At 49.0% G+C, this 57671-nt stretch carries 55 protein-coding genes (1 of these 55 running past the window's edge); 20 read left to right on the top strand and 35 right to left on the bottom strand.

Translation table 11 applies throughout. The annotated features are described in order from the left end of the window. The 3 genes from OTK50_RS17170 to OTK50_RS17160 all read right to left on the bottom strand — a co-directional run. Nucleotides 1–293 carry the 5' portion of a PTS sugar transporter subunit IIA gene (locus OTK50_RS17170; protein WP_012116817.1) on the bottom strand. Its footprint begins 139 nt before the window's first position, so 293 of the gene's 432 nt are visible here — the first part of the coding sequence; it begins with the start codon at nt 291–293; the stop codon falls past the left edge of the window. A 25-nt stretch (nt 294–318) separates the two neighbouring features. Next, on the bottom strand, nt 319–1758 hold the full coding sequence (locus tag OTK50_RS17165; protein ID WP_014720723.1) for a PTS mannitol transporter subunit IICB: 1440 nt from the start codon (nt 1756–1758) through the stop codon (nt 319–321). A 177-nt stretch (nt 1759–1935) separates the two neighbouring features. Next, a complete protein-coding gene (locus OTK50_RS17160; RefSeq protein ID WP_003156306.1) occupies nt 1936–2277 on the bottom strand; it encodes a hypothetical protein in 342 nt (113 codons plus the stop codon). A gap of 176 nt (nt 2278–2453) precedes the next feature. Here OTK50_RS17160 and OTK50_RS17155 point away from each other — a divergent pair, with 176 nt between their 5' ends. The 3 genes from OTK50_RS17155 to OTK50_RS17145 are packed head-to-tail and all read left to right on the top strand — an operon-like array spanning nt 2454 to nt 5314. Further along, nucleotides 2454–3026: a DeoR family transcriptional regulator gene (locus OTK50_RS17155; protein ID WP_082998976.1), complete on the top strand. Its 573-nt coding sequence runs from the start codon at nt 2454–2456 to the stop codon at nt 3024–3026. 32 nt (nt 3027–3058) lie between these two features. Then, entirely contained in the window at nt 3059–4687 is a 1629-nt protein-coding gene (locus OTK50_RS17150) for a copper resistance CopC/CopD family protein (RefSeq protein ID WP_266121974.1), read from the top strand. Between the two features lie 12 nt (nt 4688–4699). Then, a complete protein-coding gene (locus tag OTK50_RS17145) occupies nt 4700–5314 on the top strand; it encodes a YcnI family protein (protein ID WP_007609430.1) in 615 nt (204 codons plus the stop codon). 45 nt (nt 5315–5359) lie between these two features. On the opposite strand, the gene gdh is transcribed toward OTK50_RS17145, so the two are convergent. The 4 genes from gdh to gabT all read right to left on the bottom strand — a co-directional run bounded on the left by gdh (nt 5360) and on the right by gabT (nt 9985). After that, nucleotides 5360–6145: a glucose 1-dehydrogenase gene (gene gdh, locus OTK50_RS17140; protein ID WP_007609424.1), complete on the bottom strand. Its 786-nt coding sequence runs from the start codon at nt 6143–6145 to the stop codon at nt 5360–5362. 20 nt (nt 6146–6165) lie between these two features. After that, nucleotides 6166–7029: a RhaT/GlcU family sugar-proton symporter gene (locus OTK50_RS17135; RefSeq protein ID WP_003156317.1), complete on the bottom strand. Its 864-nt coding sequence runs from the start codon at nt 7027–7029 to the stop codon at nt 6166–6168. A gap of 154 nt (nt 7030–7183) precedes the next feature. Next, entirely contained in the window at nt 7184–8572 is a 1389-nt protein-coding gene (gene gabD, locus OTK50_RS17130) for a succinate-semialdehyde dehydrogenase (protein WP_101669996.1), read from the bottom strand. Between the two features lie 105 nt (nt 8573–8677). Then, nucleotides 8678–9985 (bottom strand): 4-aminobutyrate--2-oxoglutarate transaminase, encoded by a 1308-nt coding sequence (gabT, locus tag OTK50_RS17125; protein WP_032872899.1) that lies wholly within the window; start codon nt 9983–9985, stop codon nt 8678–8680. A gap of 107 nt (nt 9986–10092) precedes the next feature. Between gabT and OTK50_RS17120 the strand changes: the two genes are divergently transcribed. Then, nucleotides 10093–11502 (top strand): PLP-dependent aminotransferase family protein, encoded by a 1410-nt coding sequence (locus tag OTK50_RS17120; RefSeq protein WP_082998972.1) that lies wholly within the window; start codon nt 10093–10095, stop codon nt 11500–11502. A gap of 27 nt (nt 11503–11529) precedes the next feature. Here OTK50_RS17120 and OTK50_RS17115 read toward each other — a convergent pair whose 3' ends face one another. Next, on the bottom strand, nt 11530–11844 hold the full coding sequence (locus OTK50_RS17115) for an ArsR/SmtB family transcription factor (RefSeq protein WP_224224032.1): 315 nt from the start codon (nt 11842–11844) through the stop codon (nt 11530–11532). Between the two features lie 141 nt (nt 11845–11985). On the opposite strand from OTK50_RS17115, the gene OTK50_RS17110 reads away from it, so the two are divergent. The 4 genes from OTK50_RS17110 (at nt 11986) to OTK50_RS17095 (ending at nt 15511) form a co-directional block, all read left to right on the top strand. Next, on the top strand, nt 11986–12273 hold the full coding sequence (locus tag OTK50_RS17110) for a putative quinol monooxygenase (protein ID WP_012116809.1): 288 nt from the start codon (nt 11986–11988) through the stop codon (nt 12271–12273). A gap of 16 nt (nt 12274–12289) precedes the next feature. Then, a complete protein-coding gene (nfsA, locus tag OTK50_RS17105) occupies nt 12290–13036 on the top strand; it encodes an oxygen-insensitive NADPH nitroreductase (RefSeq protein WP_025284232.1) in 747 nt (248 codons plus the stop codon). 160 nt (nt 13037–13196) lie between these two features. Beyond that, nucleotides 13197–14072, top strand: coding sequence for a TetR/AcrR family transcriptional regulator (locus OTK50_RS17100; protein WP_045206775.1), 876 nt, complete (start codon nt 13197–13199; stop codon nt 14070–14072). Nucleotides 14073–14089: 17 nt separating this feature from the next. Continuing rightward, the gene (locus OTK50_RS17095; protein ID WP_239033884.1) at nt 14090–15511 is read left to right on the top strand and encodes an MDR family MFS transporter; all 1422 of its coding nucleotides are present in this window, start codon (nt 14090–14092) and stop codon (nt 15509–15511) included. A 41-nt stretch (nt 15512–15552) separates the two neighbouring features. On the opposite strand, the gene OTK50_RS17090 is transcribed toward OTK50_RS17095, so the two are convergent. The 4 genes from OTK50_RS17090 to OTK50_RS17075 are packed head-to-tail and all read right to left on the bottom strand — an operon-like array spanning nt 15553 to nt 19161. Beyond that, nucleotides 15553–16497 carry a siderophore ABC transporter substrate-binding protein gene (locus OTK50_RS17090; protein ID WP_007609406.1) on the bottom strand — a complete coding sequence of 315 codons (945 nt, stop codon included), beginning with the start codon at nt 16495–16497 and terminating at the stop codon, nt 15553–15555. Between the two features lie 21 nt (nt 16498–16518). Further along, nucleotides 16519–17277, bottom strand: coding sequence for an ABC transporter ATP-binding protein (locus OTK50_RS17085; protein ID WP_003156330.1), 759 nt, complete (start codon nt 17275–17277; stop codon nt 16519–16521). After that, complete coding sequence (locus OTK50_RS17080) at nt 17271–18218, bottom strand: iron chelate uptake ABC transporter family permease subunit (protein ID WP_014416905.1); 948 nt, start codon at nt 18216–18218, stop codon at nt 17271–17273. The genes OTK50_RS17085 and OTK50_RS17080 overlap by 7 nt, the downstream gene beginning before the upstream one ends. Continuing rightward, the gene (locus tag OTK50_RS17075) at nt 18208–19161 is read right to left on the bottom strand and encodes an ABC transporter permease (protein WP_032872883.1); all 954 of its coding nucleotides are present in this window, start codon (nt 19159–19161) and stop codon (nt 18208–18210) included. Before OTK50_RS17075 ends, OTK50_RS17080 begins: the two co-directional genes overlap by 11 nt. Nucleotides 19162–19574: 413 nt before the next feature. Here OTK50_RS17075 and OTK50_RS17070 point away from each other — a divergent pair, with 413 nt between their 5' ends. Both OTK50_RS17070 and OTK50_RS17065 read left to right on the top strand, forming a co-directional pair. Then, nucleotides 19575–20939: an aspartate kinase gene (locus OTK50_RS17070; protein WP_007609394.1), complete on the top strand. Its 1365-nt coding sequence runs from the start codon at nt 19575–19577 to the stop codon at nt 20937–20939. A 94-nt stretch (nt 20940–21033) separates the two neighbouring features. After that, entirely contained in the window at nt 21034–21135 is a 102-nt protein-coding gene (locus OTK50_RS17065) for a YjcZ family sporulation protein (RefSeq protein WP_239033885.1), read from the top strand. 148 nt (nt 21136–21283) lie between these two features. Here OTK50_RS17065 and OTK50_RS17060 read toward each other — a convergent pair whose 3' ends face one another. The 4 genes from OTK50_RS17060 to OTK50_RS17045 all read right to left on the bottom strand — a co-directional run bounded on the left by OTK50_RS17060 (nt 21284) and on the right by OTK50_RS17045 (nt 24791). Beyond that, on the bottom strand, nt 21284–21403 hold the full coding sequence (locus tag OTK50_RS17060; protein WP_003156334.1) for a PhrC/PhrF family phosphatase-inhibitory pheromone: 120 nt from the start codon (nt 21401–21403) through the stop codon (nt 21284–21286). Beyond that, entirely contained in the window at nt 21387–22535 is a 1149-nt protein-coding gene (locus tag OTK50_RS17055) for a Rap family tetratricopeptide repeat protein (protein ID WP_029326229.1), read from the bottom strand. The genes OTK50_RS17060 and OTK50_RS17055 overlap by 17 nt, the downstream gene beginning before the upstream one ends. A gap of 158 nt (nt 22536–22693) precedes the next feature. After that, nucleotides 22694–24121, bottom strand: coding sequence for a sensor histidine kinase (locus OTK50_RS17050; protein WP_224224030.1), 1428 nt, complete (start codon nt 24119–24121; stop codon nt 22694–22696). Then, nucleotides 24108–24791, bottom strand: a complete 684-nt coding sequence (locus OTK50_RS17045) for a response regulator transcription factor (protein WP_007609386.1) — start codon at nt 24789–24791, stop codon at nt 24108–24110. The genes OTK50_RS17050 and OTK50_RS17045 overlap by 14 nt, the downstream gene beginning before the upstream one ends. Nucleotides 24792–25003: 212 nt before the next feature. Here OTK50_RS17045 and OTK50_RS17040 point away from each other — a divergent pair, with 212 nt between their 5' ends. Then, the gene (locus OTK50_RS17040) at nt 25004–26434 is read left to right on the top strand and encodes an ABC transporter permease (protein WP_224224029.1); all 1431 of its coding nucleotides are present in this window, start codon (nt 25004–25006) and stop codon (nt 26432–26434) included. A gap of 14 nt (nt 26435–26448) precedes the next feature. Further along, nucleotides 26449–27132: an ABC transporter ATP-binding protein gene (locus OTK50_RS17035; protein ID WP_045206762.1), complete on the top strand. Its 684-nt coding sequence runs from the start codon at nt 26449–26451 to the stop codon at nt 27130–27132. Nucleotides 27133–27235: 103 nt separating this feature from the next. Here OTK50_RS17035 and OTK50_RS17030 read toward each other — a convergent pair whose 3' ends face one another. The 10 genes from OTK50_RS17030 to gerKA all read right to left on the bottom strand — a co-directional run bounded on the left by OTK50_RS17030 (nt 27236) and on the right by gerKA (nt 38022). Beyond that, nucleotides 27236–28582 (bottom strand): MmgE/PrpD family protein, encoded by a 1347-nt coding sequence (locus tag OTK50_RS17030; protein WP_224224028.1) that lies wholly within the window; start codon nt 28580–28582, stop codon nt 27236–27238. Next, nucleotides 28579–29730: a M20 peptidase aminoacylase family protein gene (locus tag OTK50_RS17025; protein ID WP_045206759.1), complete on the bottom strand. Its 1152-nt coding sequence runs from the start codon at nt 29728–29730 to the stop codon at nt 28579–28581. Before OTK50_RS17025 ends, OTK50_RS17030 begins: the two co-directional genes overlap by 4 nt. A gap of 17 nt (nt 29731–29747) precedes the next feature. Beyond that, the gene (locus OTK50_RS17020; RefSeq protein ID WP_007609376.1) at nt 29748–30497 is read right to left on the bottom strand and encodes an amino acid ABC transporter ATP-binding protein; all 750 of its coding nucleotides are present in this window, start codon (nt 30495–30497) and stop codon (nt 29748–29750) included. A gap of 13 nt (nt 30498–30510) precedes the next feature. Next, entirely contained in the window at nt 30511–31185 is a 675-nt protein-coding gene (locus OTK50_RS17015) for an amino acid ABC transporter permease (RefSeq protein WP_007410261.1), read from the bottom strand. A 22-nt stretch (nt 31186–31207) separates the two neighbouring features. Next, on the bottom strand, nt 31208–31999 hold the full coding sequence (locus tag OTK50_RS17010; protein WP_007609375.1) for an amino acid ABC transporter substrate-binding protein: 792 nt from the start codon (nt 31997–31999) through the stop codon (nt 31208–31210). Between the two features lie 28 nt (nt 32000–32027). Continuing rightward, nucleotides 32028–32519: a GNAT family N-acetyltransferase gene (locus OTK50_RS17005; RefSeq protein ID WP_003156352.1), complete on the bottom strand. Its 492-nt coding sequence runs from the start codon at nt 32517–32519 to the stop codon at nt 32028–32030. Between the two features lie 13 nt (nt 32520–32532). Beyond that, nucleotides 32533–33858: an LLM class flavin-dependent oxidoreductase gene (locus OTK50_RS17000; RefSeq protein WP_029326230.1), complete on the bottom strand. Its 1326-nt coding sequence runs from the start codon at nt 33856–33858 to the stop codon at nt 32533–32535. A gap of 167 nt (nt 33859–34025) precedes the next feature. Continuing rightward, nucleotides 34026–35144 carry a GerAB/ArcD/ProY family transporter gene (locus OTK50_RS16995; RefSeq protein ID WP_044802607.1) on the bottom strand — a complete coding sequence of 373 codons (1119 nt, stop codon included), beginning with the start codon at nt 35142–35144 and terminating at the stop codon, nt 34026–34028. Nucleotides 35145–35168: 24 nt separating this feature from the next. Further along, nucleotides 35169–36395, bottom strand: coding sequence for a Ger(x)C family spore germination protein (locus tag OTK50_RS16990; protein WP_045206756.1), 1227 nt, complete (start codon nt 36393–36395; stop codon nt 35169–35171). After that, nucleotides 36382–38022: a spore germination protein GerKA gene (gerKA, locus tag OTK50_RS16985; protein WP_045206755.1), complete on the bottom strand. Its 1641-nt coding sequence runs from the start codon at nt 38020–38022 to the stop codon at nt 36382–36384. The genes OTK50_RS16990 and gerKA overlap by 14 nt, the downstream gene beginning before the upstream one ends. 121 nt (nt 38023–38143) lie before the next feature. Between gerKA and OTK50_RS16980 the strand changes: the two genes are divergently transcribed. Beyond that, a complete protein-coding gene (locus tag OTK50_RS16980) occupies nt 38144–38365 on the top strand; it encodes a hypothetical protein (protein ID WP_007609365.1) in 222 nt (73 codons plus the stop codon). A gap of 91 nt (nt 38366–38456) precedes the next feature. On the opposite strand, the gene OTK50_RS16975 is transcribed toward OTK50_RS16980, so the two are convergent. Beyond that, nucleotides 38457–40202 carry a right-handed parallel beta-helix repeat-containing protein gene (locus tag OTK50_RS16975; protein WP_079891803.1) on the bottom strand — a complete coding sequence of 582 codons (1746 nt, stop codon included), beginning with the start codon at nt 40200–40202 and terminating at the stop codon, nt 38457–38459. Nucleotides 40203–40480: 278 nt separating this feature from the next. On the opposite strand from OTK50_RS16975, the gene OTK50_RS16970 reads away from it, so the two are divergent. After that, a complete protein-coding gene (locus OTK50_RS16970; RefSeq protein ID WP_032872853.1) occupies nt 40481–41959 on the top strand; it encodes a peptide MFS transporter in 1479 nt (492 codons plus the stop codon). 42 nt (nt 41960–42001) lie between these two features. Here the strand turns inward: OTK50_RS16970 and OTK50_RS16965 are convergent, their stop codons facing one another. From OTK50_RS16965 to OTK50_RS16950, 4 genes are read right to left on the bottom strand one after another with little or no spacing between them, the layout of a single operon-like run. Then, nucleotides 42002–42463 carry a hypothetical protein gene (locus tag OTK50_RS16965; RefSeq protein ID WP_045206751.1) on the bottom strand — a complete coding sequence of 154 codons (462 nt, stop codon included), beginning with the start codon at nt 42461–42463 and terminating at the stop codon, nt 42002–42004. Further along, nucleotides 42463–42690: a non-oxidative hydroxyarylic acid decarboxylases subunit D gene (locus tag OTK50_RS16960; RefSeq protein ID WP_007410250.1), complete on the bottom strand. Its 228-nt coding sequence runs from the start codon at nt 42688–42690 to the stop codon at nt 42463–42465. Before OTK50_RS16960 ends, OTK50_RS16965 begins: the two co-directional genes overlap by 1 nt. A gap of 17 nt (nt 42691–42707) precedes the next feature. After that, nucleotides 42708–44129 (bottom strand): phenolic acid decarboxylase BsdC, encoded by a 1422-nt coding sequence (bsdC, locus tag OTK50_RS16955; protein WP_045206749.1) that lies wholly within the window; start codon nt 44127–44129, stop codon nt 42708–42710. A gap of 2 nt (nt 44130–44131) precedes the next feature. Then, a complete protein-coding gene (locus OTK50_RS16950) occupies nt 44132–44746 on the bottom strand; it encodes a non-oxidative hydroxyarylic acid decarboxylases subunit B (protein WP_087920750.1) in 615 nt (204 codons plus the stop codon). Nucleotides 44747–44839: 93 nt separating this feature from the next. Here OTK50_RS16950 and OTK50_RS16945 point away from each other — a divergent pair, with 93 nt between their 5' ends. The 6 genes from OTK50_RS16945 to OTK50_RS16920 all read left to right on the top strand — a co-directional run bounded on the left by OTK50_RS16945 (nt 44840) and on the right by OTK50_RS16920 (nt 49588). Further along, nucleotides 44840–45712: a LysR family transcriptional regulator gene (locus tag OTK50_RS16945; protein WP_003156371.1), complete on the top strand. Its 873-nt coding sequence runs from the start codon at nt 44840–44842 to the stop codon at nt 45710–45712. A gap of 129 nt (nt 45713–45841) precedes the next feature. Then, nucleotides 45842–46639 carry a cystine ABC transporter substrate-binding lipoprotein TcyA gene (gene tcyA, locus OTK50_RS16940; protein ID WP_045206746.1) on the top strand — a complete coding sequence of 266 codons (798 nt, stop codon included), beginning with the start codon at nt 45842–45844 and terminating at the stop codon, nt 46637–46639. After that, on the top strand, nt 46626–47330 hold the full coding sequence (locus OTK50_RS16935) for an amino acid ABC transporter permease (RefSeq protein ID WP_032872846.1): 705 nt from the start codon (nt 46626–46628) through the stop codon (nt 47328–47330). The genes tcyA and OTK50_RS16935 overlap by 14 nt, the downstream gene beginning before the upstream one ends. A 12-nt stretch (nt 47331–47342) precedes the next feature. After that, the gene (gene tcyC, locus OTK50_RS16930; protein WP_045206744.1) at nt 47343–48086 is read left to right on the top strand and encodes a cystine ABC transporter ATP-binding protein TcyC; all 744 of its coding nucleotides are present in this window, start codon (nt 47343–47345) and stop codon (nt 48084–48086) included. Nucleotides 48087–48167: 81 nt separating this feature from the next. Further along, on the top strand, nt 48168–48815 hold the full coding sequence (locus tag OTK50_RS16925; RefSeq protein WP_410170655.1) for a YczE/YyaS/YitT family protein: 648 nt from the start codon (nt 48168–48170) through the stop codon (nt 48813–48815). Nucleotides 48816–48913: 98 nt separating this feature from the next. Continuing rightward, nucleotides 48914–49588: a 4'-phosphopantetheinyl transferase family protein gene (locus OTK50_RS16920; protein WP_266121972.1), complete on the top strand. Its 675-nt coding sequence runs from the start codon at nt 48914–48916 to the stop codon at nt 49586–49588. Nucleotides 49589–49622: 34 nt separating this feature from the next. Here the strand turns inward: OTK50_RS16920 and OTK50_RS16915 are convergent, their stop codons facing one another. From OTK50_RS16915 to OTK50_RS16900, 4 genes are all read right to left on the bottom strand, one after another. Then, nucleotides 49623–50933: an aminotransferase class I/II-fold pyridoxal phosphate-dependent enzyme gene (locus OTK50_RS16915; RefSeq protein WP_038456929.1), complete on the bottom strand. Its 1311-nt coding sequence runs from the start codon at nt 50931–50933 to the stop codon at nt 49623–49625. Between the two features lie 121 nt (nt 50934–51054). After that, the gene (gene srfAD / locus OTK50_RS16910) at nt 51055–51786 is read right to left on the bottom strand and encodes a surfactin biosynthesis thioesterase SrfAD (protein WP_007609310.1); all 732 of its coding nucleotides are present in this window, start codon (nt 51784–51786) and stop codon (nt 51055–51057) included. Nucleotides 51787–51805: 19 nt separating this feature from the next. Further along, on the bottom strand, nt 51806–55642 hold the full coding sequence (gene srfAC / locus OTK50_RS16905; RefSeq protein WP_224224026.1) for a surfactin non-ribosomal peptide synthetase SrfAC: 3837 nt from the start codon (nt 55640–55642) through the stop codon (nt 51806–51808). A gap of 34 nt (nt 55643–55676) precedes the next feature. Next, nucleotides 55677–57671 (bottom strand): condensation domain-containing protein (locus tag OTK50_RS16900; RefSeq protein ID WP_266121971.1); only part of this gene is annotated, 1995 nt, incomplete at its 5' end.

Genomic DNA, 57671 nt, shown 5'->3' with positions numbered 1-57671 from the left:
CCGAAAACGACCTTTGCCGTATTGCCTTCACCGTATTCCACACCATCCGGAATCTGGATGACGGAAATGCCTGAATGAAGCACCTCATCCTTCGCATCTTCCGTGCCGTGCGGGATCGCGATGAAATTCCCCATAAACGTGGATGATGTTTCTTCACGTTCGAACATTTTTTCCACATAGCCGTTCTTCACGTAGCCGTTATCAATCAATGTCTGTCCCGCGAGGCGGATGGCATCCTCTTTTGAGTTCACCGTCTGGTTCAGTTTGATGTTCGCTTTAGCCAATACTTCCATGATGAAGATCCCTCTTTCTGTTTGATTAGTTTTTAAGCTTTTCAATCAGTTCATCGTATTTCGGGCTGTTCAAGAAATTATCAACCGAAATGTGCACCGCCTGCGGCAGCTTCGCTTTCGCGCGGTCAGTCAGGTCCTTATGCGTAATGACGATATCCGCGTCATTCGGCAGATTATTGATCGACGTATTTGTCACATCGATATCCAGGTCTGCTTTTTTCACTTTGTTTCTTAAAATGGAGGCGCCCATTGCGCTCGATCCCATACCCGCGTCGCATGCGAAGATAATGCGGCTGACTTGGTCAGCGGAAATATCAGCGGCGCTGTTTTCCGGCTCTTCCTCTTTGTCTGCCAATGCGGCCGCCGCTTCACTTTTCCTGCCTTTCATTTCCTGCATTTTTTCCGCCGCGGCTGTCAAATCTTCTTCGCCCGCTTTAGACGATTTCAGAATAAGCGCCGAGACGATAAACGATACGGCCGCGGCAACGATGACGCCCGCCAGCACGCCGAGATAGCTTCCTTTCGGCGTCAGCGCCAAAATGGCGATGATGCTTCCCGGAGATGATGCGGCGACAAGACCCGCGTTAAAGATCGAGAATGTAAGCAGTCCGCTCGCTCCCCCGGCGATCGCCGCGAGGATCAGCATCGGTTTCATTAAAATGTAAGGGAAATAGATTTCATGAATCCCCCCGAAGAAATGAATGATCGCCGCTCCCGGAGCCGTCGATCTTGAAGAGCCTTTCCCAAAGAACATATATGCCAGTAAAATACCGAGTCCCGGCCCGGGGTTTGCTTCCACTAAGAACAGAATGGATTTACCCGCTTTGGCGGCCTGCTCGATTCCGATCGGACTTAAAATGCCGTGGTTGATCGCGTTATTCAGGAACAGGACTTTCGCCGGTTCTACGAAAACGCTTGCAATCGGCAGCAAATTCGCGTGGACAATGACTTCCACACCTGCCGCCAGCAATTTGTTAAGAGACAGGACGACCGGGCCGATCGCATAAAATGCGATAATCGTCAGCACAGCTCCGATAATTCCCGCCGTGAAGTTGTTGATCAGCATTTCAAAACCCTGTCTGACTTTATCTTTAAACACACGGTCTAATTGTTTAATGAGATAACCGCCCAAAGGCCCCATAATCATTGCCCCTAAGAACATCGGAATGTCCGCTCCGACAATGACTCCGATGGCGGCCGTCGCTCCGACGACTCCCCCGCGGTGATCGTAAATCATTTTTCCGCCCGTATATGCGATTAAAAGCGGCAGAAGATACGTAATCATCGGGCTTACCAATGTATTCAGCTGCGGATTCGGAAACCATCCCGCCGGAATAAACAGCGCGGTGATAATTCCCCATGCGATAAATGCACCGATATTCGGCATGATCATACCGCTTAAATAACTGCCGAACCGCTGTATCTTCACTTTCATGCCAGCTTGCTGTTCTTGCTGCATGTTCATTCCCTCCCTGTTTGCTTGCCTTCAGATGAAAATAAATAAGACACGGGGTTTCTCTCTCTCCCCTGTGTCTTCATCATAAAACGCTTACAATCCCCATTCAATGAAAAGTAAAGAGGAGTTTGGCACAGAGACTGTGACAACTCCTTAACAAAAAAAAGACACCTCATCAAAGGTGTCTTACCGCTTTCTGTATATAATGTGTCCTTTAGTGACGACGAGTTTGGCAATGAGCCGCTCACTGACAATAAACACCGGATACGCACATACGAGCGCGAAAATGGCGGCCGGCACATACCGCGCTGCCGGAAACATCGGCATGACGGCGGTTCTGGCCATCTGCACAAGATAAATCAAAAGCACCGTGATCGCAATGGCCGCAGCCATAATCGGAGCTGATACTTTATATTCACGCAATTTCACATGGCAATGCCCGCACTGAAACTGGCACGGGATCATGGATGATCTGACCATGTCGCCTGTAATCGGCTTGCCGCAGTTCGGGCAGGTCGTTTCTTTCATGTTTATTCCTCCATTCAACTCTTCTATTATAACAGAGTCTGACTACGTCTTTTATATTTGTGATTGTTCAACATTTTTTCACATATTTTATCATCAGGCTCTTGTGTGCATTTGTGAAAACATCTACCCTTAGAGGGAGGTTCATCACTCATTCGCATAAAAAGGAGGATGCAGAATTGCTTCCGATTCACAGACAGCAAACCTTGCTTGAATGGCTGAAAGAAGAGGGCGCGCTGAAAATCTCTGACATAAGCGAGAGATTCGGCGTCTCCGAGATGACCGTGTACAGAGACGTCAATCAGCTGGCGGATGCAAACCGGATTATCCGGACACCCGGCGGCATTACGCTCCCTACCGCTTCAGAACGAAGCGCCAATCAATGCGGCTATTGCCTGCGGCCGATTCAGCATTCGTATTCTGTTCAGCTTATTACCGTTTCACAAGCCGTTGAGCAGATGTGCTGCATTCATTGCGCGATTTTGCGGTATGAGGATAAAAAGGAAGAAGTGTCCCACGTCATTTGTAAAGATTTTCTTCTCCAGACGACGCTGACGGCCGCTTCCGCATACTTTTTAGTCCATGCCGATATTGACCTTCACTGCTGCCGGCCTCAGGCGATTCCCTTCTCAACGCTTGATTACGCAGAACGGTTTCAAAAAGGATTCGGCGGGGTCATTTGCACCTTTGACGAGGCGGCGGACATCATCTTACACGACAGGCAGAAGGGATGCACCTGCAGCAAGACATAACAACAACCAACCGGAAGGCGGTGTCATCATCCATGAGACAGAACAAACGCTGGCTCATCTTTTTGCTGTTCCTTGTTTTGATTCCGAAAACAAGCTTCGCCCACGCCTACATCACAAACTCAAATCCGGGTGAGAACAGCGAATTAAAACAAGCGCCGAAGCAGATTGAAATTGAGTTTAATGAACAGATTGAAGAAGGCTTCCACTCCATTAAGGTCTATAATTCATCCGGCGAACGGGTCGATGCGGGCAAAACGGTGATTCAAAAAAATGATGCCCGCATCATGACCGCGGCATTGAAAAAAAATCTGCCGCATGATATTTACAGAGCGGAATGGAACGCGGTATCGGCCGACGGACATCCGGTATCCGGCGTCATCCCTTTCAGTATCGGAAAAGCCGGCGGAGAACTTCAGGAGCAGACATCATCGCAAGCGGCGCTTCATCCCGAAGCGGCCATCGACCGCGGTATTTTGTACACCGCTCTCTCCCTGTTTATCGGCACGGCTTTTTTCCATCTGTTTTGGTACAGAAATAATAAAGATTCATCAAAAGCAAAACGAACTGTAAAGCTGCTCGTGATTTCTTTATGTTTAACGGGGCTCGCGCTTATCTGCCAGCTCCCGATCCAGACGAAAGAAAACGCGGGCGGCGCTTGGAGCGCCGCGTTTCAGCCGGACTATGTAAAAGAAACGCTTCTGAAAACGGCAGGCGGGTACGTCTGGATGATCCAGATCAGCTTATTTATCCTGCTCGCCCTGTCCATGATCCCGCTGCTGAAGAAGAAAGCATTCCGGTCATTTGCGTACTGGACGGCGCCGCTGTTATTCTTCTTCGCTTCGCTTTTGGCAAAAGCATTCGCCGGGCATGCGGCGGTTATCGACGAAAAAGCGGTCGGCATCGCGATGGACTTTCTCCATTTATCGGCCGCGTCTGTATGGATGGGCGGTATCGCCGCGCTTGTGCTGCTTCTTTCATCAGAGTGGAGAAAACCCGATAAAACCATCGCTTGGGAAACGGTCAGACGGTTTTCTCCTTGGGCGTTCGCCTCTGTCGGTGTGCTGTTATTTTCAGGCGTGCTGAACGGATTTTTCATTATCCGCACGTTTGATTCACTCTTTCACACCGCTTACGGTAAGACGCTCCTTTTGAAAATCGGACTGTTTGTCATCATGCTTGTGCTCGGCGCCGTTCACGTATGGATGACGAAGTTCAGCAGAAAAAGGAGCATCAGCGCAACGATAAAGGCCGAATGGGCACTAGGCATTGCGGTGTTATTTACAACCGCCGTCTTCACAAGCCTGCCCAGTCCGCCGCCGCCTGCACCATTGCCTTTTAACGGCTCAGAAACGATCGGAAACGGGGAAACCCTGTCCTTGCACATTACGCCGAACCAGCCGGGTAAAAATGAATTTCAAGTCATTGTCACCGATCACAACGGCAGCTTGGTAAAAGACATTCAGCAATTTACGGTCACTGTTTACCAGACGGGCTTCAGCGGCAAACAGCATGAAAGCACCTTTGATTTGAAGAAGACGAAGGAAGGCACATTTGAAGCCGCCAACCTGTCCATCACCGAAAAGGGAAACTGGAAGATCAAAGTCCACGGGCTGACAAACGATTTTAATGAAATCAACCAAATATTCTCAACGACAAACTAAGGAGTGTATCTCATGTTGAAAAAAAAGGCTTTATTATTCATATCCGCCGTGACCCTGTCACTCGTCGGTTTTACGGCGACAGCAAGCGCCCACGTCTCAGTCAAACCCGCGGAATCCGCGGCCGGTTCTTGGGAAACGTACACGATGAAAGTGCCTGTGGAAAAGAATGAGCCGACAACGAAAGTCGTGCTGAAAATGCCCGCCGGCGTTGAATTTCAGCAGTATCAGCCGATTCCGGGCTGGAAAACATCCGTATCCAAACATGATGACAAAGCGGTCTCCGTCACTTGGGAAGCAAAGGACGGCGGCGGCATTCAGCCCGGCCAATTCCAGCAGTTCACGTTCGTTGCGAAAAATCCTGAAAAGAGCGGAGATGCCGCTTGGGACGCTTACCAATATTACAAAGACGGCAGCATTGTAGAATGGACGGGTGATGAGAAAGCCGACACGCCTCACTCGATTACGAAAATCACGAAATCGGCCAGCGTGACGGATGCGCACGGAGCTGAACAGTCAAACGAAGAAAGCAAATCCGGCGTATCAGCGCTTGATATTGCGGCCATCGTTCTGTCAGCTGCGGCGATTATCCTTTCCATCGCGGCGCTTGTAAAGAAAAAACGCGCGTAAGCAAAAAGCGATCCGGCTCTAAAGAGCCTGCGATCGCTTTTTTTCTTATCCGCGGCCTGCCTGGAATGACGGATATTTGGTCATTCCTCCGTCAGCAAACAGCGTAATGCCGGTCACGTAGCTTGATTCCTTCGAAGCAAGCCAGACGGCGACAGCCGCGATTTCTTCCGGCTCACCGATATATCCCATCGGAATCATGCTTTCCACATCTTTTCTCTGAACGGGATCCGCAAATTTTTCCGCGTTGATCGGCGTATTGATGGCTCCCGGTCCGATATTGTTAACACGGATGCGCTTCGGCGCGTACTCAAGCGCCAGCGTTTCCGTCATCAATTTGATGCCGCCTTTACTCGCCGCGTAGTGAACAAACAGCGGCCATGGAATCATTTCATGTACGCTTGACATGTTAATGACGTTTCCTTGAATATCATTCTCTACGTAATATTTAATGGCTTCGCGGCTTCCTAAGAAAGCGCCGGTCAGATTGGTATTGATGACTTTGTTCCAGTCTTTGAGCGGCATTTCATGCGACTGAACCGGATTTTCCATGCCGGCGTTATTGATCATGACATCCAATGTGCCGAATTCCTTCACCGCGGTCTGCACGATGTTTTTGACATCTTCTTCTTTTGTGACGTCTCCTTGAACGATGACCGCTTCGCCTCCCGCTTTTTGAATCTCTTCTTTAACGGTTTGGGCGTCTTTTTCATTACTATAGTAGTTAACCACGACTTTCGCCTGCTCCTGTCCGAAGCGGATCGCCATCGCTTTTCCTAATCCTGATGAAGCTCCCGTAATGGCAACGACTTTTCCTTTTAAATCCGTGTACATGTTCAAACCTCCTGCATATGTTATGAATTTGATTTCGCAACGCCTAAGAATACCGCGGCCACAATGATCAGGATAATCCCGATGGCAATGGCGACCAGCTGACGCTTCGTTTTGCTCTCACGGAGAATGAAGATTCCGCCGAGTGTGCTGATGACGATCCCCATTTGAGAGAGGGAAAAACTTGTCGCAACTCCGACGCGCGGCTGTGAGATGAACAGAAACATATTCCCGAGCGCCCAGATGATTCCCGGCAGAATGTTCTTGAGGGCGTACTTATTAAACGGTTTATGCTTGTACGTCAGGAGCAGTCCGCCGATGACCATCCCGATCGCCTGCGGCAGTAGCGCTGACCATCCGGATACGCCGAACAGCCGGGCCACAACGACATAGACCAAATAACCGAGCGTGGAGATCAGCAGGATGACAATGCCTTTTTTTAAGTTTCCCGGTTCTCCGTCCGCCCGCCCCTTTTTATCTTCTAAAGATGTGAGCACAATCCCGATGATGATAAAAATAAGGGCGAGAATACCCAGCGTAATCGCGATCGGGGTTGACCATTCTTTGAATACAATCACACCGAACAAAGAAGTCGAGACGAGCTGCATTCCCGTTGATATCGGCATCGTTTTTGAAACGCCCATCAGCTGTATGCTTTTAAGCTGATTGCTTTGGCCGAGCGACCAAAACAGCCCCGAGATGATGCCGACAATAAAAATGCGCCCAGACAGCACCGGGTGGACAAACAGATACAGCACAAACGAAACGATGAGCGCCCCGATTGTCGTTCCCAGCGTCTGGCTGTAAGGCCCGCCGCCTAATTTGACGTTAAATAACACGATGCTCCCCCAAAATAAAGCCGGGAGAAGAGCCAGTAATATATCCATGATGGCGACCTTCTTTCAATCGTATTTGCTGTTATTTTGTCTGGAATCGAACCGATTATTCCCGCAAGATCAAAAAAGCCTGCCGGCGATATTCACCGGCAGACCGCTCAATAAAAACAGCCCCGCTTAGTAGCGGGGCTTTCTTTTCGGCTCATTAAAGTCCGATAGACATGTATTTGGTTTCCAGGTACGGTTCAATGCCTTCCGTACCGCCTTCACGGCCGATGCCGCTTTCTTTCATTCCTCCGAACGGCGCTTGAACTGCGGACGGACCGCCGTCATTCCAGCCGATGATGCCGTATTCAAGCTGTTCAGAAATATAGATGCCGCGGCGGTAGTTTTCTGTGAAGAAATAAGCCGCAAGCCCGAACGGCGTATCGTTCGCAAGCTTGATCGCTTCATCAATATCTGAGAACGTAACGATCGGCGCAACCGGGCCGAATGTTTCTTCATGCATGATGTTCATGGATGTATCTACATTTGAAAGCACGGTCGGCGTCACGAAATAGCATCCTTTTTCATCGTTTTGGTCATACGTTCCGCCCGTCAGCACTTTTGCGCCTTTTTCCACGGCGTCATTAATTTGGCCGACGATTTTATCGAAGCCTTTTTTGTTGATGACAGGGCCGACGTTTACGCCTTTTTCAAGACCGTTTCCGACTTTGAGTTTCGCAGCTTCTTCACTCAGTTTTTTCGCAAACTCGTCTTTTACGGATTCGTGTACGATCAGCCGGTTCGCACAGACGCAGGTTTGGCCGGCGTTTCTGAATTTAGAGGCCATTGTTTGGGCTACCGCCAGATCAAGATCAGCGTCTTCATCCACGATCAGCGGCGCATGTCCGCCAAGCTCCATTGACATATGTTTTACGGTGTCGGCGCTGTTTTTCATCAGGATTTTGCCGACAGGCGTTGAGCCAGTAAAGGTAATTTTACGGATTTTCGGGCTGCTGGTGAAGACGTTTCCGATTTCGGCTCCGTCACCGATCACCACTTGCAGCACGTCCTTCGGAATTCCCGCTTCATATGCGAGACGCGCAAGGGCGTAAGCGGAAAGCGGCGTATCCTCCGCCGGTTTGATGATGAACGTACAGCCTGCTGCCAAAGCGGGCGCGGCTTTTCTTGTAATCATCGCATTCGGGAAATTCCACGGCGTGATCGCGGCTACCGGGCCGACCGCCTGACGGGTGACGACAATCCGTTTGCCCGTTGTCGGCGCAGGTACGGTTCTGCCGTAAATCCGTTTTGCTTCTTCGGCGAACCATTCAATATAGCCGGCGCCGTATAAAACTTCTCCGACCGCTTCTTCGTACGGTTTGCCGTTTTCTTTCGTAATTAATTCCGCAAGTTCTTCTTTATGTTCAACAATCAGCTCATACCATTTTCTCAAAAGTGAGGCACGTTCTCCCGCTGATGTTTTGGACCATGATTGAAACGCTTGATGTGAACGTTCAATCGCTTTTTCAACATCTTCGGCCGTCTGCTGGGGGATGCTTTCGATCGCCTCTCCCGTTGCCGGATTGTACACTGTTAATTGTTCTGGCATATTGAACATTCCTTTCTCTGCTATAGTAAAGCCATTGAATGCTTGTTGATGTATCTTATACTTTCATGATAGCAGACACATCCGCCGGCATTCCAATAATTGAACTCACAGAGCTGCTTCGATAATAGAAAGGCCTTCTTTGAGCTGCTCATCCGTCACGACAAGCGGCGTCAGGAATCTGATAATGTTGCCGTTTATGCCAGCCGTCAGCAGCAGCAGTCCGTTCTCGTTCGCCGTTTTAGCGATCGCCGCGGCTTTTGCTTTGTCCGGTTCCCGCGTGTCCGGATCTTTGACAATTTCGATGGCCGCCATCGCGCCGAGTCTGCGCACTTCTCCGATACAGGCATGCTCTTTTTTCCACTCGAGCGCTTGATGCTCGATGATCCGGCCGATCTCCTCGGAACGCTGATTCAGCCCTTCTTCTTCAATAATATCCAAGACCGCAAGCGCAGCCGCACAGCCGAGCGGGCTTCCCGCATATGTGCCCCCGAGTTCCCCCGGCGCGGCGGCATCAAGCATTTCCGCCCGGCCGATGACGCCGCTCAGCGGCAATCCGGCCGCAAGTGATTTGGATACGGTGATCAAATCAGGAACGGCTCCGAAATGCTCAATCGCAAAATATGTTCCCGTTCTGGCAAAACCGGTCTGAATCTCATCCGCTACAAAAACGATGCCGTGTTTTTTACAAAAAGCGGCGACGTGCTGCACGAAACGTTTTGACGGAATGATGAAGCCGCCTTCTCCCTGAACCGGCTCCATTACGACACAGGCGACGGTTTCCGGCGCAACTGCGGCGATAAAGAAATCCTCAAAAGCGCTGATGATAAAGTCGTCATACTGCTCGTCGCTCATGCCGGCCGGCTTTTGATAATAGTAAGGAAACGGCGCCTGATACACCTCTGAGGCAAATGGGCCGAAACCGTATTTATAAGGCTTCACCTTGCTCGTCATGCTCATCGTCATGTTCGTGCGGCCGTGGAACCCTCTTGTAAATGACACGACAGCCTGGCGCTTCGTATATTTTCTGGCGATTTTCACGGCGTTTTCCACCGCTTCCGCCCCCGAATTGAGAAAAATCGCTTTTTTCGCATGATCTCCCGGCGCAAGGGCGCAAAGTTTTTCGGCCAGCTCAATATAAGACGGATACATCATAACGTTAAAACCCGGGTGAATCAGATCCTCCGCCTGTTTCTTCACGGCCTCCACCACTTTCGGATGGGAATGGCCGACATTCAGCGTTCCGATCGCTCCGGCAAAATCAATGAATCGTCTGCCGTCCAAATCGTACAAAAGCGCCCCTTCCCCTTTTACCGCCATGCCGCGGTTTCCGTTGCCGACCCCCTTGGAAACGAATTGATCCCGTTTTTGCTGCCACTGGGCAGTTGTCACTTCTGATGATGCTGTTTGGCTCATAGATTCCATCCCCCTGCATTGTTTTCTTATCATTCTGACTTCTTTTTGGTATGATGAAAAGTACCAAAATCAATTTATCCATGGTATCAGAAAGGGGCAGGGTCTGGATGCTGACGATTTCCATTGATCATTCGGAAACGGCGGATTATATCTATCAGCAGATCTATCAGCACATAAAAGCGGCCGTTTTGAAGCGCAGCCTGATGCCTCATACAAAGGTGCCGTCTAAACGGGAGCTTGCCGAGACGCTGAAGGTCAGCGTGAATTCAGTGAATTCAGCTTATCAGCAGCTGCTTTCGGAAGGTTATTTATATGCGGTCGAAAGAAAAGGTTTTTTCGTGGAGGAAATTGATACGGTTTATCATGAAGAAGCGCCTTCGCTCCTATTGCCTGATGATTTGAAAGAGCGGGAGCCGGATAAGAGCGGTTGGATTTCGTTTTCTCATATGAGCGTGGATACGGCGCATTTCCCCCTGAAAAGCTGGTTCCGCTGTGAGCATAAAGCAGCCGCCCGTTCATTTCATACGCTCGGAGAACTCGTCCATCCGCAGGGTTTATATGAAGTCCGTGAAACAATTTCGCGGCTTATTTCCCTGACAAGGGGCGTTACATGCCGCCCGGAGCAAATCGTGCTCGGAGCGGGCACGCAAATGCTGATGCAGCTGCTGACGGAACTGCTGCCAAAAGACGCGCTCTACGCCATGGAGAACCCGGGATATATGAGGATGTACCGGCTGCTGCAAAACCTCGGGAAAAAGACAGCAACGATCGGCCTTGATGAGAAAGGCATGTCCATGGCCGAAATCGAAAAGCGCCGGCCCTCTGTATTGATCACCACGCCTTCCCATCAATTCCCCTCAGGTGTGATCATGCCGGCTTCCCGGCGGATTCTGCTTTTAAACTGGGCCGCCGAACAGAGCGGCCGCTTCATCATTGAAGATGATTATGACAGTGAATTTAAATATGACGCCGATACGATACCGGCGCTTCAAAGCCTTGACCGGTTTCAAAATGTCATCTACTTGGGGACCTTTTCAAAATCCCTTTTCCCCGGCCTGCGCATCAGCTACATGGTTCTGCCGCCCGGGCTTTTGCGGACGTTCAAAGAGAGAACGTATGACCTGCATACGTGCAGCACGCTTGCCCAGCTCGCGCTGAAAGAATTTATCGATTCAGGTGAATATCAGAAACATATTAAAAAGATGAAGCAGCATTATAAGAACATGCGGGAACGCCTCATTTCTGCTTTGGAAGAAACATTCGGAGAAAGAATAAGTGTAAAGGGCGCCAATGCGGGGCTTCATTTTGTCACTGAGTTCGACTGCGCCCGTTCAGAAAAAGAGATATTGGCACGGGCGGATGCAGAACAGCTCGATCTGTTTGCGATGAGCCGGTTCCGTCTGAAAGCGGGAGGCGATTCAAACAAACCGCAGCTTATCCTGGGGTTCGCCCGCCTGAAGGAGAGCGATATTCAAGAAGGCGTCTACAGGCTTTACCGGGCGGTTTTCGGCGCATAAAAAAACCCCCGGAATTCGGGGAATTATTTACCAGCGGTCCGGTTCTGTCTGCAAAATCGCCTCCAGCAGGCCGGGAAACGCCGTTTGTAAATCATCTTTGCGCAGGGAATAATAACGGTGCTTCCCGTCTATGCGCACTTGGGCGATCCCCGCTTCCCGGAGCACTTTGAAGTGATGGGACAGCGTTGATTTAGCGACTCGGACATCAGCGCAGGTTCCGCACGTTTTTTCTGTTGTTTCCGCCAATTGTTTGACCAGCTCTAAGCGGAGCGGATCACTCAGAGCATGAAGAACCTTTGTCAGCTGTAAGCGTTCGGTTTCAGGATGGTTTGGAATGTTCATGAGTCAAATGTAACACATAAAAGCGGCGGGTGACAATTTAGGCGGTGAGGGTTTTTCCTTTACCTTTCGCAATGAAACATGTTACAGTTAGTTCGATAATATTCGAACTATAACAAATTAACCCAATCAGGAGGAATAACAATGATCGTCTTACAGGCTTACATGAAAGTAAAAGCGGATAAACGCGAGGAATTTTTAGGAGAAGCGCAATCACTTGTTCAGCATTCACGCGCGGAAGAAGGAAATGTGCAATACGATCTTTTCGAAAAAGTCGGTGAGGAAAATACATTCGTCATGCTTGAACAATGGAAAGATGAAGAAGCGATGAAATCCCACAACGCAACTGACCATTTCCAAGGATTCGTGGCAAAAGCGAAAGAAGTGCTGAGTGCGCCGCTTGACGTCGTCCGCACAGAACTGTCAGAGTAACGAAAGGATGAATGACATGAACGAAGTCCTTCAATTATTAACAGACCACCGTTCCATCCGCAGCTACACAGATGAACCCGTATCGGATGAACAGCTGGATCTTATCATCCAAGCCGCTCAGGCAGCGCCGACTTCCATTAACGGCCAGCAATTTACCGTTATTGCGGTGAAAGATAAGGAGCGGAAGAAAAAAATATCCGAATTGGCGGGCGGCCAGCCGTGGATTGACCAAGCGCCGGTTTTCCTTTTATTCTGCGCTGATTTTAACCGCGCCAAAATTGCGCTTGAAGAATATAATGATACACCGCTTGAGATCACGAACGGTTTAGAGTCCGTTCTAGTCGGAGCCGTAGATGTCGGGATTGCGCTGGGTACGGCAACGGCTGCGGCTGAATCAATGGGACTCGGCACTGTGCCGATCGGCGCCGTGCGCGGCAAGCCGGACGAACTCATTGAATTGCTGAAACTCCCGAAATACGTTTTCCCGGTTTCCGGTCTCGTCATCGGCCATCCGGCAGACCGCTCCGCGAAAAAACCGCGTCTGCCGCAAGCAGCCGTTCTGCATCATGAAACGTATCAAGAAGAAGATTTAAGAACACATATCGAGGCCTATGACAAGCAGATGTCCGAATACATGAAAAAACGCACCGACGGACAGGAAACGAGAAACTGGTCACAAGGCATCACCTCCTACTATAAGCAGCTTTATTATCCTCACATTCGTGAAATGCTTGAAAAACAAGGGTTTAAGACGGATAAATAAGCGGATCAGCCTGCCGGAACACTCCGGCAGGTTTTTTCTGTTCCTCAAACAAAAGCGTTGACACTGTGTAAAAATTTTTGTTAATATTTTCATCATATACTCATTGGTTTTCTGTGAACCGATGGGTTTTCTATTGTGACGAAAGAAGGAATCTGGGCTTATGAATGATAAGAAAACGGATATTCTGCTGGCGGCAAGGAAGCTTTTTTCCGGGAAAAGCTTTTCGTCGGTTTCGATGCAGGCGATCGCAGAGGAGTGCAAAGTCTCCAAAGCATCTTTATATAAGCTGTTTGAATCAAAGGAAGACCTGCTCCTGGAGCTGCTCGATTTTAACCAGAAACAGATGGTAGCCGCCGCTTCATTATTGAATGAAGAAACAAGCCTCTCCCCTGAGGAACGGTTTGCCAAAAAACTGATGGCTGAGCTTGAAGGCTTCAGGCGCAATCAGCAGTTTTTTAATATGCTGATGTACGGAAGCCCCTCTTCCATTAATGAGCGGGTAAAACGGCATATCCACAGAGCCCGCTCCACCTTTATCTGCTGGCATCGCGATTCACTGATTCAGACGTACGGCGAAGACATTATTCCTTATGTATGGGAGCTGGTGATCGTCCTGCAGGGGCTCCTGAGAGAATGCATCACGCTGATTAAGCTGGAAAAAGAACCGCTCGCCCTGGAGCCGCTCACGGAGTTTATCATCCGCCATCTCAATCTCATCGTCGAAAACAGGACAACCGAAACCGCATTGCCTCAGGAGATGATTGACCTTTATATCGCCTCCGCTTCCTCATTTGAGCCGATAGACAAAAACGTATTGCTGGCTGAAAGCCTGAAGGAACTGAAAGAAGCGGTCTCAGCCCTTCCGGAGGAAAAATATGACGCCGCAGGACTCGCTTCCGCGGCGGCTATGCTGGAGAAAGAATCAGCGGACAAACAGCCGCGGGATTTTCTTATAAAAGCGCTCATCGGTTATTTGGAGCAGGCCGGACCGCTGCACCAGCCGCTTGCAGCCGTTAAAACATTGCTCAAACTATAAAGAAAGAAGGAATCAGCTTGAATAAGAGTATTGAAACTGCACCATACAAACGCTCTGTCATTGTCGGGATTCTTTTGGCGGGAGCGTTCGTCGCCATTTTGAACCAGACACTGCTTATCACGGCGCTGCCGCACATTATGAATGACTTCAATATAGACGCCAACAAAGCACAATGGCTGACAACATCGTTTATGCTGACGAACGGGATTTTGATTCCGATTACCGCATTTTTAATAGAGAAATTTACGAGCCGCACCCTCTTGATTTCCGCCATGAGTATTTTCACGGCGGGCACCATTGTCGGCGCATTCGCCCCGAACTTTCCGGTGCTCTTAACGGCCCGGATTATTCAGGCGGCCGGCGCCGGAATTATGCTGCCTCTCATGCAGACGGTATTTCTCACGATTTTCCCGATGGAAAAGCGCGGCCGCGCCATGGGTATGGTCGGCTTGGTTATTTCGTTTGCGCCGGCGATCGGCCCGACGCTTTCCGGATGGGCGGTCGAAGCATTCTCTTGGCGGTCTTTGTTTTATATTATCTTCCCGATCGCGGTCATCGATTTGCTTTTAGCGATTATTCTGATGAAAAACGTCACGACATTACGAGAAACACAGATTGATATTTTATCCGTGATCTTATCGACCCTCGGATTCGGCGGCCTGCTTTACGGCTTCTCAAGCGCCGGTTCATCAGGGTGGACCAGTGCTGAAGTGCTGACTTCGCTGCTTGTCGGAGCGGTCGCGCTGATTTTCTTTATCGCAAGACAGATGAAGCTCAAAAAACCGATGCTGGAATTCCGCGTGTTTTCTTTCGGGATTTTCAGCCTGACCACCCTGCTCGGAACGCTTGTCTTCGCGCTGCTGATCGGAACGGAAACCATTCTCCCGCTTTACACGCAAAAAGTCCGGGGCGTATCCGCGTTTGATACCGGATTAATGCTTTTGCCGGGCGCGATTGTGATGGGAATGATGTCTCCGTTTATCGGCCGGGTATTTGACAGAATCGGCGGAAAAGGCCTTGCGATGACCGGATTCTTCATCATCCTGCTCACGTCCCTGCCGTTTATGAATCTGACAGACTCGACGTCTCTCATTTGGATTGTCGTCGTTTATACCGCGCGGCTTTTGGGAACAGCCATGATTATGATGCCGGTGACGACAGCGGGAATCAACGCCCTGCCGCGCCACTTAATTCCGCACGGCACAGCCATGAACAATACCGTCCGCCAAGTCGGCGGTTCTATCGGTACGGCGCTTTTAGTTTCCGTGATGAGCAGCCAGGCCGCACATGCCAATGCGTCAACTCCGGGAAACGCCGCCCTGCACGGTATGAATGCGGCATTTGTCGTAGCCGCCTGCATCGCGCTGGCCGGCTTCCTCTTATCTTTTACATTAAAGAAAAAACCGCGTCAGCCCGAGCAGCAGGCCGTTACGCGGTAAACCAAAAAGAACCCGATCACGTATGTGACCGGGTTCTTTTTTTACTTCTCGATTCCGTCTTTTACTTCTTTCACCATCTGAGCCATGGATTCCAGGCCGCCTCCTGATAAATACCATGTAGCTGAATCAAGGTAGACAACATGGTTGTTTTTCACAGCTTTCACCGATTTTACATAATCATTTTCAACCACTTGTTTTGTTGAAGATTTTGTGCCGATCGCTGTTCCGCGGTCAACGACAAACATGTAATCAGGGTTTGTTTTGGCGATATATTCATAGGAAATGCTTTGTCCGTGCAGTGAGGCTTCGATGTTTTTGTCAGCCGGTTTGACGCCGAACACATCATGAATGAAGCCGTATCTTGATTTAGATCCGAACGCGCTGATTTTGCCGTCGTTCGCCATCACCACTAACCCGTTTTTATCCGTGCTGCTTGTCTTTTTCTTCAGATCGGCAATGGATTTGTCAATTTTCGCAAGCTTATCTTTCACTTCATTTTCTTTGTTGAAGATTTTGCCGATCACTTCGGTGTTTTGCTTGAATCTGTCAACGTAGTTTGTATAATCATCATCAAGATAAATCGTCGGCGCGATTTTTGAGAACTCTTTATAAGAATCAGATTGTCTGTGGGCGATAATGATTAAATCCGGATCAATATCCGCGACTTTTTCAAAATCCGGTTCTTTTAAACCGCCGGTATTGGCGTATTTATCACTTTTATATGAAGATAAGTATTTTGGAAGGTTTTGTTTAGGAAGTCCCGCCACGTGATCCTGTAAACCGAGTTCATCCATCGTGTCCAGCATTCCGAAGTTGAATACGACGACTTTTTTCGGATTCTTCGGCACTTTGACTCCTTCTTTGTTCAGATCATCTTTGATTGTGATTGTTTCTTTTGATTTGCCTGATGTTTTGTCCCCGTTTCCGCATGCAGAAACAACAAAAATCGTAACGAGCGCAATGAATAGCAATGCGAATTTTTTCATAATTTTCACCTCATCTGGTTTTTAAGAAAAGTACACACCGATCCGCTGACTGTCAATCTCTTGAATCGGGATGGTCATATCATAAATATCTTCAAGCACGGAGGTTTCAATGATCTCCTCCGCCGGCCCTTCTTTGACGATCCGTCCGTTTTTCAGTGCGACGATATGGTCTGAATATACGGATGCGAAGTTGATATCGTGAATCACTACGACGACCGTTTTTCCGAAGTCTTCCACAAGCCGCTTCAACAGCTTCATCATTTCAACGGAATGCTTCATATCTAAATTGTTCAGCGGCTCATCGAGAAAAATATAGTCCGTATCCTGAGCGATGATCATCGCGATAAACGCCCTCTGACACTGGCCTCCGCTGAGCTGATCGAGGTATTTATCCTTTAAATCATCCAGCTTCATATAACTGAGGGCCTGGTTGATATGCACCCAATCTTCATCCGTCAGTTTCCCTTGGGAATACGGAAATCTGCCGAAGCTGACCAGGTCTTTAATTGTCAGTCTGATATTGATTTGGTTCGTCTGCTTCAAGATGCTGATTTTTTTTGCCAGATCGTTGCTTTTGCAGGCCCCGATCTCTTGCCCGTCGACCGTGATTTCCCCGGAATCCGTCTTAATCAGCCGGCTCATGATAGACAGCAGCGTACTTTTTCCCGCGCCGTTCGGACCGATAAATGAGGTGAGCCTGCCCTTTTGAATGGATAGAGACGTTTTCTCAAGGACGGTTTTTCCTCCGTATTGTTTGCTTACATTTTTGACCTCTACCATGATTTATTCTCCTTTAACAGCAGATAGATAAAATAAATCCCGCCGGCAAAATTAATGATGACGCTCAGCGTCGTGGAAAACGTGAACACTTTCTCCACGACGAACTGGCCTCCGACGAGCGCGACAATGCTGATCAGGACAGAACCCGCGATTAAATACGTGTGCCTGTAGGTTTTTAAAAACTCTCTCGCCAGATTGACGACAAGCAGTCCTAAAAACATAATCGGCCCGACAAGAGCCGTAGAGACAGACACAAGAATGGCGACGACAATGAGCATCTGTTTCACAAGCTTATCGTAATCAATCCCCAGGTTGACGGCGTGCTCCCTGCCGAGCGACAGCACGTCAAAAAACCGCGTGAACCGCCAGACATAAATGCCTGTCAGAAGAAAGACAGCACCGGCAAACCATAAAAGATCGGTGTTGATATTGTTAAAGCTGGCAAACATTTTGTCCTGAACAACCTGGAATTCATTCGGATCAATCAGCATCTGCATAAAGGATGACAGACTGTTGAACAGCGTGCCGAACACGACGCCGACAAGCAGAAGGAAAAACACGTTCCGCCCCTCGCCTTTAAACATGAGCTGGTACAAAACGAGTGACAAGAGCACCATCAGCCCGACGGAGATGACAAAATTAAGATTTTTGTTCATCATGACGATATTCATTGAACCGAACAGGAACACGATGACGGTCTGAATGAGCATATATAGGGAATCGAGGCCTAAAATGCCCGGTGTCAGTATGCGGTTATTTGTAATCGTCTGGAAGATGACCGTTGAAAACGCGATCGCTCCTCCGGTTAGCATCATGGCAAGCACTTTGAAGCATCGTCTCGGCAGGGAGTATTCCCAATTGCCCAGTCCGTAGAACAGAAAGAATCCGATACATATCATGGCGAGCGCCGCCAGCAGCGTAATTTTTTTATTATGACTCATATGCTTTTCTCCTTAACAGCATATACAGGAAGATGCCGCTGCCGATAACACCGACCATCAGGCCGATGGAAATTTCGTACGGGAAGATGATCACCCTTCCCAAAATGTCGCAAAACAGCACAAAAACAGCGCCCAGCAGAGCGGTGTGAGGCAGGCTGCTCCTCAGGTTGTCCCCTTTGTAAATCGACACCATATTGGGAATGATCAAACCGAGAAACGGCAGCATCCCGACGGTCAGGATCACCAGTGAAGCGATGAGCGACACGATAATCAGACCGATATTGACGACGCGTTTGTATTTCAGGCCGAGATTGACGGAAAAGCTCTCTCCCATTCCCGCCACCGTAAATTTATCCGCATACACATAAGCGATGATCACCAGCGGGATACTCAGATATAAAAGCTCATACCGGCCTTTGACGACCAGTGAGAAATCCCCCTGCAGCCAGGACGACAGGTTTTGGATCAGGTCGTATTTATATGCGATAAACGTGGCGACTGAACTGACGATATTCCCAAGCATTAAACCGACGAGAGGAATAAAAATCGCATCATTAAACTTGATTCTCTCGAGGATTTTCATGAACAGGAAATTTCCCGCCAACGCGAAAACGAAAGCGATAGACATTTTCACAAGCGGACTGGCTGACGTAAAAAGCATTAATGAAATCAAAATTCCGAGCCTTGCCCAGTCCATCGTTCCCGCAGTCGTCGGCGATACAAATTTATTCCGGCTGATCTGCTGCATGATTAATCCGCAGATGCTCAGGCTCATGCCGGCGATGATAATGCTCACCAAACGCGGCAGCCGGCTGTCAAACAATGTACCTGCCTGTTCTTTATTTAAATGAAAAATATCCAGCGGCGACAAATCTTCTACACCGATAAATATAGAAGTACACGCCAAAACCGCCAGTAGCAAAAGTAAGTAACGTAGCTTCATGCTGCCTCCCTGCACCCATCACAAACGGTATGACTGATTGCCAAACAACTCCCATATACCCCACTCGTAATGATTATCATTATCAACGACAATTATAATCTTATCATCTTTCCAAGCGCAGTCAATACAGTTTTGCTTTCAAAAGCGGTCATCCGCGGGCCGTACACTAAATTGTCTTACAATCAGTCTATCAAGAATTTGCAGGATTTTCTATAACCTTCATTTGGCTGCTTATCATTTTTTGCACATGATGACACGCTTGTGGGAAACAAATCTGACAAACAGCGGCAAGATTCCTCCATGAAAATACAAATGTTCTCCCCACGTAGAAAAAATCCTTGATTTACATGTTTGAAAGAGAGATAATAAAAATTAAATTTGTGAGAAAATTTAAATATTAGGGGATGTAAATCATGAAAGTTGTAAAATTCGGAGGCAGCTCTCTTGCGTCAGGAGCCCAGCTTGAGAAAGTGTTTCAAATCGTGACGGCTGATCCCGCGCGGAAAGCCGTCGTCGTATCGGCACCGGGAAAACGCTTCTCGGACGATACAAAGGTGACGGATCTGTTAATCCGCTGTGCGGAGCATTATTTGCAAAAAGGTGCAGCGCCCGAGCTTGCCGAAACGGTCATTGAACGGTACGCAGCCATCGCGCGTGAGCTGAACCTGGATTTCTCTATTATAGAAAGAATCCGCAGTGACCTATTCGCTCTATTAAACAGCTGTAAAACCAATCCCGAACAATATATGGATGCGGTGAAGGCGAGCGGCGAGGACAACAACGCGAAGCTGATCGCAGCCTACTTCCGACGGCAGGGAGTGAAAGCGGAATACGTAAGTCCGAAAGAAGCGGGGCTGTTTGTGACGAATGAACCCGGAAGCGCACAGGTGCTCCCTGAGTCTTATGATCATTTGTACCGTCTGAGAAACCGTGAAGGCTTGATCATTTTTCCGGGATTTTTCGGTTACACGAAGGAGCATGAGATTGTGACGTTTTCCCGGAGCGGTTCTGATATTACCGGCTCCATTCTCGCCAGCGGCTTAAAAGCCGACTTGTACGAAAACTTTACTGATGTGGACGCCGTCTATTCCGTCAACCCGTCAATCGTGCGGCATCCGAAAGAAATTAACGAACTGACGTATCGGGAAATGCGTGAACTCTCCTATGCCGGATTTTCCGTTTTTCATGATGAAGCGCTGATTCCCGCATTTCGGGCCGGCATCCCCGTTCAGATTAAGAATACGAATAATCCGGATGCGAAAGGAACACGCGTCGTCAGCAGCCGTGACAACACGAACGGGCCAGTCATCGGCATCGCAAGCGACACGGGCTTTTGCAGCATTTACATAAGCAAATATTTAATGAACCGGGAAATCGGTTTCGGCCGCAAAGCCCTTCACATTTTGGAGGAAGAAGGATTGACGTATGAACACGTTCCATCCGGCATTGACGACATCACGATCATCCTCCGGCACAATCAGATGGACTCAGAACTGGAACACAGGCTCGTCACCCGTCTGAAGCAGGAACTTCAAGCAGATGAGGTCACAGTCAGGCATAATCTGGCGCTGATTATGGTCGTCGGGGAAGCGATGCGCCATAATGTCGGCACAACCGCCAGGGCATCCAAAGCACTGTCGGAAGCCGGCGTCAACATCGAGATGATCAATCAAGGGTCATCGGAAGTCAGCATGATGTTCGGAGTGAAAGAAGAACAGGAAAGACACGCGGTGCGGGCACTGTATGACGAATTTTTTGCCGGAGTCTTACTCTCATAGGACACCGCCTCTTTTTTCTCTTGTCCACTAATATCCCTTACAAAGCAGCTTCTTTTACATATTGTATGGTATAGACAATATGGAGGTGAAGCTCATGTCAGGATATTCAGGAGGCGGAATCAGTTCTTTCGCTTTGATCGTTGTTTTATTTATCCTGTTAGTTATTGTAGGTACTGCCTATGTTGGCGGTTTCTAAACATCACTCCGTCTATATGAGGACGCTGCGGGTTTTGACCTGCGGCGTTTTCTTTTGTTTTCCGCCGCTGTCCGAGTCCGGCCGCGCAAAAAAAGACTGCCGGGAACAGTCCCAGGCAGTCTTTTCCTTTGTTCAGGTTATTTTCTTCTCACGTCATTCCTCTTTCAGCTACATGGAATTCAGCCTGATCTGTCTGGCCTGCTCCTGTCACTGTAAAAATCGCGGCGGCTGCTAAACAAATAACAAACCATTTAGATTTCAATTTCATACAAACCCTCACTCCTTTGTATTTGTTTCCTTGCCTCTTCGACTTTCAGAAAATAGTCAGAAGAAATCTTAAAGCAATTTTGTTCATAGTAATATTTAGCTGCTTCTAGTGCTAAATCCTCTATATCGGCGTATAAATTTTTATCTTCCAGGTAACTGAAACACGCGCTGATTGTTTCCTCATCCGGTTTCGCCTGATACAGAGCCTGCAGCCATTCGAATTTTACCGTGTAAACGGGATCGTCTGTTTCTTTAGCATATTCATATCCCCGCTTGTGATATTCCGACGCTTTTTCTTTTTTTCCGAGTTTAAAGTAAATGAGTGTGATTAGAAAATATGCTTGAGGAAGAGAATTGACGATTCTTTGTGATTCAAATGTATCGACCGCCCGTTCAAAGTACGGAATCGCTTCGCCGATGCGGTCCTGATTGTAGTAGCACAGTCCGAGGTTATACAGCGCTCTCCCGACAAGCTGCGCTTTTTGTTCTTTTTCGGCCATTTGCAGAGCGTGCTGAAAATGTTTGGCCGCCTGTTCAAAGCGCCTTTCATCCATTAAATTGACGCCGAATACAAAATGGCATTGAATGATCCGGACGTTATATGTGTCCTGCTCTACGTAAATTTCATAAGCGTTTTTTATATGTATCAAAGAAAAATACGTTTGTTTCATATGATAATAAGCTTCGGCCACTTTAAAATAAAACTCCGCCCGTTCCACATGGTCCGATACGAAGGCCAGTTTTTTCTCAGCTTGTTTATAATATGTAATCGCTGAGATAAATTCTCTTTTATCAAATTCAAACATGCCTTTGAAAAAGTTGACGTAATAATCGAGAAGCCCTTTGAGGCCGGCCTGGCTGTTATCAATGTTATCAAGAATTTCCGACAGGGTCGGCTGGTCTTCTATCTTCAGTTTTTCCAGCGGCTCCAAGTAGTCCAGCATCAGCTGATGGCGAAATTCCATGAGGGAATAATAAAGCACTAAGTTCGAATCAGGCTCCATATGGTCAAGCTCTTGTTTGATCTCGGCCTTCAAGATCTCCGCATCCGGCACGCTGAATGTTCTGATGTATCGATACCACTCGTTAATTTTCTGCCCGACTGCTGAAGAAGGAATTAACCCGCTCTTCATTCCTTCACCCTCCCCATCCAAGACCTGTTTACCAGTTATTTTATCACGTTTCCGTCTCTTTCCATCCCGAAAAACACGCAAACTTTGTTTCGGCAGAGCGCAATTTTCCGAGTGGAGTTAAAACAGACGGCGGCCAGACGGGACCGCCGGTTTCAAGATTATTCATTTTTCGTATTCAGCGGAAGGCGGATTGTAAAGGTCGTGCCTTTTCCTTTTTCGCTGTCAATATCTATCGTGCCCTTGTGCATTTCGACGAGCTGCCTGACGATGGAAAGGCCGAGTCCGTATTCGCCGTATGCCGTATTCGTCCGGGAGACATCTGCCTTATAAAACCGCTCCCATATATGTTCAATTTCCTCTTTGGAGATGCCGATCCCGGTGTCTTCGATTTCAATCACCGTTTCTTTATAGCCTTCATACCCGCGCAGCGTGATGTCTCCCTTTTGCGTAAATTGTATGCTGTTTTTCGTGATGTTGACGAGAATCTGGATCAGCCTGTCATAATCGGCGTATACTTTGACGCCGTCCTCCACTTGAATCCGCAGCTGATTTTGTTTTTCCTCCGCCTGCTGATTGAGATGCTCTTTAATAATTTCAAACACCTCGATGAGCGGCAGACTGAGCTTGTCCAGTTTGATTTGCTGGGATCTGATTTTTTCATAATCCAGGTTTTCTTTCACGAGCCTGAGCATCCGCTTCGTTTCTTCGCTGATCAGCGAGAAGCATTTCTCTTTATCTTTTTCCGGGATGGTGTTGCTGTTAAGCCCCTCCACAAGTCCGTTAATGGTCGTCAAAGGCGTTCTCAGCTCATGGGAGACATCGGCGATAAATTGGCGCCTCCGCTTTTCAAGGCGGTCAATCTGCTCTCTCGATTGCTTCAGATTTTTGGCCATGGTGTTGAAATCGGACGCCAGCATGCCGATTTCATCGCCGCCGCTGTTCTTGAGCGAAATATCGTAATCACCGGATGCCACTTTTCCGGTCGCATCCCGCAATGTCTGAATCCGCTTGACGTGAAATTTAGATAAAAGCCAGCTCAGCAGGATCGTGATGATAAGGGTGCTGATGATCGCGTAAATCATATAGCGGTTGACCTGGCTGATCATCTGCTCGACCCCTCTGACGGGAGACACGAGCAGCACCGCCCCTTTAAATTGATCGTTGATAAAAAGCGGCTTTGCGACAAGCGATACTTCCAAGCCTTCCGTATTAAAACGGTTCATCTCCGCTCTGATCTGAACGGTTTTCCCTTGCTTCAGCATGTGCCACTCTTTACTTTTCAGCTTCTCGCGCGGCGGCATATCGTCAGGAAAAAAGTAAGGCCGCTGATGTTCATCAAAAATAATAAACCTGGTCTCGCGCGTTTTTAACATGTCCTGATACGGATACAGGCGGCGCAGATCAAAATCACGGCCGTTCAGCTCACTTGTGATCTGCTGCGCGTAAGATGACAGCTCATCCACTTTATTTTGATACGCAAAATCTTTCACAAAGTGCGAAAACAGGGAAATGATGATGAAAAAGGCCAAAATCAAAATACTGACATGGCTTAACAGCAGCTGATATAAGTATTTAATCCTCATCAAATTTGTATCCTACCCCCCACACCGTGTATAAAAACGGTTTTTCGTCACTGGACAGTTTTTTGCGCAGCCGTTTAATATGAACATCAACCGTACGTTCATCGCCGTAAAATTGATAGCCCCACACCTGCTCAAGCAGCTGCTCTCTCGAAAAGACCTGGCGCGGGTTTTGTGCGAGATAAAAGAGCAGATCGAATTCCTTCGGCGTCAGATTCTCGACAGGTTTTCCGTGCAGAAACACTTCCCGTGTCTTCTTATTGATTGAAAAACACGACGTTTCGATCAAGTCGTCGCTTTTTACGGCCTGCCCCGTCGCCCGGTATCTTCTGATCACCGCTTTAATCCGCGCTACTAGTGTCAGCGGGCTGAACGGCTTGGTGACATAATCGTCGGCCCCCATTTCAAACCCGATCACCTGATCGGACTCCGTGTCCTTTGCGGTCAGCATAATAATCGGCACACTGCTCGTCTCTCTTATTTTCCGGCAGATCGTCACTCCGTCCATGGATGGAAGCATAATGTCCAGAATGACTAAATCCCAGTCCTCTTCCGTGAACCGCTGATAGCCTTCCACTCCGTCATGGACAAATTCGGCTTCAAACCCTTCTTTAAAAAAGAACATTTCCGTCATGGTGCATACGCTTATATTGTCTTCTATCATTAATATCTTCATTGGTTCCTCCGCTTATCTTGACGCTTTTTCTTATAATAGCACCATTTTACTCGGATGTTTTCGGGTTTCACAATTGTTAGTTTTTATTTCATCACCCGGAAATAGTTTGTTCATATTTTTTTCATACATTTCTCCTACTATATACATATCGGATGACCGATGCTAAAGAAGGCCGGTTTTACAAGATCTGACACCCACACGGAGGAACAGACATGAACTTTATAAAAAGAGCCTTTTGGAGCATGAAGGAAAAAAAGGGAAAAACATTTTTGCAGCTGGTTGTATTTTCAGTGATTTGCATTTTTGTCCTGTCCGGTCTTACGATCCAGTCAGCGGCAAAGAAATCAAGCGAACTGGCAAGGCAGCAGCTCGGCGGGAGCGTCACACTCCAGGCTGACCGCCAAAAGCAAATGGCGCAGCAGCAAAAAGACGGTGAAAAGAGGACGTTTGAATCAACCCCGATTTCCGTCTCAGATGCCAAGAAGCTTACATCTTTACAGCATGTTAAAAATTACAACTTCCTCACGACAGCGTCAGCAAATGCAGAAACCTTTGATGCGATAAAAAGCTCAGGCGAATCAGCCAGTTCCGGCGCCGGCCGTTTTCAAGGCGGCGGAAGACAGATGATTTCAGCGGATATCTCGATCGAAGGCGTGCTCTCTACGGCATTGCTTGATGATTTCACAGGCGGGAGTTCAAAAATCACTGACGGCCGCGCCATCACAAAAACAGATGCGGACGCAAAAGTCGCCGTGATTAATGAAACGCTGGCAGATCAAAATAAGCTGAAAGTCGGCGGCTCCATTACCGTTTCCTCAGCAGCGGATGATTCTGTGAAAACGAAGCTTAAAATTGTGGGAATCTATAAAACAACATCATCAGGAGACGATCAGGCACAGCATTTTTCATTCTTAAATCCTGACAATAAAATCTATACGCCTTACACCGCCGCGGCGGCGTTAAAAGGGTCTGATTACAAAAACAAAATCAGCTCAGCCGTTTATTATATGGATGATGCAAAATATATTGATTCATTCGTTGCGGCTGCGAAAAAAACATCTATAGATGATAAAACCTACGCGCTGACGACAAATGATCAGGTGTATCAGCAAATGGTCGGCCCGATTGAAAATGTCGCGTCATTTTCTAAAAACGTGGTATACCTTGTATCCATCGCGGGCGCGGTCATTCTCGGGTTGATCGTGATGATGTCGATCAGGGAACGCAAGTATGAAATGGGTGTCTTGATGGCGATCGGCGAAAAGCGCTGGAAGCTCATCGGACAATTCTTAACGGAAATTCTGGTTGTCGCCGTGATTGCCATCGGGATCGCATCCGTCACGGGCAGCCTTGTGGCGAATCAGCTCGGAAATCAGCTTCTTTCCCAGCAGGTCAGCTCAGCCGATGATTCACAGCAGCAAACAAGCGGCTGGGGCGGAGGAGAAATGCCGCGGGGAGGCGGCTTGTTCGGTCAGCATTCATCCGGCGCGGATGTCATCAGTACAATGCAGGTAAACGTCTCGCTGAATGACCTTCTGATTCTTGGCGGGATCGGCGTCGCAATTGCCGTCATCGCCACATTACTGCCGTCTGTATCAGTCATGCGGCTTCACCCTAAAACGATCCTGACCAAGCAGGAATAAGAGGAGGCAGCATAATGAGCCTATTAACCTTTCAACAGACCGGCTACTGGTACCAAGACAAATCACAGCCGCTGTTTCAGAATATAACGATCAGCTTTGAAAAAGGGAAGTTTTATACAATTGTCGGCGTCTCCGGGACGGGGAAAACAACGTTTCTGTCTCTGGCGGGCGGACTTGATACACCTAAAGAGGGAAGCATCCTTTATAACGGAGAAGACATCTCCAAAATCGGATTAACCAAATTCAGAAATCAATATGTCTCTATCGTCTTTCAATCTTATCATCTGATCCCGTATATGACGGGGCTCCAGAATGTCACAACGGCGATGGAGATCACCGGCTCTAAGGAGAACAACAAAGATGCGTTCGCGCTCAGCATGCTGAAAAAAGTCGGCATCACTGAACAGCAGGCCCGTCAGCGGGTGCTGACATTAAGCGGCGGACAGCAGCAGCGCGTTTCAATTGCGCGGGCTTTCTGCTGTGACACGGATTTGATTTGCGCGGACGAGCCGACGGGAAATCTCGACGAGGATACGTCAAAGGAAATCGTCCGGCTCTTTCAGGATCTGGCGCATAAAGGCGGCAAATGCGTCATCATGGTGACGCACGACGAACAAATTGCCAAAGTTTCGGATATCAACATCCGCTTATCAAGAGGAAGTTTCACGGTCAAAGAAAACGGCACGGCCGTTTCCTGATACCGCGCCCCTGCCAGCGCAGACAGGGGCGCACCCTATATCCCCCTATTCAATAGAAGTGAACGTAAAAAGAGCGAGGGCTGCATCCCCTCGCTCTTTTTATTTATATCAGCTGTAAATAACGGTCAATATTTGATTGTCCGGCTGCTTTGATCAATTCTTCCGCCTTTTCCTCTTCCCCCGGCAAAGCGAGCCGGAGTTTGTCTTCAATGTCTTTTTCAGAAAGGCCGTTTCCCGGCGCTCCCTTCGGACAGTCGATACGTGTTTCATAGACATGACCGCCGGAATCCGTAACCCGTACAATTGTAAAACGGCCCTTCGGAACGGCGTTGTCAGCCGGCTGAATTTGATCATCGCAGCTGCGGTGAATCCGCTCAAATCCTTTTTGAAAGGATTCAGGAATCGGCTCGGATGTAAAATGTTCAACTGAAAAATCCTTACCGTGCAAAGCTAAGGTGATCACATATTCCACGCTGAATCTTCCCGCTTCGCCTGTTTTCGGACGCCGTTCTGTCAATGCGGCGTCCCCGCCCGGCGGAAAAATCACGTCGATTCGTTCCGTTTGGCAGAAAGTGAGACCATGTTCGGCCTTCAGCTTGAGAATGGCGTCCGCCGCATGATGAGCCGCCGAGCAAAACGGATAAACCTTAAACCAAAGTCCCGGGCTCACAATCCGCCAAGGGTTTCCCCACCCGTTTACAAGCAGGGTTTCTGCCCGTTCAAGATCGCCGTACAGTCCGAAAAAACCTTTCTCCCCGTCGAGCGCATGAACTGAGCCGCCGAAACCGGTCTTTGCAAGCTTTACGGCGAACAATCCGGCTTGAGCGGCCAGTCCTGCGTGGAGCGGCTTCATTTCTGTCCCGAATTGCACTCTCATGCCTCCGGAACGGGCGGCCGCAAACCCGATTGCTTTCTGCAATTGGATTTGATTCAGATTCTCCGCGAATCCGACGGCGCATGCGGCCGCAATGGCACCTAACGTTCCTGTATTGTGCCAGCCTTTCTCGTAATGATGCCTTCCAGCTGACTCGCCGAGCCGCGCCATCACTTCGATTCCCGTCACATAAGCACCGAGAAAGCGGCTCTTGTCTATCCGGCCGGCTGATGCGGCTGCAATCAAAGCCGGAAGGATGACTGCGCTCGGATGTCCTCTTACATCAGAATGAACATCGTCAAAATCAAGCGCATGTGCGATGAATCCGTTAATGAGCGCGGATTGGGACGGCGTGGTTTTTTGATTTCTGCCGATAAGCGGCGCTATCGGCGCCCCGCCTTCTTCTTCGGCCAGTTTTACCAGCTTTTCAACTCCTTTATCCCGTCTCCCCGCAAAAGCTGCCGCTGTAAAATCAAGCAGTCCTTTGCGCGCTTCTTTCATCGCTTCAGCGGATGTTTCCGGCACAGACGACATGACGGCCTGAGCAAGCCCGGCCGTCAGATTTTCCGTATTCATTCCGTCTGCTCCAATACATTGACGGCAAGCCGGGCGAAAAACTCAGCCGCTGCCGGGAGCGCTTTTTCGTCGAGTGTGAAGGCGGGATGGTGCCATTCTTCCGTTCCGTTTGTTCCCATCCAGACGAAGAAGCCGGGGATTTTTTCTTGATATAACGCGAAGTCTTCGCCGCCCGGCGACTGTTCTGCCCGAACGGTTTGAAGCCCGAGATCTTCAGCCGTTTGTTCCGCCGCCTGTATGAAACGGGCGTCGTTCATCACTGACGGCAGGTAAGGAAACCAACGGAAATCGGCTTCTGCCCCGAATCCGGCCGCGATTCCTTCGGCAACCCGCTTCATATGTTTCGGCACAGCGTCACGCGCTTCCTTTTGAAACGTCCGGACGGTGCCTTCCATTTCAACATGGTCCGGGATGACATTCCAAGAGCTGCCGCCTTGAACTCTTGTGATGCTGACGACGGCATTGTGAAGCGAGCTGATATTTCTGCTGACAACCGATTGCAGGCCGCCGATAATCTGCCCTGCCGCCTGAATCGGATCAATGCTGTTATCAGGGATTCCGGCGTGGCCGCCTTTTCCTTTAACGGTGATTTCAAAGCGGTCGACACTCGCCATCAGCGGGCCTTCTTTCAGACCGACCGTGCCGACGGGGAGGTCAGGTTTGTTATGCATGCCGAATATCACCGATACACCGTCAAGCGCGCCGGCTTCAATGACCTGTCTTGCTCCGGCGGCGATTTCTTCCGCGGGCTGAAAAATAAACCGCACCGTTCCTTTCAGCTCATGCTTTCTCTCATTTAATAAAAAAGCCGTGCCGAGGATAGATGCCGTATGGAAATCATGGCCGCAGGCGTGCATCACGCCGCTGTTGCGCGAAGCAAACGGAAGGTTTGTTTTCTCTTCGATCGGCAATGCGTCGATGTCCGCTCTGACGGCGATGACGGGGCCGCTTTTGTCTCCTTTGATTTCAGCGATCACTCCGGTTTGAAGTTTCGGCATATCAAGAACCGTGATTCCTTCTTCCTCCAGCCAGCGGCGGATTTTATTCGTCGTTTCGAATTCCTCGCCTGACAGCTCAGGGTATTCATGAAGGTCGCGGCGGATATTGATTAAACGTTTGTTTAATGATTCATACGTTTCATTTGCCATTTCTTCTTCTTCCCTTCTTAGACAAGTTCGGCGGGCTCTCCCACTTGCTTAATGAATTTTTTCGTCCGTTCGTTCTGCGGATTGTCAAACAGCTCTTCCGGCGTTCCCTGTTCGATGATGCGTCCGTCTGCCATAAAAATAACTTTGTCGGCCACTTCACGAGCAAAAGCCATCTCATGCGTGACGATGATCATGGTTGTCTGTTTTTCGGCAATTGATTTGATGACTTGGAGCACCCCGGCTACAAGCTCAGGGTCAAGGGCCGAAGTCGGTTCATCCAGTAAAATCGCGTGAGGATCAACGGCCAAGGCGCGCGCAATCCCGATCCGCTGCTGCTGCCCGCCCGACATCGTAATCGGGTAGCTGTCCGCTTTGTGTTCTAAACCGACTTGCCGCAGCAGATCCATACCGATCTGTTCCGCTTCTTTTTTCGGTTTCTTTTGCGCGGTGATCAGCGCCTCTGTCACATTTTGCAGGGCGGTTTTGTTTTTGAACAGGTTGTAATTCTGAAACACCATTGCCGTCTGCTGGCGAAGCTTATGAACGTCTTTGCGCGAATAGGACACTGCATTCAGTTTTGCATCACCGATTTCAATGATGCCGTCATCCGGGCGCTCCAGCAGATTCAAACAACGGAGGAGCGTTGATTTTCCCGAGCCTGACGGGCCGATGATGGCCGTGACTTCGCCGCTTTTGATCTCAAGGTCGATCCCGTCAAGTACGGTAAGGTCTTTAAATGCTTTTCGAATATGTCTGACTTGTATCATCCTGAGCCTCCTCCTATGTGCGATAAGGCTTGCTGATCGCCCGTTCGAGCAGATCCTGCAGCACACTGTAAATAATCGTAAGAATCCAGTACATGACCGCGACGGCTAAATACGTCTCAAAATATTTGAGGTTGCCTGATGCGTACATTTTTCCTTGGGCGAACATTTCCATCACTCCTAATGTAAAGGCGAGCGATGTTTCCTTTAACAGGCCGATAAACGTATTTCCCGTCGCGGGAAGCGCGTTTCTGACGGCTTGCGGGAAAATGATCCGTCTGTACGCCTGGGATTTTGTCATTCCGACAGACAGACAGGCTTCAAGCTGCCCCTCATCGACTGAGTTGAGCGCCGCGCGGAAGATTTCAGCCAAGTAGGCGGCATTCTTCAGGCTTAACCCGATAATCGCCGCAGTTAACGCCGTCATCTTGCTCATTCCGGGAAAGAGCTGGGGCAGGCCGTAATAAATTAAGAAAAGCTGCACGAGCGTCGGCACGCCCCGGAAAAATGAAATATACACCTTTGACAGCTGGTGAAGCACAGGAACACGATTTTTTGTGATAAGCGCTAATATAAGGCCGCCGATCACGGCAAATACCATGGCCGCGACGGCCATTAGTAATGTGATCGGCAAGGCTTCGATTAACGCGGGAAAAGCTGAAAACATAAATCCCCAATCAATGCTGTTCATTCTCGATTTTCACCGCCGTTTCTCAATGCTTTGCTTCTGTTGTGATGTCTTCTTTAAAGTACTTTTCAGACAGCTTTTTCAGCGTGCCGTCTTTTCGCAGGTCTTCAATGGCTTTGTTTACTTTTTTGCGGATTTTATCGTGAGCCGCATCTTTCGCAAACGGGAAAGCGACTTTTTCATAGACAATCGGGTCTCCTGCTAATTTCAGAGGCAGACCTGTCTTTTTGATCTGGGCGATCAGGACGCTGCGGCTGTTCACATAAGCGTCAACCCGTCCGTAAGCCACGTCTTTCAGCGTGCCTTCTTGTGTTTCATACGTTTTAATGTTGATTTTTTTATCCGGGTCCTTGCTCTCAAGGTTTTTCGCGTGGTTTGAGCCCAGAACGGCCGCCACTGTTTTTCCTTTTAGATCGTTGACTGATTTGATGTCTTTGTTATCGTTTTTGACGACGATTTGAGTGCCCGCATACGAATACGGTTCTGTGAAGTTATACGTTTTCTTGCGTTCGTCCGTGACAGCGACCTGGTTTGAGATGGTGTCGAGTTTGCCGGTCTGGAGCTCTCCCATCAGACCGCTGAATTCAAGCAGCTTCCAGTCCAGTTTCATGTTGATCTTTTTCGCGACGGCTTCCATGACATCCACGTCAAAGCCGGTCAGCTTGCCGTTTTCTTTATATGCGAACGGATAGCTTTGTCCCGTGGCGCCTACATGCAGTACGTTATCGCCGCCTTCGCTTTCTTTTCCGTTTCCGCATGCTGTTAAGACCGCCAAAAGCGCGGCAGACAGCAGCAAAGCCCATGTTTTCTTCTTCATTGAAATCCCGCCTTTTCCTATTAAAATGTTAATCCTGCAATTGTTTTTTTAAATAGATGGTGATGTGCCCTTTTCCTAAATCCTTTTCGCCTGCACGGACGTAGCCTTTCCGCTCGTACATGCCGATCAGCCATGGATGCTTGTCCGCTGTGCCCAGTGACACGAAAGGCGCTTTTAATGTATCGCGGAGCACTGTATTCTCCAGCCACTCCAGCATGTCCGAGCCCGTCCCTTTTTTTCCGGTTTCAGGATCGACGGCGAACCACCAAATATGAGGGACACCGTACGGCCCGGGATTCGGCCCCCACGGCATCCGCAGAGAAATCGTCGCCAGAATCCGTCCGTCTTCCTCCAAAACGTAACAGGCGTTTTTTTGTATGTTATTCAAAACGAGCTCCTTATCCGCCGTTGCTGCGGCAAAGTTGATGCCGAGCTTGCGGATCGGTTCATACGCCCGCAGTGTCAGTGAAAGCAGCTCATCAGCGTCTGCCTCCGTTGCGAGCCGGTATTGTCTTGACATGATGAGCCCTCCTTTAGTCGGCATATCGGTTTGCCGGTTTTTCCAGTCCGAAATGTTCTCTGAGCGTCGTTCCTTCATACTCTTTTCTGAACACGCCCCGTTCTTGTAAAATCGGAATCACTTTGTCTACAAAAAGAGTGAGACCTTCAGGCAAAAGCGGCGGCATGATGTTGAAACCGTCACAAGCTTGTTTTCCGACCCATTCTTCCATTTTATCGGCAAGCTGTTCTGGCGTTCCGACAAAGATATGATGGCCTCTTGATCCCGCTACATATTTGTACAGCTCGCGGATGGTCATGTTATCGCGTTTGGCCATCTCCTGAACGAGCTTGAACCGGCTTTTAACGGCATTCGACGCATCCGCATCCAATTCAGGCAGCGGGCCGTCAAGCGGGCAGGCGGAAAGGTCGACGCCGCCCAGATAGTTTTGCAGAATGTTCAGGCCGACAGACGGAATGATGAGGTCTTGGAGCTCTTCATATTTTGCCTGCGCTTCTTCTTCGGTATCGGCAATAACGGGAAAAATTCCCGGCATGATCGCGATTTTTTCAGGATCACGGCCGAAAGAAGCCGCTTGTTCTTTAATAGATTGATAGAATTCCTGCGCGGACTCCAAATGATTTTGCGCGGTGAAAATGACTTCCGCCGTTTTGGCTGCCAGCGCTTTTCCGTCTCCTGATGATCCGGCCTGAATAATGACCGGGCGCCCTTGTGGTGTGCGGGCGACATTTAACGGCCCTCTCACGGAGAAATATGTTCCTTTATGGTTCAATTCATGCATTTTGTCTTTATCGAAAAAAGCTCCTGATTCTTTGTCACGAATAAAGGCGTCTTCCTCCCACGAATCCCATAATCCTTTGACGACTTCAACGAATTCTTCCGCGCGCTGATATCTGAGATGGTGCTCAAGATGCTTTTCGCCGCTGAAATTAAGCGCGGTCGATTCAATCGAAGATGTGACGACATTCCAGCCCGCACGGCCGTTGGAAAGATGATCAAGCGATGCAAATTGTCTCGCGATATGGAACGGTTCGCTGTATGTGGTAGATGCGGTCGCCGTCAGACCGATGCGGGATGTGACCTGAGCGAGCGCCGACAGCAGCGTAAACGGCTCAAAGCGCGTCAGCACATTCGGATGTGATTTGCCGTCTATTGATAAACTGTCCGCCAAAAACAGCATGTCCAATTTTCCCCGCTCAGCCGTTTTCGCCAGTTCTTTGAAATAATCCAAATTCATGCTCGCGTCCGCCGGTGCCTGAGGATGTCTCCAAGAAGCGACATGATGGCCGGTGCCCGCGAGAAACACACCGAGTTTGATTTCTTTTTTCTTTGTCATGATGGATCTCCTTCTATTCTGAAATACGGTTCGAAAAATATTAACACTACTAATCCTATATTTCCTAGTAATTTTATAAGAATAAATCAAAATGTACAATTGTCAGGCAAGTTTGTCAATGCATTAAGACAAAAATCATGATATTTAAAAAACCCGGCCCACCGGCCGGGTTATTTCTTCGAAACTGTATAGACGGTCCCTTTGACCTTTTTCTTAATAACGGCAATGATAAGCAGCAAAACGGGGAACAGCACTTGAAACGGAAGATGAATATAGATCGGCACAATGTTTAAGCCTTCATTCATGTGTTCCGAAAAATTGCTTGCGATGCTGATGGAGAGAATCAGCACCCCCAATCCGACCGGGAAGGCCAGCTGGGACGGATTTTTTTCTTTAAACAGCGTGGACACGCCCACGACAACCGCATATGTAAAAAGGCTGACTTTGAAAAAACCGCCGATGACGAGCACGAGCATGAAAAAGACATCCAGCCGGTCTAAAAACTCTTCCACTTTAATTGTCTGTATGGTGCTCAGCAGCGGAAATTGAGAGCGGAGCATTAAGTTGACGTCCAGCACACAAATATTAATCGCCACTGACATCGCCAAAAACAGCCCGCTGATGATAATCGCCATAAATCCGGTTTTCTTCACCTTTTTCCGATCTTTTAAATAAGGGAAAATCATGACAAACACGATTAATTCACCGAACGGGATGAACATCGTCTGTTTAAACACGGAATAAATGACCGTTCCTGCACCCTCCGCTAAAACGGGCTGGAGAAATCTGAGGTTTATCGTGCCTGAGCTGATAATGAGGATCAGCCCGACGGCTGTCAGGAAATACATAATGCCAAACAGCAGCTCGCCGGCTCTCGCTATCACTTCAATTCCCTTTCTGACCGCAAATATCGCGGCGATCATCAGCATGGCATTCACAATTAAAATCGGCGTGTCCTGATAGGCGAAGGTGACCAGCATTTCGCCAAAATCCCGCAATACGCGGGCGGCGATATAAGCAAAATAGAGAATATAAAGAAGGGAGACCGCCCAGCTCAGATGTCTGCCGATCAGTTCGTTCATGTAATCTCTCGGAGAAGACTCAGGAAAAAATTGATACAGCGCCTGATAAACGTAGAAAAGTCCGAGACCGATAACGCACCCGAGAAGCACGGACAGCCATGCATCCCGCCCGGCCATCGTGCCCGGCGGGATCAATAACGAACTGCCCAACTCAAACAAAATGATCATAATAAACAGCTGACGCGTGCCGATTTTCGCATTTTCCATACGCTTCGCTCCTTTCTCCTCAAATCAATCATGCTCAAGCTTGTCTGAGAGAGGATTATTCCGCAAGCCCGTTCTTCTGATAATGACTTCCGTTTTGACATCTACGGGGAGATTGGGGAAATATTCTTCATCCCACTTCCCTTTGAACTTTTTCCATTTGTCTGGATGCTTCCGATAGATCAGGTCTCCGAAGCCGACGAAGTCATTCTTATGGGCTTTTATATCTTCAATCGATTTGGTGATATCTTTCTCAAGCTGTACGCTGAGCGCCTTTTGCATCGTCATCAGCACTTGCGGATCAGACAGATGGAAAGGGTATCTGACAGCGTCCACCAGCCCCTCGACCTGAGCATGCACGTGAATATGCGGTTTTCCGTTCGGAAAAGTGGCCGTCACCTTTGTATTCTGACGGGTGACCTGCAGACTGATTGCATGCTTCACGTTCTTCCAATCCGCATTGATGAACGTATGCTTGATCCTATTGAGCAGCCATACAGCCCCCACACTGTCGTCATCCTCAATCCAGTAATCCAGCCTCCCATCCTTTTTGAACACCGCCAGTCCGTCCGCTGACAGCACTGCTTTCGGTTCAGTTGTCTGCGTATTTTCCATCGTAGGACCGGCTTTACCGTCTCCGTGCATTTCATAACCAGGAATAAACGGCGACCCGGTCGGAGAAGCGAGATCAATCAGAACGTCCTGAAGGCTGGTTTTAATGACTCTGCCGTATTGTTCCTGCGTGAAGCTGAGCGTCTTGTTCACTTTATTGGAAGGGATTTTATCAATCGGCGTCAGCACTTTAATAATGTCTTCCGCCTTGGAATTATGCGCGATCACAACGGTTGCGGTCGTCCTGAATTCGGTGTCGCGGTCAAGATTGTCCAGAATAAAACTGAGCCCTTCCTCTTTCGCCAGTTTTTCACTGAACACCACGAGATTCGTATGCGCAAAATAGAGCCTTCTGGATACTTTCATTGAGCCTTTTCTCAAAGCTTCCGTCAAATTGTCTCCGGACACCGAATAGACGGAAACCGGAGGCCGGTCTCCCGCTCCGCCGCCCTGCAGACCGCCGGCCACGTTTCCCGGATTGATAATTTGAAAGTGAAGGACGTACTTTCCCGTTTCGGTCCGGTCAATACCGATGGCGGAGATCACCGCTAAATCGGTCAGCTCCCTTTTATCCCAGCATCCGGATACAAACATAAGGGAAACCATCGTACAAAGGATAAGCATCCATTTACGTCTTTTCATTACCGTCGCCCTCTTCTACATCTTTATTAACCATTCCTCTGGATGTCTCCGGTTTCGGTCTTTGATGTTCCCCTTGGCGCCTGTTGTTTTCCTGCACGAGCAGTCCCGGCCTTTTTTCATCCGCCCATAACGGAGCGCGGAGGAGGGAATCCTTCAGTCCGCCCGGGGTTAAAGGAGCGAGCGGGGACATATACGGAAATCCGAATGAACGCAGGCCGCACAGATGGACAAACATCATGATAATGCCCAGAATCAGCCCGTAAAATCCCATGACCGCCGCCGACAGAATAAAGAGAAACCGGATCAGGCGCGCAGATATCGCCATGTCAAAAGCCGGGGTCGCAAAGCTGGCAATCGCCGTCAGCGCGACGACGATAACCATGGCCGGGGAAACGATGCCGGCCTGTACGGCGGCCTGGCCGATGACAAGCGCTCCGACTATGGAAACGGCGGAGCCGACAACTCTCGGAAGCCGGACACCCGCCTCCCTGAGAATCTCAAAGGCCACTTCCATCGTCAGCGCTTCAATCACGGCCGGGAACGGCACCGTCTCCCGCTGGGCCGCGATGACAATCAGCAGCTGCGTCGGAATCATTTCCTGGTGAAAGGTCGTCGCCGCCACATAAATCCCCGGCGCCACCAGTGAAATGAAGAAGATCAAAACCCGCAGCACCCTGATGCTGGTGGCGATATCAAATCGTGAATAATAATCCTCAACCGATTGAAAAAATTGAATAAATAAGGCCGGCGCGAGGAGAACGAACGGCGTTCCGTCCACGATAATCGCAAATCGTCCTTCCAGCAGATTCCCCGCCACAACGTCCGGCCGCTCCGTATGATATACGGTGGGAAACACGGAAAACGGCGCGTCTTCAATGAGCTGTTCAATGTAGCCGGATTCCAAAATGCTGTCGATGTCAATGTGCTTCAGCCGCTTGCGGACTTCCTTAATCAGCTTTTTATCGCAAATTCCGTTAATATACATCAGCGCGACATCCGTATTCGTTTCGTGTCCGATCTCCATTTTTTCAACCCATACATCAGGCGTTTTTACATACCTGCGGATCATGGAAATATTGGTTTGCAGAGATTCAGTGAATCCCTGCCGCGGGCCGCGGAAAGAGACCTGAGTGCTCGGCTCTTGAATGGACCGGTGCTCTCCCCCTTCCGTGCTGGCGATCAGCGCCTTGTCAGCCCCGTCGACAAAAATGAGCGTGCTGCCCGCCACCAGCCCGGCATAAAGACTTTTCCACTTCTCTTCCTCTTTCACCCCGCCGATCGCAAGCGTTTTATCGTATATCAGGCAGACCGCTTGTTCCGGCTGAACGGACGGGATGTCGATTAAATCCTCCAGAAGGGATTGGCTGACAAGCTGTTCGTCTACCAAACCGGCGATATACACAATTGCGGCCGGAAGCTCTTCTTTTCCGATTTTCAGCCGGCGGATGACGACATCGGCACTGTTGCCGAACCTCTCAGACAGTTTCTTCATATTTTGCTTTAAGCTGAGGGAGATCGGCTCATCCCGCTCTTTGTCCGGCTGGCTGTCCGCTTCTTTACTGTCTTCATTGTCACGGTCGTTTCGATCGGCTTTTTTTTGTTTCTTCTGCTTAAAAAATGGCGGCATATCGCAAAAAACCTTTCCTTGTTTTTTTCATATTCTTCCTGTACGGCAAAAGATTATGCACGGCGGAAAGTCTGTATAAGTTTTGCGTAATCGAAAAGGATAAAAAGGGAGAGTGTTGCTCATGAAAATATTGGGAGTTTCATTTTTTTTGCTGGCTGCCTTGCTGGTGATTTCACTCGCGATGGATATGCTGCAAGGTTTCAGTTTCTATGGAGCGGTCCAAAACAACCTGTCCGCTTTTAAATTGACCACCTTCTCAGAATGGCTGATGCTGTTTTTATTCGTCCTCTTTTTAATCAGAGAAATGATCGCTTTATATAAATCAGGTAAAAAAGATGCCTGACAGGCGCACGGCTGTATTGTGTCAAAAAAGAACACATCCCTCCTTCTCTCGGAGTTCATGTGTTCTTTTTATTTTTCGATGCAGATTGTTTTCAGATGACGATATTTCCGCTTTCCGTATCTGTCGTGTGTTTCACAATGACGCCTCTGATTATGCGGTTGCCGATGATTTTGGTGCTTGCGGAGGAATTGGTTTGGATGGCGGAAGCAAAAGCGGCGGAAAGGTTGTTGATGGTATTGCCCGACACGAGGGAATTGGAGGCTCCGTTCAGATAGATGCCGATCGGGCTGCCCGCCGTTCGGTTGATCGTGAGCGTATTGTCTACGACTTCATGCGTGCCGGAGTTCAGATACACGGTAACGATAAGCGGTGATGATTCAAAGCGGTTGCTGATGACAGAGGTTCCCGAGGATGTTGAACTGAATACGGGATAGTTTTTATAGTTCTTAAAGAGATTGCCTTTGATGACAGCCCTGGCGTCATTTGTCACAGATACGGCATAGGACTCCGCGGCGCCCTGATACGCATTCGGAATGAGCGTATTTCCTTCAATAACGGCATTTCCGCCTGTGACCCATATGCCCCGGCTGAACGATGTCAGCACATTTTGTTTTACGGTGATATTGCCGGCCGACATGCTGATTCCGTCTGTCACCTGATTCAGAGTGTTATTCGTAAAAACGGCGTTTTCCGACAGCGTCGCCCGCATCCCCGTGCTTCGTCTCGTTTCGGAACGTCCGTTTTCAATGACATTGCCGTCAACGGTCACATCTTCTGCCTGATAGACGGAGATGCCCGTATTTTCAAATTGATTGATTTTGTTATGGGTGACGAGGACGCTTTTTCCCCTTACATCTATTCCGGTGGAAAACCCGGTAATCAGATTGTTGGAAATGACGGCATTGCTGCTGTCCTGTCCTTGTGACACACCTTGTCCGGCGACTGCGGTTCTTGAGCCGCCGTCTGACCGAAAGAAGACATTCCCCGAAATGACGGTATGTGCCCCATACCCGTAGCTGATTGTGTTATCGGAATGATTTCCTTCAATTAACACATTATATCCGTTAAAATTGGTGACTGAGCTTGCGGCGTTTCCGGAAAAGAAGTTGTTGCGGACCGTAATATGAAGAGCTTCCTCATAATCAATATCGCCTTCTCCGTACGATTCAATATCGATTCCGAATTTCGGAGCCGTTCCGTTCCCTTGCCCGGCGTCTTCAATCACGCATTCTTCCACCGTAACGGTATTGCAGCCGGTGATTGAAATGTTGTTCCGCCTTGACTGCCTGATCTCACAGCGGCGGATGGTCACCTGTTCTGAAGTTTCGTAATCACTGTTTGTTTTTAACCCGAGCGGGCTGACAATTATGCCGTCTCCCGTAAAATCCGAAATCTTCACATTTTCGATCAGCACATTGCTGCTGCCTTCAATACAGATTCCAAACCCCCATTCATGGGTCGACCGCAAAGGGACATTGGTATACGTGTGTTCATCCCGTTCTCCGATGATCCGGCCGCCGGTGATGGTGACATTTTCACGCCTGCCTATATAGAAAGCCGAGTAGCCCCAGGAGCTGTTCGGCGCCACTTTAATCGTGCATTCCGGATCTAAAACGATGGTGAGATGGCTCGGCACGTTAATCCCGGCGTTCCGAAACGGCTGGCTTCTGTCCCCGCCAAGCGTGCCGTTGATTTTATACGTTCCGGGCGGAAAAAACACCGTATGACAGCCTTCGCTTACGGCCCTGGCCAAGCATTGATTGATGGCGACCGTCACGTCGGTTTTTCCGTCTGCCGCCACACCGCAATCCGTAATATCCAATATACGATTCGGCAAGTAATAATCTCCTCCTTCCTCTCTTATTGTCATCTTATTCCGCTCTATCCCGCTCCGCCTGTACATACTTTAAATTTTATTAAAAAAGTTTATAAAGATAGTTTCGTCAGATAATATAACAAAATAAGTCATTGGAATTAGGAAGATTCGTCTATATTCAACGTTTTAATATCTTTTCATTCTGGAATTTTTTGAATTCAGTATAAATTATATTGACACAAGTATTATATAAGAATATGATTTTTGTAATACACTTTTTTAAGAAAGGGTTGGCTCAGGTGGCATCTATTGATAAGGACTCTATAACAGAAACTGTGCCGCAACGAGGCTTTTTCGGTCATCCCCGCGGCTTGTTTACACTGTTTTTCACCGAATTTTGGGAGCGTTTCTCCTACTATGGTATGAGAGCCATATTGCTTTACTATTTATACACGGAAGTCGCTCATGGCGGTCTCGGCTTTGATAAAACGACCGCAGTTGCCATCATGTCCATATACGGGTCTCTCGTATACATGTCGAGCGTCATCGGCGGATGGCTGGCCGACCGGGTATTCGGCACGGCAAACACCGTATTTTACGGCGGAATTTTAATTATGTTCGGGCACATCGCTCTTGCCTTCCCTGGCAGCACGGCGGCGTTTTTTACGAGCATGGCTCTGATCATTATCGGAACCGGCCTGCTTAAACCAAACGTATCCAGCGTTGTCGGAGATTTATATACGAAGGAAGACGAGCGCCGCGACTCAGGTTTCAGCATCTTTTACATGGGGATCAACCTCGGCGGATTGCTTGCGCCGCTAATTGTCGGAACACTCGGACAGAAGTACAACTACCACTTAGGCTTCGGATGCGCCGCGGCCGGTATGTTCCTCGGACTGATTGTTTTCGCTCTTACGAGAAAGAAATACCTCGGCAAAGCAGGCTCCAATGTACCGAATCCGATTTCTAAATCATCAGTGATCGGCACGGGAATCGGAGTGGTCATCGCAGCAGCCGTTATCGTCGTTCTGATTCAAACCGGCTGGCTGACGATCCAGCGTGTGATTGACACCGTCAGTATCCTCGGCATTGTCATTCCGGTTATTTACTTTATCGTGATGTTCACGAGCAAAAAAGCGACGAAAACGGAAAAATCACGGCTTGCGGCTTATGTTCCGCTGTTTATTGCAGCCGCAATGTTCTGGGCGATTCAGGAGCAGGGCGCGACGATTCTTGCTTTATATGCGGATCAGCGCACGAGACTTTCCTTTGCGGGCATGCATCTTGAGTCTTCATGGTTCCAGTCTCTGAACCCGTTATTCATCGTTATTTTCGCGCCGGTGTTCGCGTGGATCTGGATGAAGCTCGGCAAACGCCAGCCTTCAACACCGATTAAATTCGCGATCGGCATTATCCTTGCCGGATTATCATTTTTAGTCATGGTGCTTCCGGTTATGGGCGGAAGCGGCGAGCTTGTGAGCCCGCTTTGGCTTGTGCTCAGCTTCCTTTTGGTTGTGCTTGGTGAGCTTTGCCTTTCACCGGTCGGTTTATCCGTCACAACGAAACTTGCGCCTGCCGCTTTCTCAGCGCAGACGATGAGCATGTGGTTTTTAACAAACGCCTGCGGTCAAGCCCTGAACGCAAAAGTAGTCGGTTTGTTTGATAAGATTTCTGAAGCGGCCTACTTCGGCTCAATCGGTCTTATTTCGATCATTCTTGGTATTATTTTGATTCTTCTATCTCCCGTTATTAAACGGGCGATGAAAGGCGTACAATAAAAGAAAAGCCTGCGGAATCGTCCGCAGGCTTTTTTTATGCGTCTATCGTTTTAACTCCTTAAGTGTTTCTCTCCATCTCTTCAAGACATCTTCCGGTTCGTGGAGCTGGATGGCCGGTCCGGATGTCAGATCCGCGTATTTCGCCCGATCTTCCTTGACGGTGATCACGCGGCAGCTGAACCGTTCCCGCTCGTGTTTCGCCTCTTTCAGCGGCGGAAGCGCCTCACATTCCAATGTGACGTAATATGCGGCTCCTCCGTGCCAGGCGATGAAAAGAGCTTGTCCCGAATGCAGCAGGCTTTTTACGGTCGTCGTGTTTTTCCATAAGGCGAGCCGGAGATTTGTTCTGCTCACAGCCACGATTTCACCGGCGCTGATCATAGCCGCGTGCGGACGGCCTTCTTTTGTCACGGATTGGAGCACAAACGCGTCGTGCTGCTTTTTTTCAAGCTCCGTCCCGTCTAAAAGCGTGTAAAGCGCCTCTGGCAAGTGCTCCGTCAGCATTACGCTTTTCTTTCCGGGACAGCGGGAACATGTGCGGCCGTCTCCGTTTCTTTCGGATCAATTTTAAATGCCGGGTTGAATGCCGCCGGATTCGTGATGCTTTCCGGTTCACAGGATCTCCATGTGAAAAAGCAGGTTTGGCATTGGTAAATTTCCCAAGCGCCTTTGACCGGCGATTGGCTGACGGTTTCTCCTTTTTTCGATTCACAGCGCGGGCATGTTTTCATTGCAATCTCATCCTTTCTTATTGATTCATTAAGTCCATCAGTTTTTGTTCCCATTCTTTCGTTGTCAGCGGAGAATCAAGCGGCTGCGAATAATGGCCTCTTGTTTCCGGCGCGACAGGCGTTGTGGCGTCAAGAATCATTTTGTGTGTCATCCCTGCCGGATCAGACCCCGGGTCAAGCGGAAGGACGGACAGGTCAGGAATGATGACTGCATCGTGTTTCGGATGCATTTTCGTTGAGAGCGCCCACATGACTTGCGGCAGGTTAAACGGATCGACATCTTCATCCACGACAATGACCATTTTGCAGTAGCCGAGTCCGTGCGGCGTGGTCAGGGCGCGCATGCCGACCGCCTTGGCAAATCCGCCGTAGCGCGTTTTCGTGGAAATAATGGCGATCAGCCCGTGCGTATACATCGCATTCACGGCGACAATTTCGTTCGGATAAGCTTCCTTGAGCTGCTGGTAAAGCGGCACGCACGTATTAATGCCGATCATATAATCGCACTCCGTCCACGGCATGCCTAAGTATAAATGTTCAAAAATCGGATTGTTTCTATGATATACCCGTTTGATTTTGATCACCGGCATGCTGCGGCCGCCGGAATAATGGCCCGTGAACTCACCGAAAGGTCCTTCGTATTCCCGTTTTCCCGCAAGGATCTCTCCTTCCAGAACGACTTCAGCGCCCCAAGGGATGTCTAAATCAGACAGTTTAGATTTGACGATTCTGTAGGGCTCCCCTTGAATCGCGCCGGCCATTTCATACTCGGATTGATCGTATAACAGCGGAGTTGACGCAGCCGTCGTAATCACCGGCTCACAGCCGAGCGCGATCGTAACGGGAAGATTCACGCCGCGTTCTTCAGCTTGGCGAAGATGAATCGCAATATCATGCTGAGGCACGGGCTGAATGCCGAGGCGGTCTTTTCCCTTTACCTGCATTCTGTAAATGCCGACATTCTGCTTGCCGAAATTGTCCGGATCTTCAAGATCGCGGGAAATGACACACGCTTTATCCAAATAGTAGCCGCCGTCCCCCTGGTTGATTCTGAATAGCGGAAGGATGTCAAATAGGTTGATATCTTCCGTTATTTCATTTTCATGAAACGGCGCGGTTTCTTCCCGTTTGACCGGCACCGGAAATGCATCGTACCGTTTGGCAAACTCAAAGAATTGTTCTTTTACAGGCGTATCTTTAGGCATGCCGAGCATCATCGCGTGATTCGGCCACGAGCCGATGACATTCAGAGCCACCTGCGCATGGTGATGTCCGTAAATATTGTTAAACAAAAGCGCAGGGGTTTTATCCCCGAGATTGCTGGCTGCACGCGCGGCGGCGCCCAGATCCGGCTCCGGTTTCACCTCTTCGTCGACTGTTAAGAGCTGCCCTTCTTTTTCAAGAGCGGCGAGAAATTCCCTAAAATCCTGATAGGCCATTATCAGATTCCTCCTTTTTGTTTTTCAATTCCGTACCACCGTTTCGCTTCCGGCAGACGGATGCCGAACTGATCGAGCGTCCGGAACACAATATGGTCGATCAATTCATCCATGTCAGCCGGCTTGTTATAAAATGCCGGCATCGGCGGAAGAATGACGGAACCCATTTTTGTAAGCGCTAGCATATTTTCTAAATGAATTTGGCTGAGCGGCGTTTCTCTTGTCAGCAGCACAAGTTTTTTCCGCTCCTTCAGAATGACGTCAGCCGACCTTGTCAGCAGATTGTCAGCCATTCCGGTGCGGATGCTTGCCAGTGATTTCATGCTGCACGGAGCGATGATCATCCCGTCCGTTTCAAACGAACCGCTTGAAATCGCCGCTGCCTGATCTTTGTGAGAATACGTATAGGATGCGAGTTTCTCGACATCTTTTAACGTATAATCGGTTTCATGTGTAATGGTGACATTTGCCCAAGGAGACACGACAAGATGGGTTTCGATCTCCGCGGCTTTTAAATATTCTAAAAGCCTGATCCCGAATATGGCTCCCGTTGCCCCGGTCATTCCGATGACGAGCTTCATATTGACCCCTCCTTTACGCTTGAAATGTGGTGTCAAAACCATCATACTCCTGATATATCCATATGAAAAATATTCGTTAAATCTATGTATCATACCTTAAAGGTATAAAAGAAAGGAGCGAGCGTTCTCATGGATATCCGGCAATTGCGTTATTTCATCACCATTGCCCAAGAGCAGAAAATCACGACGGCCGCCAAAAAGCTTCATATGGCACAGCCGCCTTTAAGCAGACAGCTGAAACAGCTCGAAGAAGAATTGGGCGTCATTCTGTTTGACCGCAATAAAAAGAAACAAATGACCCTTACATATGAAGGAAATGTCTTTTTGAAAAGAGCGAAAGAGATTCTTCATAAGTTTGAGGATGCCATTATCGAGGTACAAGAGCTGAAGGAAGAAGTGGCCGGCACACTTGCCGTCGGGTCAACCATTTACTGCGCAGCGCTCATGCTTGAGAAAGTGTCACAGATGAAAGAGCGGTTTCCGCATCTCACCTTTAACATTTGGGAAGATGAGCCCGTCTCACTGCTCGAGCTTCTGGAAACCCGGCAGATTGACGCTGCCGTCACCACCACCTTGATTAAAAACGACGGCATTGAATCGAAGGAGCTTGAAGACATTCCGTGTGTATTGGTGCTGTCCGAGCATTCAAAACGACTGTGCGGAGAAACGATTAAACTGAATGACATCGCCTCTTTGCCTCTGATCCTTTTGCGCACCGTCAATGGAAGAGGTGTGTATGACCAAGTCCTCCAAGTTTGTGAACAGTACGGTCTCGACCTTCAGGTTGTCTGTGAGTGCCATGACTCCGCGACGCTCTTGAGCCTCGTATCATCAGGGTTCGGCGCCACAATTCTGCCTTTGACGATGATTCCCGTCCATATGCGCTCGCATGTCAAAACGGTTATCATCGAAGACAACCCGTTTGTCATGACACCGGCCGTCATCTGGAGGAAAGACAGCTACCTGCCGAAGCCTGTCAGACAGTTTTTGGAATTATTTTGATCCCGGAACACGAAGAATTCCCGCTCATGAAAACCAATTACTTGACTCATACTAAAAAAAAGTTATCCTTTACAATTGGGAGCTATTTTTTCTCAATAAAACTACTCAGAAAAGTGGGGAATAAAGAAGATGAAAAAAGCATTATTCGCTTTGTTCATGATGGTCAGCATCGCAATGCTTGCAGCCTGCGGAAACTCACAGGACAGCGGATCTAAGTCAAAAGACGGCGATCTTTGGGCTTCTGTCAAGAAAAAAGGCGTACTGACCGTCGGTACAGAAGGAACATACGAACCGTTTACCTTCCATGATAAAAAGACTGACAAACTGACCGGATATGATGTTGAAGTGATTCAAGAAGTCGCGAAACGCCTCGGTCTGAAAGCTGACTTCAAAGAAACACAATGGGACAGCATGTTTGCCGGTTTAAACGCGAAACGGTTTGACGTCGTCGCCAACCAAGTCGGCAAAACAGGCCGTGAGAACCAATATGATTTTTCTGATAAATACACAACGTCAAATGCAGTCGTCGTGACGAAAAAAGACAGCACGATTGCGAAAGAGGCTGATGTCAAAGGAAAAACAGCGGCTCAGTCATTAACAAGCAATTACAATAAATTAGCGAAAGAAGCCGGCGCGAAAATTGAAGGCGTTGAAGGCATGGCGCAATCCCTTCAGCTCATTCAGCAGGGCCGCGCTGATCTGACTTACAACGATAAGCTTGCCGTACTGAACTACTTAAAAACGTCCGGCAATAAAAACGTGAAAATCGCGTTTGAAGCAGGCCAGCCGCAGCAGACGTATTTCGCATTCCGAAAAGGAAGCAGCGAACTTGTGACTCACGTCAACAAGGCGTTAAAAGAAATGAAAGAGGACGGGACTCTTTCTAAAATAGCGAAAAAATGGTTCGGCGAAGATGTTTCTAAGTAACTTGCCGGAGCCCGTGATTGCAACAGCCATTCCATGGGATTTGGTGCAGCAGTCATTCTGGCCGATTCTTTCCGGGGGAATCTATTACTCGATTCCCCTTACCATTCTTTCCTTTATTTTCGGAATGATCATCGCGCTGATGACGGCGCTCGCCAGAATGTCAAATATGAAACCATTGAGATGGGTGTTCAGCGTATACGTATCAGCGGTGCGCGGCACTCCTCTTCTCGTTCAATTGTTCATCATTTTTTATCTGTTCCCGACATTTAATATTACGCTGGACCCTTTCCCAAGCGCAGTCATCGCGTTTTCATTAAACGTGGGCGCCTACGCTTCTGAAATCATCCGGGCATCTATTTCATCCGTGCCGAAAGGGCAATGGGAAGCCGGTTATACGATCGGCATGACCTATCGCAAGACATTGTTCCGCGTGATCCTGCCGCAGGCGTTTCGCGTGTCCATTCCGCCATTATCAAATACATTTATCAGCCTGATCAAGGATACATCTCTCGCGTCACAGATTCTCGTCGCGGAGCTGTTCAGAAAAGCGCAGGAAATCGGCGCGCAAAACCTTGATCAAATCTTGGTCATCTATATTGAAGCCGCCTTTATTTATTGGATCATCTGCTTCTTGCTGTCAATCGTACAGCACGTGATCGAACGGCGTCTCGACCGTTATGTGGCCAAATAAGGAGGTTTCGATATGCTTTCCGTCAAAGGATTAAATAAATCATTCGGACAGAATGAAATTTTAAAAAAGATAGATATGGAGATAGAAAAAGGGAAAGTCATCGCCATTCTGGGGCCGTCCGGTTCAGGAAAAACGACGCTTCTGCGCTGTCTGAACGCGCTTGAGATTCCCAATCGCGGCGAGCTGGCATTCTCCGATTTTTCAATAGATTTCTCCAAAAAAGTGAAGCAGGCTGATATTCTTCGCCTCCGCCGCAAATCAGGCATGGTCTTTCAGGCGTATCATCTGTTTCCTCACCGCACGGCGCTTGAAAACGTCATGGAAGGACCCGTTCAAGTGCAAAAGCGCGACAAGGAGCAAGTCAGAAAAGAAGCGATAGAGCTTCTGAAAAAAGTCGGACTGAAAGACAAAATGGATTTATATCCGTTCCAGCTTTCCGGCGGTCAGCAGCAGCGTGTCGGCATCGCCCGCGCGCTTGCGATTCAGCCCGAGCTGATGCTGTTTGACGAACCGACGTCAGCGCTCGATCCGGAGCTGGTCGGCGAGGTGCTCAAAGTGATTAAGGATCTGGCGAACGAAGGCTGGACGATGGTCGTCGTCACCCATGAAATCAAATTTGCGCAGGAAGTGGCCGATGAAGTCATCTTCATTGACGGCGGCGTCATTGTGGAACAAGGACCGCCGGCCCACATCTTTTCCGCGCCGAAAGAAGAACGCACGCAGCGGTTTTTAAATCGTATACTGAATCCTTTGTAGGAGCGGGAGAAGAAGCGAAACACTGATTTCGCTTCTTCTTTTTTTTGGCGGTTATGCTACAATGACAATTAATGAAATTTTATGAAAGAAGGGACCTCTTTGAAGCGGGAATTCTTGATGCGCTGGACGTTTTATTTTGCCGGTCTGTTAATTTTGTCTTTCGGGGTATCGTTAACCATTAAAGGAAAAGCTCTCGGCATTAGCCCTTGGGATGCCTTTCATTATGGGCTTTTTCAGCATTACGGGCTTTCTGTCGGACAATGGTCCATCGTGGTCGGCGCGGTCATCGTCGCTTTAACCTGCCTGTTCACGAGGACACTCCCAAAAATCGGCGCTATCTTAAACATGGTGCTGATGGGAATGTTTATTGATTTCTTTTCGTTTCTGCTTCCTGAGGCGCATGCTTTTTCCTTAGCGGCCGTGTTCTTTTCTATCGGATTGCTGCTGATCGGCTGCGGCGTCGGTATTTACGTATCAGCAGGGCTCGGCGCCGGCCCCCGGGACTCTCTGATGATGCTGATATCTGAAAAAACGGGCTGGAACGTGCAATGGGTGCGGAACGGCATTGAGCTGACGATTCTTGCCGCAGCCTGGATGATGGGCGGACCGATCGGCGCCGGAACCATTATTACGGCTGTTTTGACGGGGCTGATTCTGCGTTTTTCTTTGCCGCAGTCCTCTAAACTGTTAACATACGCGATCTCCGGGCGGGCAACGTCCGTTCATTAAAAACAAAGCCGAAACGGTTTTGTTTTTTTATTTTCGGACAGCTTTCGTCTGATATGATAGGATGGTTTTGACAATATTTTCAGACGGAGGATCTGGACATGAAGATTTACGGAGTATATATGGACCGCCCGCTTTCTGCAGGGGAAGAGAATCGGATGATGGCGGCCGTGTCCGCCGAAAAGCGGGAAAAATGCCGGCGCTTTTACCATAAGGAGGATGCTCACCGCACCTTGATCGGCGACATGCTGATCCGCACCGCTGCGGCGAAGGCTTACGGACTTGATCCGGCCGGGATTTCATTCAGCGTTCAGGAATACGGAAAGCCGTACATCCCCGCGCTTCCGGACATGCACTTTAATATTTCCCACTCCGGTCGCTGGATCGTGTGCGCCGTTGATTCAAAACCGATCGGCATTGATATTGAAAAAATGAAGCCCGGCACGATTGATATCGCCAAACGGTTTTTTTCGCCGACGGAATACAGTGATCTGCAAGCGAAACACCCCGATCAGCAGACCGATTATTTTTACCACCTGTGGTCGATGAAAGAAAGCTTTATCAAACAGGCCGGAAAAGGGCTTTCCCTGCCGCTTGATTCATTCAGCGTCCGCCTCAAAGACGACGGCCATGTGTCCATTGAGCTTCCGGACGGGCATGAACCTTGTTTCATCCGCACATATGATGCGGACGAGGAGTATAAGCTGGCCGTTTGTGCGGCGCATCCCGATTTTTGTGACGGGATTGAGATGAAAACGTATGAAGAGCTGCTGTAAGCATAGAAAAAGGAGGGTGTCCCCTCCTTTTTTGTCAGCCTGATATTTCCGCCTGTTTCTGCAGCTGCTTTGCTTCCTGATAAATTTCTTCGAACAGATCCGCGATGTGTTCCTCTTCAACACATGAAAATGCGATTCGCAAATCTGTTTCATTAATGGATATCGTCCCGATTCCTCTCTTTTCAAGCAACGACACTCTCAATTCGCCGGCGTTTATGTCTTTCAGCCGGACACACATGAAATAGCCCGAGTTAAACGGGTAAGGCGTCCATACGTCTTCATAGTGCTTGTTTTCTGCAAGAACGGCTTTCACTTTGTCAGCCCGTTTTTTCATGATGTTATATTTCAGCGATTTTTCTTTCTCGTATTCCGGTGACTGCATCGCCCGCAGCATGAATGTTTGGGACGGGTGCGGGGCGCTTGAAATCGTTCCCCTGATAATCCCTTTTGTTTTTTCCTCGAGCACGCGCAGCGCTTTTTCGCTTTTTGTGCTGTACGTAATAAAACCGACGCGGAAGCCCCACGCGTAATTTTCCTTCGTCGCGCCGTCTATTTTCACGCAAAGCACCCGGTCGTGCACTTGGGCGAGTTTGCTGAAGATGGATTCCTGAATGGCCGTTTCATCGTAAAACAGATTGTAATACGCATCGTCTACGAGCACGACAATCTCTTTGCCGGCTTCTGCCGCCTCCAGGATCACGCTGACGATTTCTAACGCTTCCTCTTCTCCCGGCGTATAGCCTGTCGGATTATTCGGGAAATTCAGCACAACAATCGCCTTTTCTTCCTGCTTTTTCAGCAGCTCGGACAGCCCCGCCGCATTAAAACGCCCATCCTGCTGAAAAAGCGGGTACGTCTCAATGGACGCCTTGCGCCGGACACCGAAAATGAAATTGTAATTTCCCCAATATTTATCAGGCAGAAGCAGTGTATCCCCTTCATTGACGAACAAGTCGGCGGCGATGCTCAGCCCGTGTGTTAAAGCGTTTGTCACGATCGGCGTGCTGATGTCTTTGCCGGCTAATGAAGGATTTTCGAGACGCATTTTTTTCAGCCATTCCTGTCTGAGCGGCTCTTTTCCCTGCGGCGGAGCATAATCGTAGATATCATCGGGGTTATAGGCGGACAGTGTCTCTTGAATATGGGAAAAGTGCATGGACTCGCCTTGTGAGGTGGCGATCCCGATCGTGGCATTATACTTTCCGGCCTTGGCTTTCGCTTCCGCCGATTGTGTCAGCACCCCTTTCGGATAAAACAACTCTCTGCCCAAATCAGAAAGCATATGAAGCACGTGCGGGTTTTCTTCAGATAATGTTCTGTTCAGCTCTTTTGCTGCATCATTCATGTACGACAATCCCTTCAAAATTATATTCCATCAAATCATAACATAAAATTTTTGATAAATGAGAAAACGCGCGGGCGGATTTTGTTACAAAAAACAGACAGCGAATGCTGTCTGTCATATCCTATAACAATTGGCCTGCAGTGCTCCTGTTAATAATCTCATAGATTCGTTCCGCCACTTTTTCAGTTTCACTTAATATGAACATGTGGCCGTCCGAAAACTCATGAAATACGGGATTGTCGGCCCATTTTTTCCATCCGTCCGCATCTTTGATACATTTTTTATCCTTCCGCCCGTTAAATATATGGACGGGTGATTGAATCATGTGAGAATCAGACGGACGGAAGCTTTCAAGCGCGCGGTAGTCGGATCTGAAAGAAGGCAGGAAAAATGACATGACCTCCTTATTCTCCACTAACTCCTGCGGCATTCCGCCAAGCTCGATAATATGGGCGAGAAATTTTTCATCATCAAGATGAGACACTTTTTTCCTTTCCACGTGCGGCGGCTGAATGGCTGAGATGATCACGGCCTGCGGGTAAATGCCCTCCCGCTCCAGCTTTTGCGCCAGCCTGAAAGCGACCATGCCTCCCATACTGTGGCCGAACAGCACAAACGGGCGGTCAGGATGGAGATTCAACTCCTGCTTGTATAAACTGACAAGCTGTTCAAAATCCTCAACGGGGGACATTTGATTTGTTCCGTGTCCCGGCGGTTCCGCGGCAAGCATCTCACACTCACCTTGAAGATAGGTGTGGAGCGGGCGGAATGATGCGGAATAGCCTCCTGCGAACGGAAAACAGATAAGCTGCGTTTTTTCCGTGGTATCGAACGATTTAAAGAGCTGGACCATTGGCGGGCTTCCTCCTTTTCTATCGTGAAGTTGTCAGCTTCAGATGTTCCTTCCTTAGGAATTCGAGCAAATATGCCGCATTCCTTTCGAGACATTCTCCCTGAAGCATTTCTGCGTGCGTGCCGCAGCCTTTTTTCACACGGTATTCACCTGTCGTGGCTTCCTCCCACGAAGCGAGCCACGGCGGCATCGCAAAGTCCGGTGCTGACGTTAATAGATCTATATCCGCTTTGACCGTGCCGGTGCTGACGGTATGCACGAAATAAGAATAAAACGCGTTTGTTTTTTTGGCGAGACCTTCTTTGACGGCTTCGTTATTCAGCGCTTCATTGTCCCGGTTTACCTTCATCAGCGCCTGGACATCACTTTCTACGGTGCGGCCTTCTAAGTCGCTGATGCCTTGTTTTTTATAAGAATCAACCATGATCAGCCGCTCCACTTTACGTCCTTCGGCTTCAAGCCGTTTGGCCGTTTCAAAGGCGAGCGTGCAGCCTGCCGAGTATCCGAACATCTTGACCGGTCCTTCCGGCTGGAGCTGATTGATCAGCTCTGTGTAGCGTTCGATGCGGTTGTCTTCCTCGATAAAATCAAACGCACAAATTCTATAGCCGGACAGCTGTTTTGCCAGCGGCTGGTACATCAGCCCGTAACCGAGAACCGGCGGGAACGCAAACAGTGTGTCAGACTGATTTTTATTCATGATGGTGAGATCTTTCATTCCTTTTTCTTCACCGTGAAGCAGATAACCGGCAATGTCTGCGATTGTCGTCGCTTCGAATAACAGCTGCACCGGAATGTCCGTACCGAGCTCTTTTTTAATGCGAGACGCTGCCGTCATCGCTTTTAAGGAATGGCCTCCGAGCGCGAAGAAATCATCATGAATCCCAATCTGCTGTCTGCCGAGGATGTCGGACCAGATGTGCGCAATTGTTTCTTCCGTCGCGTTTCGAGGCCCGATCCATTCTTTCGCCAGCTGAGTCTGATCCGGTTTCGGCAGCTGCCGTTTATTGACCTTCCCGTTTGTCGTTAACGGAAGCTCCTCTAAGAAAGTAAAGGTTTGCGGCACCATGTAAGCAGGAAGCTGTTTTTTCAAGTGCCTCTTTACGTCTTCAGCTGAAAGCGGCGTCCGGTTCACGAGGTAGGCGTTGATTGATGCATCTCCGGACTCATGGCGGTCCGCAACAACGACCGCATCTTTCACACCCGGGTATTCCTGCAGCTGCTTTTCGATTTCTTCAAGCTCAATCCGGTGTCCGCGTATTTTGACCTGGTCGTCAATACGCCCGGCGTATTCAATTGTTCCATCCGGCAGCCAGCGTGCTAAATCCCCTGTGCGGTAAAGCGTTTCTCCCGGCTTGAACGGATTTGGAATAAACGTTTGCTTCGTCAGATCATGACGGTTCAGATACCCTTTTGATACACCCATTCCGCTGATGCACAGTTCACCGACAGCCCCAAATGGCTGAAGCTGATTTTGCCCGTTAAGAATATAAACACTTGCATTGCTGATCGGCTTTCCGATCGGCAATGAGGAAATGGAATCCGGTATATCATGCACGACGTGAGCTGTCGCAAACACCGTTCCCTCAGTCGGCCCGTAGCAATTAATCAGCTTGCCAGGCCCCATGATCTCAAGCGCCTTTCTGACGTGAGGCACAGACGCGCGCTCACCCCCGAATAACACACAGCGAAGCCCCTTCAGCCACTCCTCTCCCGCATCGGTGAGAAGATTAAAAAGTGCGGTTGTCGCAAACATGACATTGACATTCTCCTGCCGGATCAGATCAGTGAGCCGTTCTGTATCAAGCAGTGTATGTTCATCTGCGATAATGAGCCGTGCCGCATTCAGTATTGATGCGTAGAAGTCAAAGGTAAATGCGTCAAAGGCGTAATTGGAAACAGATAAGAACGTATCTTTTTCAGAAAATGCCATGTAATCTACATGCTTGACCAATCCTTGAATATTGGCATGAGTGGTGATATTGCCCTTCGGCTTTCCGGTTGTGCCGGACGTATACATAATATACGCGGGATCATCGGGATCAATTGCGGCTGCAGGATCGCTTGCCTGTTCCTCAAACCGTGCTTGATCATCGATGATGAGTGTTGTTCCTGTATACGGCAGCTGAGCCGCTTTTTCTTTCATCTCCTGATGTGTCAGCAGACAGGCTGCCGCACTGTCAGCCAGCATGTACGAGATTCGGTCTTCCGGCAGCTTCGGATCAACCGGCAGATAAGCCGCTCCCGCTTTTAATACGCCGAGAATGCCGATCACCAGTTCAAGCGAGCGCTTCGTGTACAACGCGACAACGGAGCCTTTGCCCGCACCTTGCTTTTGCAAACGGCGCGCAAGACGGTTCGCTTCCTCATCTAATTCACGATAGGAAAGAGTCTGGCCGGAATACGTAAGCGCCGGCGCATCAGGATTTACATTCACCGCTTCCTTGAACCAATCCGTCAGAGGCTTCGCCTGATGAGTCTGAGCCGGCGGGTTTAAGCCGGTAAGCAGAAACTCTCTTTCCTTTTCATCAACAAGTCTGATCGTATTGACAGGCTGATCCGGCTTCTGGATGAGCTGCTGAATCGCAGTGAGAAGCTGAGATTTTAAGCGCAGGATAAACGCCTCATCAAACACATTCCCGTTATAGGCAAGCTTAATCAGCATTTCATCACCTGGAGAAGCCATCAGGTTGAGATCATAATTCGATTTCTCAAAAACGTGTACGTCCTCCATATCAAAGCCGTTTTCACTGTTCTCTTCATTTTTTGCATCCTGAAGCGGATAATTTTCAAACACAATGATGTGGTCAATGAGCTTTGGCTGATCGGCTTGGCTTTGGATGTCATAGAGCGGCACATATTGATGCGGCTCAGACTGCAGCGATTGCTCCTGCAGCTGCTTGAGCAAGCCGTTAAATGTGGTATCCTCAGACAGCTTCACCCGCCTCGGAACAGCATTGATAAACAGCCCGACCATATGTTCAACGCCTTTGATTTCTGCGGGACGCCCGGAAACGACTGTGCCGAAGATCAAATCGCCGGACTGCTGGTAGCGGCTGATTAATACACTCCAAACCGCCTGCAGCGCCGTACTCAAAGTGGTATGCTGCGATTTTGCAAGCTCGGTAAATGCTTTTGTTTCCTCCTCCGGCAGTGAGAAGAGCAGCTCTTTCGGCTCATAGCCGTCCTTTTGTTTCTTTCTTTGCTCCGCAAATGTCGTTTGTCCTTCAAAATCTTCTAAGTACCCGCGCCAGTAATGCAGTGATGCTTGTTTATCCTGCTTTTCAAGCCACTTGATATAGTCTTTATACGGTTTGACCGGCGGCAGGCTGTACGGCTTTTGTTCGCGCAGGGCATTGTATACCTTAAACAGATCCTGCACGACGATGCCGAAGCACCAGCCGTCCAAAATGATGTGGTGGTAGCTCCACACCCATTCAAAGCTTTCTTCCGATTTTTTAAAAATGGCTGCCCGCATCGGAATATCCCGCGTCAAATCAAAGCCCTTGATCTTATCCTGTTCTTTGTATTCATTGATTTTGGCTATTTGCTCGCTGTCCGTTACATGTGTCAGATCGATTTCTTCTATCTGAAACTGCCGTTTTTTCAATACGACTTGGACCGGCCTTTTTACTTTTTCGTGAATGAACACGGTACGAAATACATCGTACCGGTCCATGATCACATTCATGCTTTCTTCAAGGCATTTGATATTCAAGCTGCCTTTTACTTTCATTGTCATTTGTTCGATGTAAAAGCTTTGGCCGGGATTCAGGAGAGTATGAAACAGCATTCCCTCCTGCATCGGCGACAAATAATACATGTCCTGAACCTGATCTTTGCTGAATTTGCTCATCTGCTCCGCTCCCCCCTTCTGTGATCTGTTTTTGTCACGTTAAATTCTCCTCAAGCATGTCAAAGATGTCTCCCATTTCATCCATCTCAAGATCCTGCGCGCTGAAATCGCTCGGCGTAAATTCTTTCTCCTCTTTGGCCGTGCAATGGCGGATGATCATTAAGAGATTGTCTTTAAACCGCTGCATCTGTGTTTCGACGGTGCTTCTTCCATATTCTTCCTGATTGTATGAGCAGGAAATGACGAAGCGGCCGCCTGTAACCATCCCGCTGAAGCTCAGTGCGTATAACGCCTCTGACTCTTCGCTGACTTGACGTCCCATATCATATGGAGACGGCTCAAACCATTCCGTTTTCACTTCATTGTCAAACTGCCCCAAGTAGTTAAAACTGATTTCAGGCGTGACGCCTTTTTCTGTTTCATCGGATGACAGATACCGGAGAATCCCGTATCCTACACCTTTATCAGGAACGCGCCGCACCGTCTCTTTTACCGTTTTAATAACGGAAGAGACGCCGTCTTCCTTGCTGATCTGCAGAATCAAAGGATATTGGGCCGTAAACCAGCCGACCGTCCGTGAAATATTGACATTCGGTATGATTTCTTCCCGGCCGTGTCCTTCTAAGTTGATGCCGACTTTGCCGTTTTCCGTCCATTCACCGATCGTTAAGCCGAGCGCGCTGAGCAGAATGTCGTTGATTTCCGTTCCGTACGGATGATGAACATCTGTGAGCAGCTGCGCCGTTTCTTCCTCAGTCAATTCACATTTCACGGCCGCCGTATGTTTGACGAGCCGTTTGTTCGGATCATGATCTTTCGGCAGCGGCTGGAGTTCTTCCGCATCTGCCTGCGCCCAATAATCCGCCTGCTTTTTCAGCTCTTCTGATTGCGCAAATGTGTTCAGCGCCTCCGCCCAATCTTTAAAGGAGTGGGTTTTCTGCGGGAGGACGATGCTGTTTTGCTGCTGCGCCTGTTTATAACCTGAAGCGAAATCCTCAAGCAGAATTCTCCATGAAACCCCGTCCACGACGAGATGGTGAATCGCGATTAACAGATGATCGCCTTGTTCTGTCCGGTATTGCTCCGCTTTTAACAGCGGACCGTTCTCCAGATCCAGACTTCCCTGAAGATGATCGGCAAGCCGCTGAATCTGGCTTTTCAGCATATCCTCGTCAGTTCCGTACAGATCAACGATGTCAAAGCTTGCCTTGCATTCTGTGGCAGGGAGATATGTCTGAATGATGCCTTCCCTTTCTTCACGGTAAACCATGCGGAGCGCATCATGGTGTTCAATCAATGCTTGCAGGGTTTTTTCCACCAGGTCCGGATCAAAGCCGTCTTTCGCGTGAAGCATGACGGATTGGTTCCAGTGGTGTTTGTCCGTGAAGTTTCGTTCAAAGAACCAGCGCTGGATCGGCGTTAAGGACGCTTCGCCTTCGACAGGGCCCTGGTCGGCCTGCTTGCCTTCCGTCCGCTCCACATAAGAGACGAGCTCTTCGATGGTCGGATGCTGGAAGAGATCCTTCATCTCCAGCTTGTAGCCGTGCTGGTTCAGACGGCTCGCCATTTGGATGCCTTTGATCGAGTCGCCGCCGAGCGTGAAGAAATTATCGCTTACGCCGATCTGGTCAAGACCGAGCACTTCCTGCCAAATGTCTGAAAGCAGCGTCTCCATCTCCGTTTCCGGCGCTTTATATACGGCGCTTCCCGCTTCAATGTCAGGCGCCGGCAGGGCTTTTTTGTCAATCTTTCCGTTCGCGGTGACCGGAAGCTCGTCCATCTCCACCCAGAACGCCGGCACCATGTAGTCAGGCAGCGTGTCTTTCAACGCGGATTTGAGCGCTTCAATATCGTCCTGCTGAGGCGCGACATAGGCGCAAAGCGCGGTATTGCCCGCTTTGTCTTCCACCGCCGTCACCGCTGCGTCATGAACGTCCGCAAGCTGGGCGAGGCGGACTTCGATTTCTGAAAGCTCGATCCGGTAGCCCCGCACTTTGACCTGCTGGTCGATACGGCCGATGTATTCAAT

Source organism: Bacillus sp. NEAU-CP5 (assembly GCF_026420705.1).
Taxonomy (GTDB): domain Bacteria; phylum Bacillota; class Bacilli; order Bacillales; family Bacillaceae; genus Bacillus; species Bacillus velezensis.
The sequence above is the reverse complement of the archived record's forward strand: the minus strand, read 5'-3'. Positions and strand labels throughout refer to the sequence as shown.

Bases quoted from the DNA above. Each gene is read 5' to 3' on its own strand.
- OTK50_RS17165 (WP_014720723.1), bottom strand. From the start codon at position 1,758: ATGAACATGCAGCAAGAACAGCAAGCTGGCATGAAAGTGAAGATACAG.
- OTK50_RS17160 (WP_003156306.1), bottom strand. From the start codon at position 2,277: ATGAAAGAAACGACCTGCCCGAACTGCGGCAAGCCGATTACAGGCGAC.
- OTK50_RS17150 (WP_266121974.1), top strand. From the start codon at position 3,059: ATGAGACAGAACAAACGCTGGCTCATCTTTTTGCTGTTCCTTGTTTTG.
- OTK50_RS17145 (WP_007609430.1), top strand. From the start codon at position 4,700: ATGTTGAAAAAAAAGGCTTTATTATTCATATCCGCCGTGACCCTGTCA.
- gdh (WP_007609424.1), bottom strand. From the start codon at position 6,145: ATGTACACGGATTTAAAAGGAAAAGTCGTTGCCATTACGGGAGCTTCA.
- OTK50_RS17135 (WP_003156317.1), bottom strand. From the start codon at position 7,029: ATGGATATATTACTGGCTCTTCTCCCGGCTTTATTTTGGGGGAGCATC.
- gabD (WP_101669996.1), bottom strand. From the start codon at position 8,572: ATGCCAGAACAATTAACAGTGTACAATCCGGCAACGGGAGAGGCGATC.
- gabT (WP_032872899.1), bottom strand. From the start codon at position 9,985: ATGAGCCAAACAGCATCATCAGAAGTGACAACTGCCCAGTGGCAGCAA.
- OTK50_RS17120 (WP_082998972.1), top strand. From the start codon at position 10,093: ATGCTGACGATTTCCATTGATCATTCGGAAACGGCGGATTATATCTAT.
- OTK50_RS17115 (WP_224224032.1), bottom strand. From the start codon at position 11,844: ATGAACATTCCAAACCATCCTGAAACCGAACGCTTACAGCTGACAAAG.
- OTK50_RS17110 (WP_012116809.1), top strand. From the start codon at position 11,986: ATGATCGTCTTACAGGCTTACATGAAAGTAAAAGCGGATAAACGCGAG.
- nfsA (WP_025284232.1), top strand. From the start codon at position 12,290: ATGAACGAAGTCCTTCAATTATTAACAGACCACCGTTCCATCCGCAGC.
- OTK50_RS17100 (WP_045206775.1), top strand. From the start codon at position 13,197: ATGAATGATAAGAAAACGGATATTCTGCTGGCGGCAAGGAAGCTTTTT.
- OTK50_RS17090 (WP_007609406.1), bottom strand. From the start codon at position 16,497: ATGAAAAAATTCGCATTGCTATTCATTGCGCTCGTTACGATTTTTGTT.
- OTK50_RS17085 (WP_003156330.1), bottom strand. From the start codon at position 17,277: ATGGTAGAGGTCAAAAATGTAAGCAAACAATACGGAGGAAAAACCGTC.
- OTK50_RS17080 (WP_014416905.1), bottom strand. From the start codon at position 18,218: ATGAGTCATAATAAAAAAATTACGCTGCTGGCGGCGCTCGCCATGATA.
- OTK50_RS17075 (WP_032872883.1), bottom strand. From the start codon at position 19,161: ATGAAGCTACGTTACTTACTTTTGCTACTGGCGGTTTTGGCGTGTACT.
- OTK50_RS17070 (WP_007609394.1), top strand. From the start codon at position 19,575: ATGAAAGTTGTAAAATTCGGAGGCAGCTCTCTTGCGTCAGGAGCCCAG.
- OTK50_RS17065 (WP_239033885.1), top strand. From the start codon at position 21,034: ATGTCAGGATATTCAGGAGGCGGAATCAGTTCTTTCGCTTTGATCGTT.
- OTK50_RS17060 (WP_003156334.1), bottom strand. From the start codon at position 21,403: ATGAAATTGAAATCTAAATGGTTTGTTATTTGTTTAGCAGCCGCCGCG.
- OTK50_RS17055 (WP_029326229.1), bottom strand. From the start codon at position 22,535: ATGAAGAGCGGGTTAATTCCTTCTTCAGCAGTCGGGCAGAAAATTAAC.
- OTK50_RS17045 (WP_007609386.1), bottom strand. From the start codon at position 24,791: ATGAAGATATTAATGATAGAAGACAATATAAGCGTATGCACCATGACG.
- OTK50_RS17040 (WP_224224029.1), top strand. From the start codon at position 25,004: ATGAACTTTATAAAAAGAGCCTTTTGGAGCATGAAGGAAAAAAAGGGA.
- OTK50_RS17035 (WP_045206762.1), top strand. From the start codon at position 26,449: ATGAGCCTATTAACCTTTCAACAGACCGGCTACTGGTACCAAGACAAA.
- OTK50_RS17030 (WP_224224028.1), bottom strand. From the start codon at position 28,582: ATGAATACGGAAAATCTGACGGCCGGGCTTGCTCAGGCCGTCATGTCG.
- OTK50_RS17025 (WP_045206759.1), bottom strand. From the start codon at position 29,730: ATGGCAAATGAAACGTATGAATCATTAAACAAACGTTTAATCAATATC.
- OTK50_RS17020 (WP_007609376.1), bottom strand. From the start codon at position 30,497: ATGATACAAGTCAGACATATTCGAAAAGCATTTAAAGACCTTACCGTA.
- OTK50_RS17015 (WP_007410261.1), bottom strand. From the start codon at position 31,185: ATGAACAGCATTGATTGGGGATTTATGTTTTCAGCTTTTCCCGCGTTA.
- OTK50_RS17010 (WP_007609375.1), bottom strand. From the start codon at position 31,999: ATGAAGAAGAAAACATGGGCTTTGCTGCTGTCTGCCGCGCTTTTGGCG.
- OTK50_RS17005 (WP_003156352.1), bottom strand. From the start codon at position 32,519: ATGTCAAGACAATACCGGCTCGCAACGGAGGCAGACGCTGATGAGCTG.
- OTK50_RS16995 (WP_044802607.1), bottom strand. From the start codon at position 35,144: ATGGAAAATGCGAAAATCGGCACGCGTCAGCTGTTTATTATGATCATT.
- OTK50_RS16990 (WP_045206756.1), bottom strand. From the start codon at position 36,395: ATGAAAAGACGTAAATGGATGCTTATCCTTTGTACGATGGTTTCCCTT.
- gerKA (WP_045206755.1), bottom strand. From the start codon at position 38,022: ATGCCGCCATTTTTTAAGCAGAAGAAACAAAAAAAAGCCGATCGAAAC.
- OTK50_RS16980 (WP_007609365.1), top strand. From the start codon at position 38,144: ATGAAAATATTGGGAGTTTCATTTTTTTTGCTGGCTGCCTTGCTGGTG.
- OTK50_RS16965 (WP_045206751.1), bottom strand. From the start codon at position 42,463: ATGCTGACGGAGCACTTGCCAGAGGCGCTTTACACGCTTTTAGACGGG.
- OTK50_RS16960 (WP_007410250.1), bottom strand. From the start codon at position 42,690: ATGAAAACATGCCCGCGCTGTGAATCGAAAAAAGGAGAAACCGTCAGC.
- bsdC (WP_045206749.1), bottom strand. From the start codon at position 44,129: ATGGCCTATCAGGATTTTAGGGAATTTCTCGCCGCTCTTGAAAAAGAA.
- OTK50_RS16945 (WP_003156371.1), top strand. From the start codon at position 44,840: ATGGATATCCGGCAATTGCGTTATTTCATCACCATTGCCCAAGAGCAG.
- tcyA (WP_045206746.1), top strand. From the start codon at position 45,842: ATGAAAAAAGCATTATTCGCTTTGTTCATGATGGTCAGCATCGCAATG.
- OTK50_RS16935 (WP_032872846.1), top strand. From the start codon at position 46,626: ATGTTTCTAAGTAACTTGCCGGAGCCCGTGATTGCAACAGCCATTCCA.
- tcyC (WP_045206744.1), top strand. From the start codon at position 47,343: ATGCTTTCCGTCAAAGGATTAAATAAATCATTCGGACAGAATGAAATT.
- OTK50_RS16925 (WP_410170655.1), top strand. From the start codon at position 48,168: ATGAAAGAAGGGACCTCTTTGAAGCGGGAATTCTTGATGCGCTGGACG.
- OTK50_RS16920 (WP_266121972.1), top strand. From the start codon at position 48,914: ATGAAGATTTACGGAGTATATATGGACCGCCCGCTTTCTGCAGGGGAA.
- OTK50_RS16915 (WP_038456929.1), bottom strand. From the start codon at position 50,933: ATGAATGATGCAGCAAAAGAGCTGAACAGAACATTATCTGAAGAAAAC.
- srfAD (WP_007609310.1), bottom strand. From the start codon at position 51,786: ATGGTCCAGCTCTTTAAATCGTTCGATACCACGGAAAAAACGCAGCTT.
- srfAC (WP_224224026.1), bottom strand. From the start codon at position 55,642: ATGAGCAAATTCAGCAAAGATCAGGTTCAGGACATGTATTATTTGTCG.